The following is a 57,671-nucleotide window of genomic DNA, read 5'->3' as shown; positions in this document are numbered from 1 at the left end:
GGACTACCCCGGCTCGGGCATGCACACCCACCTCTCGCTCTTCGAGGGCGACCGGAACGCCTTCTACGAGTCGGGCGCCGAGTACCAGCTCTCCAAGGTGGGCCGCTCCTTCATCGCGGGCCTCCTCAAGCACGCGGGCGAGATCTCCGCCGTGACGAACCAGTGGGTCAACTCGTACAAGCGCATCTGGGGCGGCTCCTCCCGCACGGCCGGCTCGGGCGGCGAGGCCCCCTCGTACATCTGCTGGGGCCACAACAACCGCTCCGCCCTCATCCGCGTCCCCATGTACAAGCCCGGCAAGACCGGTTCGTCGCGCGTCGAGGTCCGCTCCATCGACTCGGGTGCCAACCCCTACCTGACCTACGCGGTCCTGCTCGCCGCCGGCCTCAAGGGCATCGAGGAGGGCTACGAACTCCCGGCCGGCGCCGACGACGACGTCTGGGCGCTCTCCGACTCCGAGCGCCGCGCGATGGGCATCGAGCCCCTCCCGCAGAACCTCGGCGAGGCGATCGCCCTCATGGAGAAGTCCGAACTGGTCGCCGAGACCCTCGGCGAGCACGTCTTCGACTTCTTCCTGCGCAACAAGAAGCAGGAGTGGGAGGAGTACCGCTCCGAGGTCACCGCCTTCGAACTGCGGAAGAACCTGCCGGTGCTGTAAGCGCAGGTCAGGACAGGTAGACCCTGGAACCGAGGCCGAGGGCCGGCGGTCGCGGACCGTCGGCCCTCGGCCGTCCCGGCGGGACCGGACCGCCTCCGGGCCGCCGGGCGCCGGACCGGGCTCCTCGCGGGAGCCCGTCCGCCCCGGGGGAAACGCGTTGCCGCCGGGTCGGGAGTCGTCGAGACTGCGCCGCGTGAAGATCGCATCCGTCGCCACCGGGCGGCTCGTCCTCCATCCCCTGACCGTCGCCGAGGGCGAGCGGGTCGCCGCGCGGGAACCGCTGCCGGAGGACCGGTGGGGCGAGGGGTACCCGGGGGTCGGGGACCTCGCCTCGGTCGGGGCGTTCCTGCGCCGGTGCGCCGGGAGCGGGGACCCGGGGGCGTTCCGGACGTACCAGATACGGCTCGCGGCGAGCGGGCTCGTCGTCGGCGGGATCGGGTTCCACGGGCCGCCCGGGCCGGACGGGTCCGTGACCGTCGGGTACGGGATCGTGCCGGGGGAGCGGGGGAAGGGGTACGCCTCCGAGGCGCTCGCCGGGGTGATCGGCATCGCCCGGGCGGCCGGGGCCACCGTGCTGCGGGGCGACGCCGATCCCGCCAACGCCGCCTCCCACCGGGTGATGGAGCGGGCCGGGATGCGGCGCGCCCCGGACGGCGACGGCGGTCTCGTGCGGTTCCTGGTGGAGCTGGGGACGGGACGGTAGCGGGGGTCAGCGCTCCGAGAGTTCGGACGGGGCCTCCTGGACCACCCAGCCGTTGCCGTCGGGGTCCTCGAAGGTGAGGAAGGAGTTCCAGGTCCCGCCCTTGCCCTCCGCCCAGCCGGCCGCCCCGACGTGCATCACGGGGGAGACGTCGACGCCCGTCCCGACGAGCGCGGCCCGGGCCGCCTCGATGTCGGTGACGCACAGCTGGAGGCCGTGCAGGCCCCCCGGGGCCGTCGTCTTCGTGCCGGGCATCTCCGGCATGCCGGAGAGCAGCGTGACGGAGCAGCGCGAGCCGGGCGGCGTCAGCTGGACGATCCGCACCCCGGGGGCGACCTCGTCGTCCAGGTCGACGGCGAAGCCGCACTTCTCGGCGTAGAACTCCTTCGCCCGGTCCACGTCGGTGACGGGGACCGGGACGACTTCCAGTGTCCAGTTCATGGGACCACCGTCCCGCACCCGGCCGGGCTTCGCACCTCACCGGTTCGTCAGACCTGACGGAAAATCGTCTTCCCTCCGAGTCGGTGACCTGATCATTTCGTCCGAGCCGAGAAATTGATCGCGAACGACCGTTCCGGCGTCCCCAACCTCCCTATAGTGACGACGCGTTGGCCGCACCGGCCGTGTCGACGACATGCTCGCCACCGGAGACAGGACCCATGACGCGCTCCCCCTCAGCCGAGCCCGCCCCCGACCCCGCGCCCCCGGCCGCGTGCCCCGCCGCCGTCCCGCTCTCCGGGCCCGGCTTCCAGACCGACCCGCAGGCCCTCTACCGGGCCATGCGCCGCGAGCACGGCCCCGTCGTCCCCGTGGAACTCCCCGGCGGCTTCCCCGCCTGGCTGGTCATCGGCTACCGCGAGGTCCACCAGGTCACCAGCGACCCCGCGCTCTTCCCCCGGGACGTCGGCCTGTGGAACCAGTGGCCGCACGTCCCCGACGACTGGCCGCTGCTCCCGATGGTCGGACGGCCCCTGCCCTCCATCTACTTCACCGCGGGCGAGGAGCACCGGCGGCACGTCCGGATGGTCGTCCCCGCCCTGGAGGCCGTCGACCCCTTCGAGATCCGCGGCCACTGCGAGCAGCTGGCCGACCGGCTCGTCGACGGCTTCTGCGCCCGCGGCACCGCCGACCTCGTCGCCGCCTTCTGCGAACCCCTCCCGGTCCTCGTCCTCGCCCGGCTCGTCGGCTTCCCCGACGACGAAGGCGCCGACATCGCGCGGGTGCTGAAGGACCTCGCCGACGGAGGACCCGGGGCGCAGAGCGCCCACCAGCGGTTCGGCGCCCACATGGCCCGGCTGCTCGCGGCCAGGCGCGCCGAGCCAGGCGACGACGTGACCTCCCGGATGCTCGCCTTCCCCGAGGAGTTCACGGACGAGGAGTACGTGCTCGACCTGATGGCGATCACCGCCGCGGGCCACCTCACCACCGCCGACTGGATCGGCAACTCCGTCCGGCTGATGCTCACCGAGACCGACTTCGCCGACTCGATGGCCCGCGGCCGCCGCAGCGTCGCCGACGCCATGACCGAGGTGCTCTGGGAGGACGGACCCACCCAGATCCTGGCCGGCCGCTGGCCCGTCCGCGACACCCGCCTCGGCGAGCGCCGGATCAAGGCCGGCGACCTGCTCCTCCTCGGCCTCGGCGCCGCCAACACCGACCCGCTGATCCGCCGGGGCGCCCCCGGCACGGATCCCTCCGAGCACGGCGGCAGCGGCGCCCACCTCGCCTTCAGCCACGGCGAGTACCGCTGCCCCTTCCCCGCCCAGGAGATCGCCGAGATCATCGCCAGGACCGGCATCGAGGTCCTCCTCGACCGGCTGCCCGACCTCGAACTGGCCGTCCCCGAGGGCGAACTGGTCCGCCGCCCCTCCGCCTTCCTGCGCGGCACCACCGCCCTGCCCGTCCGGTTCACCCCCGTACCCACGACTGGAGACCTCCCGTGACCTGCCCGCACGCAGCCGCCCAGGGCGCCGCGCCCGTCGTCGCCATCGACCCGATGGTCCAGGACCTCGCCGGCGAGACCGACCGGATCCGCGCCGCAGGCCCGCTGGCCCGCATCGACCTGCTCGGCGTGCCCGCCTGGGCCGTCACCCGGCACGCCGACGCCCGGCGCCTCCTGGTCGACCCCCGGCTGGTGAAGGACCTGGACGCCTGGGGCCTGTGGACCAGCGGGACGGTCACCCGCGCGTGGCCGCTCATCGGGATGGTCGACGCCGGCCGCTCCATGTTCACCGTCGACGGCGACGAGCACCGCCGGCTGCGCGCCAAGACCTCCCAGGCGCTGACCCCGCGCCGCCTGGAGGCGATCCGCCCCGACATCGAGAAGTTCACCGCCGAACTCCTCGACGCCCTGGAGGAGGCCGGCCGGGACGGCGCCGTCGTCGACCTCAAGTCCGTCTTCGCGCAGCCGCTGCCCATGCGGGTCGTCGGCATGCTGATGGGCGTCGACCCCGAGGCGAACGCGATGCTCACCCGCCAGTACAAGAAGTTCTTCTCGATGCTCACGCCGCAGGACGAGCGCCTCGCCCTCCTCGCCGAACTCGACGTCTTCTACACCGACCTGGTCCGCGCCAAGACCGCCCTGCCCACCGACGACCTCACCTCCGCGCTCATCCTCGCCGAGGACGGCGGCGAGCCGCTGACCGAGGAGGAGGTCGTCGGCAACCTCAAGGCGATGGTCGCCGCCGGCCACGAGACCACCATCGGCCTCGTCCTCAACGCCGTCCGCGCCCTGCTCGCCCACCCCGAGCAGCTGCGGATGGTGCTGGCGGGCGAGGTCTCCTGGGAGACGGTGATCGAGGAGACCCTGCGCTTCGACACCCCCACCACCCACCTGCTGATGCGCTTCGCCACCGAGGACATCGAGGTCGGCGACGCCGTCGTCGCGAAGGGCGAGGGCGTGGTGATCTCCTACCGGGCGATCGGCCGCGACCCCGAGCAGCACGGCCCCGACGCCGACGTCTTCGACGTCACCCGCCCCACGCCCATCCGGCACATGACCTTCGGCCACGGCCCGCACATCTGCCCCGGCGCGGCCCTCTCCCGCGTCGAGGCGGGCATCGCCCTCCCCGCGCTCTTCGCCCGCTTCCCCCGGCTGCGCCTCGCCGTCCCGGACGAGGAGCTGCGCAACCTCCCGGTGATGACCCAGAACGACCTGGAGTCCTTCCCGGTCCTGCTCGACGCCTGACCCGCCCCGGGCCGCGCCGGGACCGGGCTCAGCGCCCGGCCGGCACCCAGTGCAGACGGCCGTCCTGGCCCAGGGCGGCCACCCCGCCCGGGCCCGCCGCCGGAGCCCCCGCCAGGGGGAAGCCGGAGAGGCGCCAGGCGCCGCCGCCCGCCGGCGGGGCCACGGCGAGCCGGCCGGTCCGGGACCGGGCCGCGAGCAGCCCGTCCGCCGCGCTCACCGGGCCGAAGCCCGCGACGCCCGCGGGCGGCGGGGCCACCGGGGCGAGCCGGTCCCGGCCCGCGAAGTCGGCCGCGCGCGGCTCGCCGGTGGCGGGCTCGCGGGACCAGAGCCGGATGCCGTCGCCGGCCGGCGAGGGGCCCGCGCTCAGCGCGAGCGTCGTGGCCGGCAGGCCGGTCGGCAGCGGTCCGGCGGCCCGGCCGCCGGACCCGCCGGTCCACATCAGGACCGAGTCCCGGGTGGCGGCGAAGGCGTAGGTCCGGCCGCGGGCGTCGGTCGCCGCCACCGGGTCGCCGTGCAGGTCGGCCCCGCCGAGGGACCGCCACGGGCCCCAGCCGCCGCCTGGGGTCCGCGCGCGCCCGGCGAGCCGGTGGTCGCCGTCCCGGAGGAAGAGCGAGACCCGCCCCGCGCCGTCCACGGCCACGGCGGGCGCGCTGATGTCCGGCGTCCGGTCGGCCTCGTCCCGCTTCCCGGGCGTGCCGAGCGAGCGCCACGCCCCGAAGCGGCCGCCCGGCGCGGACTGTTCGGTCGTGACGACCTCGCGGCGGTAGCCGGCCGGGCCCGCGAAGGAGGTCCGGGTGCCGAAGACCGCGATCCGCCCGTCCGGCAGCCGTACGCTCCCGACGCCGCCGTCCAGGCCGCCGCCGGGCAGCAGTTCCGGCCCCCGCCAGGAGCCGCCGGGCGCCCGCTGCCAGCTCGCCAGCCGCCCGTCCTGGACGCCGAGGGCCAGCAGTCCGCCGTCCGCGCCCCGCTGGAGCCACTCGGTCGAGGAGCCCCGCGCGTACCGCACGGTGCCCGTCCAGTCGCGGCCCTGCGGCCGGTCCGCCATCTTCAGGTCGCCGCAGCCGGCCGGGCTGCCGCAGTGGTCGGTGCCGTCCAGCCAGGCGTACGTCCGCAGGCTGCGCAGCTTCTCCTCGGATGTGTCGGGGTCGAGGGCCTGCGGCAGTTCGGTGTTCGGGTAGCCCACGTAGCTCTGCACGCCGAACCGCGGGTGCCCGGGCCGCTCCGCCCACCGCGCGAGCGCCGCCTGCGCGAACCGCGCCCCGTAGGCGTGGTCCTGGTGGTCCCGCAGCCGCCCCGTCCCGGCGTGCGTGCCGGGCGTCGGGTCGAGGGTGCGGACGAAGGTCGGCCGGAAGCGGTCGAGCAGCCCCGTCAGGGTGGCCACCACCTGCTCCTTCGAGTACGCGAAGTCGGCGTCGACCGGCGTCCCGGAGGCGCGCAGCGAGCCGAGCGCGGGTATGCGGCCGTGCCACAGGCCCCGCAGGCTGTGCGGGCGGTCGGCGGAGGGCGAGCCGGCCTCGCGCAGCTGGAGCCAGACGAGCCGCACCTCGGGCCGGGCCCGCAGGGTGTCCAGCTCGGCCGCGCCCCCGCCCGCGGTGGGGATCACCGTGCGGTCCCAGGGGCTGGTGCGGTCGCCCGCGGCCATCTCGGCGTACGCGGCGCGGATGCCGTTCTGCCGGGCCTCGGCGTACCGGGGCTTGTCCGGCGCGGTCGAGGCGGCCCGTCCCGGGCGGGCGTTGACGCCGTTCGCCTCGCCCGCCGTCAGGTAGACGGTGGTCAGCGGGGTCCGGTCGGCCAGTGACTGCGCGGTGTCCGGGTTCATGAAGTACAGGTCGTCGTCGGGGTGGGAGACGAACTGCACCACGGAGACCGGCCCGGCGGTCCGGTCGGCGGCCCGGGCGGACGCCTCGACCCGGACGCGCGGGCCTCCCAGTGCCGCCGTCTCCTCCTCCTGGGCCGCCGTCGCCGTGAGCACGCCCGCGAGGGTGCCGCCGGCCAGGGCGGCGGCCGTCGCCGCGGCCAGGACGGTCCGGCGGCGACGGAAGGGGCGTATGAGGCGGGTGGGGCGGAGGGGACGGCGAAGGGACATGGGCGCGGCGGGGCTCTCTACCTCGGGGGCGGGGTGCGCGTCGGCGGCGGCGGCGCCGCGCGGGTCGGGGCGGGGCGGCGGCCGCGACGGGACGGGACGGCGACTCACATGGCTACAGGGCCGGAGCCGCCGAAGGGTTCCGAAAACGGCCCGATGTGCCTGACGTCACGTGTGATCCGTGCCGGAACCGGGCAGGAGCCACCGCTTCCGGAACGTCGCCCGTGCGCTCCCGCCGGGGCCCACCACCTGCCTGCTCCCGCGTCCCGGCCGGAACCACGCCGTGGCCCGCCCGCACGCCCCCACGCCTCGTTCCGAGGCTCGCCGCGTCCCGCCCGCACGCCCCCGGCGGTCGCTGCGGATAGGCTCGACGGGTCGGGCGTGCGGCTGGAGGGAGCGGCGGAGATGACGGTGCCGGGGCGCAGGAGCAGTACGTTCTCACGGCTGCTGCGGCACGGGTTCACCGATCCGTCCGGGGCCGAGCGGCTGCTCGACCTGCCCGAGCTCGCCGCGCTCCGCGGCGACCCCGTCCTGCTCGACGCGCTGGGCGCCACCGCCGACCCCGACCTCGCCCTGCGCGGCCTGGTCCGGCTGGCCGAGGCGCAGCCCGAGACCGAGCGGGGGACCTTCACCACCACCCTCCTGTCGGCCAAGCCCTTCCGGGACCGGCTGCTCGGGGTGCTCGGCGCCTCGGAGGCGCTCGCCGACCACCTGGCCCGGCACCCGAAGGACTGGGAGACCCTGGTCACCTACGAGGCGGCCGACCTGCACCCGGGGGTGGCCGAGTTCGAGCACGGGCTCGCCGGGGCGGCCGACCCGGTGGCCCTGCGGGTCGCCTACCGCCGCTGCCTGCTGGGGATAGCGGCCCGTGACGTGTGCGGCACCACCGACGTCGCCCAGACGGCCGCCGAGCTGGCCGACCTGGCCACCGCCACCCTGCGGGCCGCCCTCGCCCTCGCCCGGGCGGCCGAACCCGCCGACGCCGCCCAGTGCCGGCTCGCCGTGATCGCCATGGGCAAGTGCGGCGGCCACGAGCTGAACTACGTCTCCGACGTCGACGTGATCTTCGTCGGCGAGCCGGTGGAGGGCGCGGACGAGGGCAAGGCGCTCCAGGCCGCCACCCGGCTCGCCTCCCACCTCATGCGGATCTGCTCCGAGACCACCGTCGAGGGCGCCATCTGGCCGGTCGACGCCAACCTCCGCCCCGAGGGCCGCAACGGCCCGCTGGTGCGCACCCTCTCCTCCCACCTCGCCTACTACCAGCGCTGGGCGAAGACCTGGGAGTTCCAGGCCCTCCTCAAGGCGCGCCCGGTGGCCGGCGACCCCGAGCTGGGCAGCGCCTACGTCGACGCCGTCTCCCCGATGGTCTGGCAGGCGGCCGAGCGCGAGAACTTCGTCACCGACGTGCAGGCCATGCGCCGCCGGGTCGTCGCCACCATCCCCGTCGACCGGGTCGACCGCGAGCTGAAGCTCGGCCCCGGCGGCCTGAGGGACGTCGAGTTCGCCGTCCAGCTCCTCCAGCTGGTGCACGGCCGCAGCGACGCCACGCTGCACAGCGGTTCCACCCTGGGCGCGCTCGCCGCCCTCGCCGCCGGCGGCTACGTCGGCCGCGCCGACGCGGCCCAGCTCGACGAGGCGTACCGCTTCCTGCGCGCCATGGAGCACCGCATCCAGCTCTACCGGCTGCGCCGCACCCACCTCGTCCCCGAGGGCGAGGAGGACCTGCGCCGCCTCGGCCGCTCCCTCGGCCTGCGCACCGACCCGGTCGCCGCGCTGAACAAGGAGTGGAAGCGGCACGCCTCCGTCGTCCGCCGCCTCCACGAGAAGCTCTTCTACCGGCCGCTGCTCGACGCCGTCGCCCAGCTCGCCCCCGGCGAGACCCGGCTCAGCACCAAGGCGGCCGGCCAGCGCCTCGAAGCCCTCGGGTACGCCGACCCCGCCGCCGCCCTGCGCCACCTGGAGGCGCTGGCCTCCGGCGTCAGCCGCAAGGCCGCCATCCAGCGGACGCTGCTGCCCGTGCTGCTCGGCTGGTTCGCGGACTCCGCCGACCCGGACGCCGGCCTGCTCGGCTTCCGCCGGGTCTCCGACGCGCTGGGCAAGACCCCCTGGTACCTGCGGCTGCTGCGCGACGAGGGCGCCGCCGCCGAGAACCTCGCCCGGGTCCTCTCCGCCGGCCGGCTCGCCCCCGACCTGCTGCTGCGCGCCCCCGAGGCGGTCGCCATACTCGGCGATCCCGAGGGGCTGAAGCCGCGCGGCCGGGACCACCTGGAGCAGGAGGTCCTCGCCGCCGTGAACCGCGCGGACGACGCCGAGCAGGCCGTCGCCGCCGCCCGCGGGGTGCGCCGCCGCGAGCTGTTCCGCACCGCAGCCGCCGACCTCATCGACTCGTACGGCACCGAGGACAGCCCCCGCACCTCCGACCCGGGCGCCCTCGTCGACCGGGTCGGCGAGGCCGTCACCGACCTCAACGCCGCCACGATCGCCGGCGCCCTGCGGGCCGCCGTGCGCGCCGAGTGGGGCGACGAACTCCCCACCCGCTTCGCGGTGATCGGCATGGGCCGCTTCGGCGGCCACGAGCTGGGCTACGGCTCCGACGCCGACGTCCTCTTCGTCCACGAGCCGCGCGAGGGCGTGGACGAGCAGGAGGCCGCCAGGGCGGCCAACCGGGTCGTCACCGAGATGCGCAGGCTCCTCCAGCTGCCCACCACCGACCCGCCGCTGCTGATCGACGCCGACCTGCGCCCGGAGGGCAGGAGCGGCCCGCTGGTCCGCACCCTCGCCTCCTACGGCGCCTACTACCGCCGCTGGTCCCTGGTCTGGGAGTCCCAGGCGCTGCTCCGGGCCGCTCCGATGGCCGGCGACCCCGACCTCGGCCGGCGCTTCATCGAGCTGGTCGACCCGCTCCGCTACCCCGCCGAGGGCCTCGGCGAGGAGGGGATCCGCGAGATCCGCCGGCTCAAGGCCCGCATGGAGTCCGAGCGGCTGCCGCGCGGCGCCGACCCGACCCTCCACGCCAAGCTGGGCCGCGGCGGCCTCAGCGACGTCGAGTGGACCGTCCAGCTGCTCCAGATGCGGCACGGCTGGGCCGAGCCCGGCCTGCGCACCACCCGCACCCGGGCCGCGCTCTTCGCCGCCCACGCCGCCGGGCTGATCCCCACCGAGGAGGCGCAGACCCTGGACGAGGCCTGGGTGCTGGCCACCCGGGTGCGCAACGCCGTCATGCTCGTCCGCGGCCGCCCCGGCGACACCTTCCCCTCCGAGCCGCGCGAACTGGCCGCGGTGGGGCGCTACCTGGGCTACGCGCCGGGCCACGTCGGCGAGATGGTCGACGACTACCGCCGGATCACCCGCCGCGCCCGCGCGGTCGTCGACGAACTCTTCTACGGCGCCTGAGGGTTGGGGCCGGGCCCGGCGCCCTTCGCCGCGCCGGGCCCGGCCGGATACGATCGCGTCATGGCCCTGATCATGAGCGACGTGGACCGGTTCGAGGCGGCGCGGCCCCGGCTGGAGGCCATCGCCTACCGGATGCTCGGTTCGTCCGGCGAGGCCGAGGACGCCGTGCAGGAGACCTACCTGCGCTGGCAGGCCGCCGACACCGGCCGCATCGAGGTGCCCGAGGCCTGGCTCACCAAGGTCCTCACCAACTACTGCCTCAACCAGCTCACCTCGGCCCGGGCCCGGCGCGAGACCTACGTCGGCCAGTGGCTGCCCGAGCCGCTGCTCGCCGGCGACCCGATGCTCGGCCCCGCCGACACCGCCGAGCAGCGCGAATCCGTCTCGTACGCGGTGCTCGTCCTCCTGGAGCGGCTCACCCCCAACGAGCGGGCCGTCTACGTGCTCCGCGAGGCCTTCGGCTACGCCCACCGGGAGGTCGCCGGGATCCTCGACATCGGCGAGGCCGCCGCCCAGCAGCTCTTCCACCGGGCCAAGAAGCACCTCGCGGAGGGCAGGGCCCGCACCGAGATCGACGAGGCCGCCGCCCGCAGGATCGTCGAGGAGTTCCTGGCCGCCGCCACCAGCGGGCGTACCGAGCCCCTCGTCCGGCTGCTCACCCAGGACGCCGCCGCCCTCGGCGACGGCGGCGGCAAGGTCCCCGCCCGGGCCAGTGCCTTCGAGGGCGCGCGTGCGGTGGCCACCTTCCTGCGCGGCCTGTTCAAGCCGGCGCCCGCCAAGCGGGCGCTGGTCGGCGGCGCCCCCGACGTCTACGCCGGGATCGCCAACGGCGGGCCGGCCGTCATCGCGGTGGTGGACGGCCGGGTCGTCGGCATCTCCTGCCTGGAGGTCACCCCGGACGGCATCGTCGCCGTCCGCAGCCAGGTCAACCCGGACAAGCTGCACCGGGCCACCGAGCAGTGGGCCGCGGGGGAGCACGGAGAGCCGCTGTACACCCTCTGACACCCCTCCCCAGGGGTGTGACGCGGGTCACATTCGAATCCTGTCAGGAAACGCGGGGCCGCCCGGTTCAAGGTGCGAGACCACGCCGGAGAAACGGCGCGGACCCCGAACGGACAGGAGCCCGGTCATGCAGCACCGCATCGTCGTCCTCGGAGCCGGCTACACCGGAGCCGTCGCCGCCGGCCGCCTCGCCAAGCGGCTGCGCCGCGAGGACGTGAGCATCACCCTCGTCAACGCGGAGGCCGACTTCGTCGAGCGCGTCCGCCTGCACCAGCTCGCGGCCGGCCAGGACCTCGCCCCCCGCCCCCTCGACGCGGTGTTCGCCGGCACCGGCGTCCGGCTGAAGCTCGCCCGGGTCGCCGCCGTCGACGCCGACCGCAAGGCGGTCACGGTGGACGGCGCCGCCGGACGCGAGGAGCTGGCCTACGACTCCCTCGTCTACGCCCTCGGCAGCGGCTGGAACGACGGCGGGATCCCCGGGGTCGCCGACCACGCCCACGAGCTCGCCTCCCGCGCCGGCGCCCTCCGGCTCCGCGAGCGGCTGGCCGCCCTGGGAGCCGGGCGGACCGTGGTCGTCGTCGGCGGCGGCCTGACCGGACTGGAGGCCGTGACCGAGATCGCCGAGAGCCGCCCCGACCTCGACGTGGCCCTCGTCGTCCGCGGCGCCCTCGGCGACTGGCTCTCCGGGAAGGGCCGCGACCACCTGCGGACGGTCCTGGACCGGCTCGGCGTCACCGTCCACGAGGACCGGTCGGTCGCCGCCGTGGCCGCGGACCGGGTGACCACCGCCGACGGCGCGGACGTCCCGGCCGACGTCACCGTCTGGACCACCGGCTTCGCCGTCCACCCCCTCGCCGCGGACAGCGGCCTCGAGCTCGCCGCCGACGGGCGGATCGTGGTCGACGGGACGATGCGCTCGGTCTCCCACCCGGACGTGTACGCGGTCGGCGACGCGGCGCTCGCCGCGGGCCCGGGCGACGAGCCGCTGCGGATGTCCTGCGCCTCGGGCGTCCCCATGGCCTGGCAGGCCGCCGACGCGCTCGCCGCCCGGCTCGCCGGCGTCGAGGTGCCCCGCATCGCCATCCGCTACGCCCAGCAGTGCGTCTCGCTGGGGCGCGGGGAGGCCCTGATCCAGTTCGTCACCGCCGACGACCGGGCCAAGGAGAAGGCCCTCACCGGCCGCTTCGCCGCCCGCTACAAGGAGTTCATCTGCAAGGGCGCCGCCTGGGGCGTCGCCCACCCGACCCTGGGCCTGCCCGCCCGCCGCCGGCGCGTGGTCCGGCAGGAGGCCCGGGACGCCGCCCCCGCGCAGGCCCTCGCCTGACCGGGTCCCGCAGGCCGCCCCTCCGCGGCCGGCCGGGCCGTCCGGCCGCCCGGCCCCGGACGTGCCGAAGGCCCCCGCCGGCAAAGCGGCGGGGGCCTTCGGCGCTCACGGCCGGCGGCGGCGCGATCACCTTCCGGAGGCGACGCGCTCCTCGCGGTCCGCGTCCCGCCCGGCGTCCGTCCCCGGGGCCGCGGGGGCGGACGCCTCCGCCTCGACGGCGACCAGCGGCTCCACCCGCTTCGAGAGGCGGTGGGGCCAGGTGCCGTACCAGAAGTAGGCGACGAGGAAGCCGAAGGAGAGGCAGACCATGCCGCCGACGGCGTCCATCCAGAAGTGGTTGGCGGTCGCGACGATCACGACCAGGGTCGCCGCCGGGTAGAGCAGGCCGAGGATCCGGGCCCACGGCGCCTTCGCCAGGAAGAAGAGGGTCAGTCCGCACCACAGCGACCAGCCGATGTGCATCGACGGCATCGCCGCGTACTGGTTCGACATGTGCTTGAGGTCGCCCGAGGCCATCGAGCCCCAGGTGTGGTGCACCAGGACCGTGTCGATGAAGTTCTCGCTCTCCATCAGCCGGGGCGGCGCGAGCGGATACAGGTAGTAGCCGACCAGGGCCACGGCGGTGGTGGCGAAGAGGACCGTGCGGAACGCGGCGTAACGGCCCGGCTGCCATCGGTACAGCCACACGAGCACACCGATGGTGACGATGAAGTGCAGCGTCGCGTAGTAGTAGTTCATCGAGACGATGAGCCAGCCCACCGAGTTCACGGCGTGGTTGACGGCGTGCTCGAAGGCGAGGCCGAGGGACTCCTCGGTCCGCCAGATCCAGTCCGCGTTCCTCAGCGCCTCGGCCTTCTGCTCCGGCACCGCGTTGCGGATCAGCGAGTACACCCAGTAGCTGATGCCGATGAGCAGCAGTTCGAACCAGATGCGGGGGCGCCGCGGCGTGCGGGCGCGCAGCCACGCCCACCGCCCGTCGGCCACGATGGGTGACGACGGGGTCGTCCGGTCGTCCAAACTCTTCACGGTCGTTTCACCCATAGGCAGAGAGTTTGCCAGATCCACGCCCCCCGACCGATCATCCCTCGGTCGGGTGTACGGCGCACCCTCTCCCCCTCAGGTACTAGGACGCGGGAGGGGCCGAGGCGGTGGAGCCGCGGACGACCAGCTCCGGCATGAAGACGAACTCCGAGTGCGGGGCCGGGGTGCCGCCGACCTCCTCCAGGAGCGCCCGCACCGCCGCCTGCCCCATGGCCTGCACGGGCTGCCGGATGGTGGTGAGCGGCGGATCGGTGAAGGCTATGAGCGGGGAGTCGTCGAAGCCGACGACGGAGACGTCCTTCGGCACGTTCAGCCCCTGCTGGCGGGCCGCGCGGATGGCGCCGAGCGCCATCATGTCCGAGGCGCAGACCACCGCGGTGCAGCCCTTGGCGATCAGGGCGGTGGTCGCCGCCTGGCCGCCCTCCAGGGTGTACAGCGAGTGCTGGATCAGTTCCTCGGACTGCTCGGCGGTGAGGCCGAGGCGGTCCAGCATCCCCTTCTGGAAGCCCTCTATCTTGCGGAGCACCGGCACGAAGCGCTTCGGTCCGACGGCCAGCCCGATCCGGGTGTGGCCGAGGGAGGCGAGGTGGGTGACCGCCAGCTGCATCGCGGCCCGGTCGTCGGGGGAGACGAAGGGCGCCTGCACCTTGGGGGAGAAGCCGTTGATGAGGACGTACGGGACGCCCTTGCCGCGCAGCTGGTCGTAGCGCGCGGTGTCCGCCGTGGTGTCCGCGTGCAGACCGGAGACGAAGATGATGCCGGCCACCCCGCGCTCGACCAGCATGTCGGTCAGCTCGTCCTCGGTGGACCCGCCGGGGGTCTGGGTCGCGAGCACCGGGGTGTAGCCCTGGCGGGTCAGGGCCTGCCCGATGACCTGCGCGAGGGCCGGGAAGATGGGGTTGTCCAGTTCGGGGGTGATCAGCCCGACCAGGCCGGCGCTGCGCTGGCGCAACCGGACCGGACGCTCGTAGCCGAGCACGTCGAGGGCGGCAAGGACGGATTCACGGGTGGCCGTGGCCACGCCGGGCTTGCCGTTGAGCACGCGGCTGACTGTGGCTTCACTGACCCCCGCCTGGGCTGCGATGTCGGCAAGCCGCGCGGTCATGAGAGTGGACTGTACCGGTCACAGCGCGTATTGCCCACCAGTGGGGTGGGGGCCGCTCCGTGCGGGCCGGATCGCAAGGCGGGCCGCAAGGTCTTGCAGGTCTTGCAGGGGGATGCGGGGGAGCGGTTGTTACGGAAGGGCCGGTTCCGCGTGTGCCTCCTGGCCGGTTCCGGGCGGATATTCCGGATGAATCGGCGGAAGACGCGCCTCCACGCCTCTGTCAAGCGGCCCGACGGCAACCTTCGGGACACGCGGATGTAACGATCCACGGTTCTTGCAGAAATCCGCCGCAAGGTCTTTCGGCTCGTTTTCATCCCTGTTACGTTCCTGGCAACCCGGAGCGCCGCGAGGGAGCGGTCGCAATGAGGAAGGTTCCAGCCCCTCGTCTCCCCGGGATCATGTTGAAGGAGTTCACATGCGGCGTGGCATAGCGGCCACCGCGCTGGTCGCGGCCCTGGGCGTCACCCTGGCGGCGTGCGGCGGAAGCGACACCGGTTCCAACGGTGCGGCGAAGGGTTCGGGCGAGCTCTCCGGCACCGTGACGTGGTGGGACACCTCCACGGTCGGCTCCGAGGACAAGGTCTTCAAGAAGATCGCCGAGGACTTCACCAAGAAGCACCCGAAGGTCACGGTCAAGTACGTGAACGTGCCCTTCGGCGAGGCGCAGAACAAGTTCAAGAACGCCGCGCAGGCCGGCGCCGGCGCCCCCGACGTGATCCGCTCCGAGGTCGCCTGGACCCCCGACTTCGCCAACCTCGGCTACCTCGCCCCGCTGGACGGCACCGCCGCGCTGAAGGACGAGGGCGACTTCCTGCCCCAGGCCGCCGCCTCCACCAAGTACAACGGCAAGACCTACGCCGTCCCGCAGGTCATCGACTCCATGGGCGTCTTCTACAACAAGAAGATCTTCAAGGAGGCCGGCGTCGAGGTCCCGAAGAACATCGCCGAGCTGAAGACCGTCTCCGCCACGATCAAGGAGAAGACCGGCAAGACCGGCCTGTACCTCCGCGGCGACGACCCGTACTGGTTCCTCTCCTTCCTCTACGGCGAGGGCGGCGACATGGTCGACGCCGAGAGCAAGACGGTCACCGTCGACAACGAGGCCGGCGTCAAGGCCTTCAAGACGGTCAAGGACCTCGTCGACTCCAAGGCCGCGATCACCGACGCGACCAACGGCTGGGACAACATGCAGGCCGCCTTCAAGGACGGCAAGGTCGCCATGATGATCAACGGCCCGTGGGCCGTGGCCGACACCTACGCCGGCAAGGAGTTCGCCGACAAGGCGAACCTCGGCATCGCCCCGGTCCCGGCCGGCTCCGCCGGCCAGGGCGCCCCGCAGGGCGGCCACAACCTCGCCGTGTACGCGGGCTCCAAGAACCTGGACGCCTCCTACGCCTTCGTCGAGTACATGACGTCGGTCGAGAACCAGGCCAAGACCACCCAGGAGCTCAGCCTCCTCCCGACGCGTCAGTCCGCGTACCTCCAGAAGGACGTCGCCAAGAACGAGATGATCGGCTTCTTCAAGCCGGTCGTCGAGAAGGCCGTCGAGCGCCCCTGGATCCCCGAGGCCGGCAGCCTCTTCACGCCGCTCGGCACCGAGTACACCAAGGTCCTCACCGGCCAGACCACCCCGGAGCAGGGCGCGAAGGCGGTCGGCGACAACTACCGCAAGCTCCTGAAGGACTGGAAGTAAGAGGAAGGCTGGCCGGCTGATGGCTGTGGACACCCCCAGCCAGTCGGTGGCGAAGGCCGCGGGCGACGACGTCGCCCGCGGCCGGAGCCGCGGGACTGGTTCGAAGCGCCGGGCGCCGAAGCGCTCTCTCGCCACCCACTGGTACGCGTGGGCCATGATCGCCCCGGTGGTGATCGTGATCGCCGTGATCATCGGCTACCCCCTGGTGCGCGGCATCTACCTGTCGCTCACCGACGCCAACGAGCGCAACGTCGCGCGCAGCATCGGTGTCAACGAGATCCCGGCCAGCTACGAGTTCGTCGGCCTGGACAACTACGTCACGGCCCTCAACGGCAGCCAGTTCTGGGCGACGCTCGGCTGGACGGTCCTGTGGACCGTGGCCTGCGTGTCGATCACCTTCGCCCTCGGCCTGGCCCTCGCCAACATCCTCAACCGCAAGATCGCCGGCCGCTCCGCCTACCGGATGATGCTCATCCTGCCCTGGGCGGTCCCCGGCTTCGTCTCGGTCTTCGCCTGGCGCTTCCTCTACGACGAGCGCCGCGGCATGCTCAACCAGATCCTCTCCGGCATCGGCGTCGACGGCGTCCCGTGGCTGAACGACCCCACCTGGGCCAAGTTCTCCGTCATCGCCGTCAACGTCTGGCTCGGCATCCCCTTCATGATGGTGGCCCTCCTCGGCGGCCTCCAGTCCATCCCCGGCGAGCTCTACGAGGCGGCCGAGATGGACGGGGCCAACGCCTGGCAGCGCTTCCGGAACATCACCCTGCCGGGCCTGCGGTCCGTCTCCAGCACGGTGATCCTCCTCTCCACCATCTGGACCTTCAACATGTTCCCGGTGATCTTCCTGCTCACCCGGGGCGGACCCGGCGAGGCCACCCAGATCCTCGTCACCCAGGCGTACAAGTTCTCCTTCGAGATCAGCCCCCGCGACTTCGCCCAGTCGTCCACGTGGGGCGTCCTCATCCTGGTGCTCCTGATGCTCTTCGCCGCGATCTACCGGCGCGTCCTCCGCAAGCAGGGAGAAGTCTGGTGACCACCACGACCCCCACCCCCACACAGCGGCTGAACGCCCCGCTCCGGGGCCGTCGCTCGCCGCTCGCCTCGGTGGCGCTGCACGTCACCCTGATCGTCGCCTCCGTCGTCGCCGTCTTCCCGGTCCTGTGGGTCCTGCTGACCTCGCTCAAGCCCGCGAAGTACGCGACGACCACGGACTTCTTCAAGGAGACGACGTTCGAGAACTACACGAACCTGCTGCGGGACACCCCGTTCCTCACCTGGTTCGGGAACTCGCTCCTCGTCGCCGCGCTCACCACGCTCATCGGCGTGTTCATCTCCGCCACCACCGGCTACGCGGTCAGCCGCTTCCGCTTCCCGGGCAAGCGCGGCCTGATGTGGACCCTGCTCATCACGCAGATGTTCCCGGTCGCCGTCCTCATCGTGCCGATCTACAACATCATGGCGTCGCTGGGGCTGCTCAACCAGGCCGCCGGCCTGGTCATCACCTACCTGACCATCGCCGTCCCCTTCTGCGCCTGGATGATGAAGGGCTTCTTCGACGGCATCCCGCGCGAGATCGACGAGTCGGGGTACGTCGACGGGCTCACCCCCTTCGGCACCTTCTGGCGGCTCATCCTGCCGCTCGCCAAGCCGGGCATCGCGGTGACCGCCTTCTACTCCTTCATCACCGCCTGGGGCGAGGTCGCCTACGCCTCCGCCTTCATGGTCGGCGACGAGAACATGACGCTCGCCGGCGGTCTGCAGAAGTTCGTCAACCAGTACGGGGCCCAGTGGGGTCCGATGACGGCGGCCTCCGTCCTCATCGCCATCCCCGCGGCCCTGGTGTTCCTCTTCGCCCAGCGCCACCTCGTCACCGGCATGTCCGCCGGTGCCGTCAAGGGCTGACGGCCCTGAACGCCGAACCCGTACGCCCCTCCTTACCTCCCAGGGAAGACATGACCCAGCATCTCGCCCCCGCCGCCGACGCCCCCACCACCGGCACCGACACGGGCTGGTGGAGAGACGCGGTGATCTACCAGGTCTACCCGCGCAGCTTCGCCGACGGCAACGGCGACGGCATGGGCGACCTGGTGGGCATCCGCGGCCGGCTGCCGTACCTCAAGGAGCTCGGCGTCGACGCCGTGTGGCTCTCCCCCTTCTACGCCTCCCCCCAGGCGGACGCCGGCTACGACGTCGCCGACTACCGGGCCATCGACCCGATGTTCGGCTCGCTGCTCGACGCCGACGCCCTGATCCGCGAGGCCCACGACCTGGGCCTGCGCATCATCGTGGACCTGGTCCCCAACCACTCCTCGGACCAGCACGAGTGGTTCCAGCGGGCGCTGCGCGAGGGCCCCGGCTCCCCGCTGCGCGAGCGCTACCACTTCCGGCCCGGCAAGGGCGAGAACGGCGAACTCCCGCCCAACGACTGGGAGTCCATCTTCGGCGGCCCCGCCTGGACCCGGGTCGAGAACGAGGACGGCACCCCCGGCGAGTGGTACCTCCACCTCTTCGCCCCCGAGCAGCCGGACTTCAACTGGGAGCACCCGGCCGTCCGCGACGAGTTCCGCTCGATCCTGCGCTTCTGGCTCGACATGGGCGTCGACGGCTTCCGCGTCGACGTCGCCCACGGCCTGGTCAAGGCCCCCGGCCTGCCCGACCTCGGCGCGCACGACCAGCTGAGGCTGCTCGGCAACGATGTCATGCCCTTCTTCGACCAGGACGGCGTCCACGAGATCTACCGCTCCTGGCGGAAGATCCTGGCCGAGTACGACGGGCAGCGCGTCCTCGTCGCCGAGGCGTGGACCCCGACCGTCGAGCGCACCGCGAACTACGTGCGCCCCGACGAGATGCACCAGGCGTTCAACTTCCAGTACCTGGGCACCCACTGGGACGCGGCCGAGCTGCGCGCCGTCATCGACGCCTCGCTGGAGGCGATGCGCCCGGTCGGCGCCCCGACCACCTGGGTGCTCTCCAACCACGACGTCACCCGGCACGCCACCCGCTTCGCCAACCCCGCGGGCCTCGGCACCCAGCTGCGCACCGCCGGCGACCGCGAGCTCGGCCTGCGCCGGGCCCGCGCCGCGACCCTGCTGATGCTGGCGCTGCCCGGCTCCGCGTACGTGTACCAGGGCGAGGAGCTGGGCCTGCCGGACGTCACCGACCTGCCCGACGAGGTGCGCCAGGACCCGTCGTTCTGGCGGGCCAGCGGCCAGGACGGCTACCGCGACGGCTGCCGGGTGCCGATCCCGTGGACCGCCGGGGGCTCCTCGTACGGCTTCGGTTCCGGCGGCTCCTGGCTGCCGCAGCCCGAGGGCTGGGGCGCCCTGAGCGTCGAGGCCCAGACCGGCGACCCCGGCTCCACCCTGGAGCTGTACCGCAGCGCGCTCGCCGTGCGCCGCGAGCGCCCCGAACTCGGTGCGGGCGACGCCGTCGAGTGGCTGGAGGCACCCGAGGGCGTGCTCTCCTTCCGCCGCGACGGCTTCGTCTGCACCGCCAACACCACCGGCCGGGCCATCTCCGTCCCGCTGCCCGGCCGGTACCTCCTCTCCAACGAGGACGTCAGGATCGTGGACGACGCCGCAGAGGTGCCGGCCGACACCACCGTCTGGTGGGCGGTGTGACGATCCCCCCGCCGCGGGGCACCGGAAACGGCGCCCCGCGGCTCGCGGACATCGCGGCCCAGTCCGGGGTCAGCGAGGCCACCGTCAGCCGGGTCCTCAACGGCAAGGCGGGGGTGGCCGGCGGGACCCGGCACAAGGTGCTCGCGGCGCTCGACGTGCTCGGCTACGAGCGTCCCGTACGGCTCAAACGCCGCAGCGCGGGCCTCGTCGGGCTCGTGGTGCCCGAGCTGACCAACCCGATCTTCCCCGCCTTCGCGCAGGTCGTCGAGCAGGTCCTGGCCGGGCACGGCTACACGCCGGTGCTCTGCACCCAGATGCCCGGCGGCGCCACCGAGGACGAGCTGGTGGACCAGCTCGTCGAGCGCGGGGTGGCCGGCATCGTCTTCCTCTCCGGGCTGCACGCGGACGCCTCCGCCGACCCGGCGCGGTACGCCCGGCTGACCGAGCGGGGCGTGCCGTACGTCCTCATCAACGGCTACCACGAGCGGATCGACGCCACCTTCGTCTCCCCGGACGACCGGGCGGCGGCGCGGATGGCCGTGCGGCACCTGGCCGAGCTGGGCCACGAGCGGATCGGCCTGGCCATCGGCCCGACCCGCTACGTGCCCTCGCGCCGCAAGGCCGAGGGCTTCGCCGCCGAGCTGTACGAGGTGCTCGGCGTGGAGCGGGCGGAGGCCGAACGCTTCGTGCGGCCCACCCTGTTCGGCGTCGAGGGCGGGCACGCGGCGGCCGAGATCCTGCTCGACGAGGGCTGCACGGGCATCGTCTGCGGCTCCGACCTGATGGCGCTCGGCGTCATCAGGGCGGCCCGCGCCCGGGGCCTCGACGTGCCCGGGGACGTCTCCGTCGTCGGCTTCGACGACTCCCCGCTGATCGCCTTCACCGACCCGCCGCTGACCACCGTGCGCCAGCCCGTGCAGGCCATGGCGACGGCGGCGGCCGGCGCGCTCCTGGAGGAGATCGAGGGCAATCCGGTGCAGCGCACCGAGTTCGTCTTCCAGCCGGAGCTGGTCGTGCGCGGGTCCACCGCGCAGTCCCCGCACGCGACGCCGTAACTCCTCGCGTCCTCCCCCGCGAAGGGCGTGCCGGAAGTATTGACCGCACGCCTGTACGCCCCTACGGTCGCGGCTGAAAACAGTTGCTGAGATTTTCGGCAACTTCTTGCGAACAGCTCTCGCACGCGACAGGGACGTCGTACAGGAGGAAGCATGGCAAGAAGGACCGTGGCCGCTGCACTCGCCCTCGTGGCGGGAGCCGCTGCGGCCGTCACGGTGAACGCCCCGGCGCAGGCCGTGCCGCCGGGGACGAAGGACGTCACCGCGGTGATGTTCGAGTGGAACTTCGCCTCGGTGGCACGGGAGTGCACCGACCGCCTCGGCCCCGCCGGCTACGGCTACGTCCAGGTCTCCCCGCCCCAGGAGCACCTCCAGGGCGGCCAGTGGTGGACCTCGTACCAGCCCGTCAGCTACAAGATCGCCGGCCGGCTCGGGGACCGCACCGCCTTCAAGAACATGATCGACGCCTGCCACGCGGCCGGCGTGAAGGTGGTCGCGGACTCGGTCGTCAACCACATGGCCAACGGCTCCGGCACCGGAACGGGCGGGACCCCGTTCTCCAAGTACGACTACCCGGGCCTCTACTCCGGCTCCGACATGGACGACTGCCGGTCCTCGATCTCCAACTACCAGGACCGGGGCAACGTCCAGAACTGCGAACTGGTCCAGCTCCCCGACCTCGACACCGGCGAGGAGTACGTCCGCGGCAGGATCGCGGGCTACCTCAACGACCTGCTGTCGCTGGGCGTCGACGGCTTCCGCATCGACGCCGCCAAGCACATGCCGGCCGCCGACCTCGCCAACATCAAGTCCCGGCTGACGAACCCGAACGCCTTCTGGAAGCTGGAGGCCATTTACGGCGCCGGCGAGGCCGTCTCCCCGAGCGAGTACCTCGGCAGCGGCGACGTCCAGGAGTTCCGCTACGCCCGCGACCTCAAGCGGGTCCTGCAGAACGAGAAGCTCGCCTACCTGAAGAACTTCGGCGAGGCCTGGGGCTACATGCCCTCCGGCCAGTCCGGCGTCTTCGTCGACAACCACGACACCGAGCGCGGCGGCGACACCCTGTCCTACAAGGACGGCGCCAACTACACCCTCGCCTCCGTCTTCATGCTCGCCTGGCCCTACGGCTCCCCGGACGTCCACTCCGGCTACGAGTGGACCGACAAGGACGCGGGCCCGCCCAACGGCGGCCAGGTGAACGCCTGTTACGCCGACGGCTGGAAGTGCCAGCACGCCTGGCGCGAGATCTCCTCCATGGTCGCCTTCCGCAACACCGCCCGCGGCGAGGCCGTCACCCACTGGTGGGACAACGGCGGCAACGCGATCGCGTTCGGCCGCGGCGCCAAGGCCTACGTGGCGATCAACCACGAGTCCACCGCGCTCTCCCGCACCTTCCAGACCTCCCTGCCGGCCGGCACCTACTGCGACGTCCAGTCGAACACCCCGGTCACCGTCGGCGCCAACGGCCAGTTCACGGCCACCCTCCCCGCGAACACCGCCCTCGCCCTCCACACGGGCGCCGTGAACTGCGGCGGCGGCACCACCCCCACCACCCCGCCGACGACGCCCCCCGCCACCGCGGGCGCCTCCTTCAACGTCACCGCCACCACGGTGATCGGCCAGAACATCTACGTCGTCGGCAACCGCCCCGAGCTGGGCAACTGGGCCCCCGCCTCCGCCCTGAAGCTCGACCCCGCCGCCTACCCCGTCTGGAAGCTGACGGTCCCCCTCCCCGCCGGCACGGCCTTCGAGTACAAGTACGTCCGCAAGGACGGGGCCGGGAACGTCACCTGGGAGTCCGGCGCCAACCGCACCGCGACCGTCCCCGCCTCCGGCCAGGTCGTCCTGAACGACACCTTCCGCAGCTGAGCCCCCTCCCTCCGCAGGGCCGCCCCGACCGGGGCGGCCCCCTCTTCCCGTACCTCCAGGGAGCCCCCGTGATACCCAAGAGAACGGCCGTGGCGCTCGCCGCCGCCCTGTGCGCGACCCTCGTGCCCGCCCTCCCGGCCTCCGCCGCCCCCCGCCCGCCGGCCCCGCCGTCGGACCGGGCCCTGGCCGCCGAACCGGCCCGCCAGGACCTCACCCGCGAGCAGTTCTACTTCGTGCTCCCGGACCGGTTCGCCAACGGCGACACCGCCAACGACAAGGGCGGCCTCACCGGCAGCCGTACCGCCACCGGCTTCGACCCCACCGACAAGGGCTTCTACCAGGGCGGCGACCTCAAGGGCCTCACCCAGCGCCTGGACTACATCAAGGGCCTCGGCACCACCGCCATCTGGATGGCGCCCATCTTCAAGAACAAGCCCGTCCAGGGCGTCGGCAAGGACGCCAGCGCCGGCTACCACGGCTACTGGATCACCGACTTCACCCAGGTCGACCCGCACTTCGGCACCAACGACGACCTCAGGAAGCTCATCAGGGCCGCCCACGCCAAGGGCATGAAGGTCTTCTTCGACGTCATCACCAACCACACCGCCGACACCGTCGACTACGCCGAGAAGAAGTACGGCTACCGCTCCAAGGGCGCCTACCCCTACCTCGACGAGGACGGCCGCCCCTTCGACGACCGCGCCGCGATCGGGAAGGTCGACGCCGACTCCTTCCCGTACACCCCCGTCGAGAAGGCGAACACCAAGGTCCCCGCCTGGCTCAACGACCCGACGATGTACCACAACCGCGGCGACTCCACCTGGCAGGGCGAGAACGCCGAGTACGGCGACTTCGTCGGCCTCGACGACCTGTGGACCGAACGCCCCGAGGTCGTCGAGGGCATGAAGAGGATCTACGAGACCTGGGTCCGCGACTTCGACATCGACGGCTTCCGCGTCGACACCGTCAAGCACGTCAACCTGGACTTCTGGACCCAGTGGGCCACCGCCCTGGACGCCTACGCCAAGAAGCAGGGCCGCGAGGACTTCTTCATGTTCGGCGAGGTCTACTCCGCCGACACCACCGTCACCGCCCCCTACGTCACCCGCGGCCGGCTCGACGCCACCCTCGACTTCCCCTTCCAGGACGCCGCCCGCGCCTTCGCCTCCCAGGGCGCCGGCGCCGACCGCCTCGCCGACGTCTTCGCCGAGGACTACCGCTACACCACCGACAAGGCCAACGCCTACGAGCAGGTCACCTTCCTCGGCAACCACGACATGGGCCGCTTCGGGGCCTTCCTCAAGCAGGACAACCCGAACGCCTCCGACGCCGAACTGGTCCGCCGCACCACCCTCGCCAACGAGCTGATGTTCCTCTCCCGCGGCAACCCCGTCGTCTACGCGGGCGACGAACAGGGCTTCACCGGCGCCGGCGGCGACAAGGACGCCCGCCAGACCCTCTTCGCCTCGAAGGTCGCCGACTACCTCGACGACGACCGGCTGGGCACCGACCGCACCCACGCGGACGACGCCTACGACACGAACCACCCTCTCTACCGGTCGATCGCGGCCCTGTCCAAGCTCACCCGCGAACACCCCGCCCTGCGCGACGGCGTCCAGCGGGAGCGCTACGCCGAGGGCTCCGTCTACGCCGCCTCCCGCACCGACGCCCGGCAGCGCGTCGAGTACCTGGTCGCCGCCAACAGCTCCACCGAGCCCAAGACGGTGAGCGTCCCGGTCGACTCCGCCTCCTTCCGCACCCTCTACGGGGGCCGCGGCACCGTCACGGCGAAGGACGGCGAGGTCACCGTCACCGTCCCCGCCCTCTCCACCCTCGTCCTCCAGGCCGACCGGCCCCTCCCCGCCGTCGCCGCGAAGCCCTCCGTCGCCCTGAAGGCCCCCGCCGCCGGCTCCACCGGCACCGTCGAACTCACCGCCGACGTCACCGGCGACGGCCTGAACCGTGTCGTCTTCGCCGCCCAGGTCGGCAACGGCCGCTGGCAGACCCTCGGCACCGCCGACCACGCCCCCTACAAGGTCACCCAGCACGTCACCGCCCCCGCCGGCACCGCGCTCCGCTACAAGGCCGTCGTCGTCGACAGCGCCGGACGCACCGCGAGCGCCACCGCCGCCACCACCGCCGGCGCGCCCCCGGCCCCGGAGAAGCCGGTCGCCGTCGAGCGCCCGTACGCGATCGTCCACTACCGGCGCGAGGACGGGAACTACGACGGCTGGACCCTGAACGCCGCCGGGCAGCAGGCCGCCTTCACCGGCCGCGACGCCCACGGCGCCTTCGCCTGGGTGAAGCTCCCCGAAGGCGCCTCCTCCGTCGCCTACACCGTCGAGAAGGACGGCACCGCCGACGGCCCGCAGCGCACCATCAGCCTCGGCCGCACCGGCGAGGTCTGGGTCACCCAGGGCCAGGACGGCCAGTCCGACACCGCCCCGGCCCCCGCCCCCCAGGACAGGACCAAGGCCGTCATCCACTACCAGCGCGCCGACGGCGACTACGACGGCTGGGGCCTCCACCTGTGGACCGGCGCCGCCCAGCCCACCGACTGGTCCAAGCCCCTGCTGCCCACCCGCACCGACGCCTACGGCGCCGTCTACGAGGTGCCGCTCGCCGAGGGCGCCACCACGCTCTCGTACATCCTCCACAAGGGCGACCAGAAGGACCTCCCCACCGACCAGGCCCTCGACCTCGCCGCCACCGGCCACGAGGTCTGGCTCCTCGCCGGACAGCCGAAGCACCTCCTGCCGACCTCCGGCAGCGCCCCCGCCCTCGACCTCGGCAAGGCCGAGGCGCAGTGGATCGACCGGAACACCGTCGTCTGGAAGGTCAAGGCGAACGACTCCACCAGCCAGCAGCTGGTGTACGCCCCCGACGGCGGCATCACCGCCACCGACGGCGTCCTCAGCGACGAGGGCCAGTGGCTCCGGCTGAACCCGGGCGGCCTCACCGACGCCCAGAAGGCGAAGTTCCCGCACCTCAAGGACTACCCCGCCTTCACCGTCGACCCCCGCGACGCCGACCGGGTCCGCGCCTCCCTGCGCGGCCAGCTGATCGCCACCCAACGCGCCGCCAACGGCGCCCTGCTCGCCGCCACCGGCGTCCAGACCGCCGGCGTCCTCGACGACCTCTACGCGGCGAAGGCCGTACGGGCCGACCTCGGCCCGGTCTTCGAGAACGGCCGCCCCACCCTCTCCCTGTGGGCGCCCACCGCGCGGACCGTCGCCCTCGAGATCGACGGCCGGACCGTGCCCATGCGCCGCGACGACGCCTCCGGCGTCTGGCGGGCCACCGGCCCCAGGTCCTGGACCGGCAAGCCGTACCGGTACGTCGTGAAGGTCTGGGCGCCCACCGTCCAGAAGGTCGTCGAGAACCGGGTCACCGACCCCTACTCGACCGCCCTCACCGCCGACTCCGCCCGCAGCCTCGTCGTCGACCTCGCCGACCCGAAGCTCGCCCCGGCCGGCTGGGGGACCCTGCGCAAGCCGGCCGCCGTACCGCTGCGCGACGCCCGCATCCAGGAACTCCACGTCCGCGACTTCTCCGTCGCCGACCCGACCGCGAAGGCCGACCACCGAGGCACCTTCCTCGCCTTCACCGACGAGGACAGCAAGGGCTCGCGGCACCTCAAGGCCCTCGCCGACTCCGGCACCAACTACGTCCACCTCCTCCCCGTCTTCGACATCGGCACCGTCCCCGAGAAGAAGTCCGACCAGACGGTCCCCGCCTGCGACCTGAAGGTCTACGCCCCCGACTCCGAGGAGCAGCAGGCCTGCGTCACCGCCGCCGCGGCGAAGGACGCCTACAACTGGGGCTACGACCCGCTGCACTACACCGTCCCCGAGGGCTCCTACTCCACCGACCCGAACGGCACCCGCCGCACGGTCGAGTTCCGGCAGATGGTCCAGGCCCTCAACGGGCAGGGCCTGCGCACCGTCATGGACGTCGTCTACAACCACACCGTCGCCGCCGGACAGTCCGACAAGTCCGTCCTCGACCGGATCGTGCCCGGCTACTACCAGCGCCTCCAGGCCGACGGCTCCGTCGCCACCTCCACCTGCTGCGCCAACACCGCGCCCGAGAACGCCATGATGGGCAAGCTCGTCGTGGACTCGGTCGTCACCTGGGCGAAGCAGTACAAGGTCGACGGCTTCCGCTTCGACCTCATGGGCCACCACCCGAAGGAGAACATCCTCGCCGTCCGCGCCGCGCTCGACGCCCTGACCGTCGAGAAGGACGGCGTCGACGGCAAGGCGATCGTCCTCTACGGCGAGGGCTGGAACTTCGGCGAGATCGCCGACGACGCCCGCTTCGTCCAGGCCACCCAGAAGAACATGGCCGGCACCGGCGTCGCCACCTTCTCCGACCGGGCCCGCGACGCCGTCCGCGGCGGCGGCCCCTTCGACGAGGACCCCGGCGTCCAGGGCTTCGCCTCCGGCCTCTACACCGACCCCAACGCCTCCACCGCCAACGGCACCCCGGCCGAGCAGAAGGCCCGCCTCCTGCACTACCAGGACCTCATCAAGGTCGGCCTCACCGGCAACCTCGCCGGCTACACCTTCACCGACACCTCCGGCCGCACGGTCAAGGGCTCCGAGGTCGACTACAACGGCTCCCCGGCCGGCTACGCCGCCGCCCCCGGCGACGCCCTCGCCTACGCCGACGCCCACGACAACGAGACCCTCTACGACGCCCTCGCCTTCAAGCTGCCCGCCGGCACCTCCGCCGCCGACCGGGCCCGCATGCAGGTCCTCGCCATGGCCACGGCCACCCTCTCCCAGGGCCCGGCGCTCTCCCAGGCCGGCTCCGACCTGCTCCGCTCCAAGTCCCTCGACCGCAACTCCTTCGACAGCGGCGACTGGTTCAACGCGATCCACTGGGACTGCCGGGACGGCAACGGCTTCGGCATCGGCCTCCCGCCGGCCGCCGACAACAAGGCCAAGTGGGGCTACGGCAAGCCGCTCCTCACCCTCCCGAACCTGACGCCCGGCTGCGCCGAGATCGAAGGCGCCTCCGCCGCCCACCGGGACCTCCAGAAGATCCGCGCCACCGAGCCGGCCTTCTCCCTGGCCACGGCCGGCCAGGTGCAGTCCGCCCTCTCCTTCCCGCTCTCCGGCGCGGACGAGACCCCGGGCGTGATCACCATGCGCCTCGGCGACCTGGTGGTCGTCTTCAACGCCACCCCGGGCGAGCGCACCCAGACGGTCGCCGCCCTGGCCGGCACCGCCTACGGCCTGCACCCCGTCCAGGCGAACGGCTCCGACGCCGTCACCAGGTCCGCCTCCTACGAGGCCGGTTCGGGCACCTTCACGGTCCCGGCCCGCACGGTCGCCGTCTTCAAGGCCACCGGCTGACGGTCCTCCCCGCGGCGCGGGCCCCGGTCGCCCCTTGTGCGGCCGGGGCCCGCGCCGTAAAGCTGTGGCCCGACACCCCGTACCAGCAGGAGACACCGTCATGCCGCAGATCGCCGTCGACTACTCCGCGCCCCTGGACCGGCGCGGCTTCGCGCTCGCCCTCCACACCCTCCTGGCGGAGGCCACCGGCGCGCCGCTCGCCGCCTGCACCACCCGCTTCCGGGAGGTCGAGGAGACCGTCTCCGGCGACGGCGGCACCGAGAAGGCCGTGGTGCACGTCGACATCGTCCTGCGCTTCGGGCAGGCCGACGACGCCAAGCGCCGCATCTCCAAGGCGGTGCTCGCCCTGCTGTCCCGCCACCTCAAGACGACCGACCGGGTGCGCCTGTCGGTCGAGATCCGCGACTTCGAGAACTCCTACCTCGCGGGCTGAGCCGGTACGGCGGCGGGCGCGAGGGCGAGCAGCCGGACCACCAGCTGCGCGAACGGCCCGTCCGCCGGCTCCTCGGCCAGCACCGCCGCGAGCACCTGGGCCGCCTGCTCGTCGTGGACCGCGCTCACCGCCGTCAGCGCCGCGAAGTCGTGCACCAGCTTCTGTTCCAGCTCCGCGCGCGGCACCCGCCGCCCGTCCAGCCACAGCAGCGCCGTCGACTCCGCGAGCGACACCCAGGACCGCACGACCAGTTCGAGCCGCGGCGAGGGCTCCGCCACCCCGAGATGGGCCACGATCTGCTCGTACGCGGCCTGCCGCACCTCGTCGATCATCGCGTTGGTCGTCGACGAACCCACCGCGGGGCCGCCCCGCATCAGGGCCGCGAAGCCCGGCCCGTGGTCGTCGACGAAGTCGAAGAAGCGGCCCATCACGCGCAGCAGCCGCGCCCCCAGCGGGCCCTGCGGCGGTTCCAGGAAGCGGGCCGCCAGCTCGTCGGCCGCGCGCCGCAGCGCCGCCTCGTACAGGCTCTGCTTGCCGGGGAAGTAGTGGTAGACCAGCGGCCGGGAGATGCCCGCGGCGGCGGCGATCTCGTCGATGGAGACCTCGTCGGGGGAGCGGCTGCTGAAGAGTTCGAGGGCCACCCCGATCAGCTGCTGCTTGCGCTCCTCGACGCCCATCCTGCGCCGTACACCGGTCGTCATACGAACAGCCTATCGGGGTCCGTTACGCTCCTCGTCCATGACAGCTTCCGACCAGGACACCCCGGCCGCCGAGAACCCCGAGACGGACGAGCCCGACGAGGCGCTGGAGGAGGGGGAGGAGACGGCGGAAGGGCCCGGCGAGGGCATGACCCCGAAGCAGGCGAGGCGGCTGCGCGTCGCGGCCGCCTCGGTCCTGCTGGTGGTGATGGGCGTGATCCTGGTGGTCCGGCTGGCGAGCCGGACCTCCGTGCTGGTCGTCGGCGTCTACGGGCTCGCGATGATCCTCTGCGGCGTCGTCATCGAGCTGGCCCGCAACGGCCGCACCCGGCTGGGCACCTGGCTGCTGGTGGGCGGCCTCGCGGCCGCCCTCGCCTTCGACTGGCTGATCCTGCCCTGACGTTCAGAGGTCCAGGACGAGCTTCTTCCCGGCGCAGCGCGAGACGCAGATCAGCATCGAGTCCGCCCGCTCGGCGTCGGTGAGCAGTTCGTCCCGGTGGTCGACCTCGCCGGCCAGGACGGTCTGCCGGCAGGTGCCGCAGAAGCCCTGCGCGCAGGAGTACATGAGACCCGGCACCTCCTCCCGCACGGCCGCGAGCACCGACTGGTCGGCGGCGACGGCCACCGTCCGCCCGGAGCGCCTCAGTTCGACCTCGAAGGGGGTGCCGTCGGCCGGGGCGAGCGCCGAGAAGCGCTCCAGGCGCGGGGTCCTGCCCTCCGGCATCGCGGCGGTGACGGCGTCCATCAGCCCGTCGGGGCCGCAGCAGTAGACGACCGTCTCGGCGGGCACCGAGGCCAGGAAGGACAGGTCCGGGCGGCCGGCCTCGTCCTCCGCGACCACCGTCACGCGGTCCCGGCCGGTCCGGAGCAGATCGGCCAGGTACGGCATGGTGGCGCGGGACCGGCCGCAGTAGACCAGCCGCCAGTCCGCGCCGGCCGCCTCGGCCGCCCGGACCATCGGCAGGACCGGGGTGATCCCGATGCCGCCGGCGACGAAGACGTACGCGGGGGAGGGGACCAGCGGGAAGCGGTTGCGGGGGCCCCGGACCTCGATCTCGACGCCCTCGTGGAGCTGTTCGTGCACCTCGCGGGAGCCGCCCCGGCCGCCCTGCTCCTCCTCGACGAGCCGGGCCGCGATCCGGTAGACGTCCGCCTGGCCCGGGTCGCCGCAGAGCGAGTACTGCCGGATCCGGCCCGAGGGGAGCACGAGGTCGAGGTGGGCGCCCGGCTCCCAGGACGGCAGCCGCTCGCCCTCCAGGCGCAGTTCGACGACGCCCTCGGCGGGGACGGCCCGGCCGGTGACGAGCACCCGGCGGGGGACGGTCGCCCCCCGGCCGTAGCCGGAGACCGGCGTCTCCAGGGACGGCATCGGCCAGAGCGGCGCGCTGGTCATCCGGGAGCGGACCGCCCGGCGGACCAGGAGCGCGGCGCCGGCTACGAGGGCGACGGTGGCGAACCGGGGCATCAGCGGCCTCCGTTGGCGCCGGGGGAGGCGGCGAGGTAGGCCACGGCCTGCGCGGTGTCGCCCTCCTGGGAGGGGTGGTAGGCGCGGCTGAGGTAGCGGGGGATCGAGCGCAGCACGTCGGGGGTGGCGGGCAGCACGCCCTCGCGGCCCCTGCGGTAGAAGTCCGCCCAGGAGGCCTTGGGGTCGAGCAGGCTGGGGTCGTTCTCCAGGAAGAAGCGGACCCCGCGCTGCCAGAGGAAGACCAGCGCGCCGAAGGCGAGCGCCCAGGTGCGGGCGCGGCGCCGGTAGCCGCCGTCGAGGTGCATGAACAGCTCGAAGGCCACCGACCGGTGCTCGACCTCCTCGGCGCCGTGCCAGCGCAGCAGGTCCATCATCATCGGGTCGGCGCCGCGCCGGTCCAGCTCCTCGGCGTTGAGGATCCAGTCGCCGAGGAAGGCGGTGTAGTGCTCGATCGCGGCGATCAGCGCGACCCGTTCCATCAGCCACCAGCGGCGCGGCCGGCCGGGCGGCAGCGTCCGGTCGCCGAGCAGCTTCTCGAAGAACCAGTCGACCTGCGCGGTGTACGGCGTCGGGTCGAGCCCCTGCTTCCGCAGGTGCGGCAGCACGTCGTCGTGCGCCTGCGAGTGGACGGCCTCCTGGCCGATGAAGCCGATGACGTCCGCGCGCAGCCGGTCGTCGGTGATGTACGGCAGCGCCTGCTGGTAGACGTGCACGAACCACCGCTCGCCGGCCGGGAGCAGGAGGTGCAGCACGTTGATCGTGTGCGTGGTGAAGGGGTCGCCGGGAACCCAGTGGAGCGGGGTCTCCTGCCAGTCGAAGGCGACCTTGCGGGCCTTGAGCTCGACGTGTTCCGACGCCACCGGTGCAGGCTGCGTATTAGACATGCCGTCAATGTACTGAGGAGTAAGCACGGCGAACAGAGCCGTGCACACCCTTTTTCGGCCCGCCGCACGGCCGCGACACGCCTGCCGTACGCCCGGTGCGCGGCCGCCGCACCGCCGCCGTACGGCCGCCGCTCGGCCTGCCGGGCGTCACGCGCTCCGGCGCGCGGTCCCGCCCCCGCCGGCTCACCGCAGCGCGGGCATGCGGCGGCCGTCCTCCAGGGTGGCGCTCAGCTCCGCGCGGGCCCCCGCCGCCGCCTTCGCGGCCAGCACCGGGCCCTCGGCACGGGCCGCCACCGCGCCCTTCACCTCCACCGACGCCACGTCGGGGCCGCCCGCCGCCAGCACGTACCAGCCGCCGCCCGGCGCCTGCCACAGCGCCCCGGCCAGCACCCTCGGCTCCCGCGTCCCGCACGCGGGCGCGTCCTGCGCGCGGGCGGCGAGCGCGGCCGGCGCCTTCCGGTCCGGCGGCAGGAACTGCGCGAGCACCCGGGTGCCGGTGCCCCGCCAGGTCTCCGCCCGGGTGCACACCCAGGCCGCCCGCCCCGCGCCCTCCGGCAGCGTCTGCCGGGCGAACCGCCAGGACCGCACCGAGCGCACCCCCTGCCCGAACACCGTCGTCAGCTGGCAGGCCGTCCGCGACCAGCTCTCCCGCGCCTCGCGCCCGGTGGCGTCCACGGGCCCGCCGGGGGGACCCCACAGCAGCCGGGCGGGCAGCAGCTCGCCGAGGTCGCCGAGCAGCCGGCCGCCGGAGTCGTCCTTCACCTGGAGCGTGTTCCAGCGCGCGCACTCCTTCGCGAGCGCGGGACTGGGCACGGCGTCGGTCACCCCGCGCGCGTCCCGCCCCAGCGCCCACGGCTCCTTGCCGGGCATCAGCAGGTCCCGCACGGAGGCGCCGGTCACCCACGGCGCGGTCAGGTAGCGCACGTTGCCCGCCGCCCGCGTCACGACGACGGCGGCGGCGTCCGGGCCCTCCGCGCCGTCGGTCCGGGCGAAGTCCAGCGCGGCGCCCGCCCTCCCCTCCACCGGCTCGGCGTACCGCACCAGCCGCAGCCCGTCGTGGAAGAGCACCACCCGGGCCGCGTCCACCCGCCCCGCGAAGAGGAGCTGGGGCGGACCCATCGGCGGCCCGACCGGCGTGCCCGGCGTCGCCGACGACTCCACCGCACCGCCGGGCCGCGCCCACACGGCGAGCGCCCGCCGCAGCAGCGGCGCGTCCCCGGCCAGCTCGCCGCGCGCGGGCCACACCGAGAAGTCCCGCCGTACGGCCCCGGGCCAGACGGCCGGGGCGACCCGCTTGACCTTCGCCGGGTCGAGGGCGGCCTCGGCGGCGGGGTTGCGGGCGTAACTCGGCGCCGCAGCACCGTTTCTGCCCCAGCCGTCCCCCGGCAGCCCGAGCAGCGCCCCGCACACCAGCAGCGCCGCCACGCCCACCAGCGCGGCCCGCCCGTGCTGCCGCCGCCGGAGCAGGTCACCGGGCCGCGCCTGGAGGGTGCACGGGTCGAACTCCGCGGACTCCAGCAGCGCGGCCCCGCTGCGCCGGGGCCCGGCCGCGGGAGCGGCGGGAGCGGGGGGCGGGCCCGTCCGGGCGGGCGAGCCCGGAGCGGCGGGGGCGCGACCGGGGCCCGCCTGCTCGGCCACCCGCTCGGGGCGCTCGCCGCCGCGCGGGGCGGGGGCCGGCGGGGCGGGGGCCGGCGGCGCGGGCTCGGGAAGGGCCGGCTCCTCGTCCTCCAGCGCGGCCAGTTCGGCGAGGGCGGCCTCCGGGTCGCCCGCCCCCGCCGCGGCGAGGACCCGGAGGACCTCCGCGTCGCCCTGCCGTTCCAGACCGCGCAGCACGTACGCGGCGCGGGCCGGGCCGGAGAGGCGGGAGAGCAGCTGGTCGAGGGCGAGCTCCTCCGCCCCGCCGGCCCGGGGGAAGAGCCGCAGCCCCCACACCTGCGGCAGCAGCGGGGGCAGCTGCGCCCGGCGCGGCACCGCGAACCGCCGCAGCGGCAGCCCGGCCACCAGGGCCTGCCGCAGCACCTCGCCCCGCACGTACGCGTACCCGGGATCCACCGCGTCCTCGGGCCGCCGGGGCTCCGGCACGGCGGGCCCCGGCACCCGCCGCCGCGGCAGGGCGCGCTGCACGAGCGCGTGCGCGGTCAGCACCCGCCGGTTGCGGCCCATCGTCGGCGGCAGGACCAGATAGGCGATGCGGACGAGGCGCGGATAGCGCTCGACGAGGGCGGCCTCGGCCTGCTCGACGTCGACGGGGCCCACGGGCGAGGGAACGAGATCCTGGGTGCTCACGTTCAGCAGAACGAGCGATTCTTCCGATGGTCACCCCGGCCGCCCCCGTGTCTCCGGCCCCCGCGCCCCCACGGGCCGCGCACACGACCGGGCGCGCGCCCCCGGCCCGTGCGCCCCGGCCCGCGCACGCGGACGGCCAGGCGGTCGTCCTCAGGCCGCGTACACCGTCAGGCGCTCGCGGATCAGCTCGGTGAGCTCGTCGGGGACGCCGAGGCCGTCCCGTACGTACGCCTCCATCGAGCCGTGCCGCTCCGCGACCTCCTCCAGCCCGGCGTCCAGGTACTCCGGTACGACCCCGATCATCGCGAGCGCCAGCGCGGGGTCGCCGCCCTGGGCGACGAAGCCCTCGATCATCGGCGCGAAGGCCTGCCGCACCGCCGCGTTGACCCCCAGGTACTCCTCGCGGACCGTCGCCTCGTCCGCCCCGAGCAGCGTGAGCACCACCGTCGCCGCCCAGCCCGTGCGGTCCTTGCCGGCCGTGCAGTGGAAGAGCAGCGGTCCCGCGCCGGGCGTGCCCAGCTCGGTGAGCAGGGCGCGGTAGGAGGCGCGGGCCGATTCGCTGGTCACGAAGGCCCGGTAGGTGCGCCGCATCGCCTCCAGGATCCGGCCGCCGCCGAGGTGCTCCTCGGCCAGCGCCGGATCGGTGAGGAGCGTCTTGAGCCGGGCGGCCGGCGGCAGTCCGCTCGCGGCCAGGTGGTCGGCGAGCACGTCCGCGACGAGCAGCCGCGCCCCCTCGGGGAGCCGGTCGGGCCGGTCGGCCCGCTCGGCGGCGGTCCGCAGGTCGACGACGGTCCGCAGCTTCAGCCCGGCCACCACCGGCTCCTCCGGCTCCAGCCGGTCGAGCTGCGCCGAGCGCAGCACGAGCCCGGACCGGACGGACCGCCCGCCGCCCAGCGGGAGGCCGCCGAGGTCGCGGAGGTTGGCGACGGAGGTGGCGGGAATCGCGGGCATGGGCGCGGTCTCCTCCCGTGGTGCGGCTTCCCCCCGACCGTAACGGTCAGGCCCGCACTCGGCACCACCGGCCGCCCCGGCCACCACCGGCCGCTCCGACTCCTACCGGCCGCCCCGACCACCACCGGCCGGGAGCCGGGGCGGCGTGGGGCGGGCGGCGCGGCGCGGGGCCGGAAGTAGTCCGTTCCGTACCATCGGCAGGCGGTCTGTCCCGTCCCGGGGGCGGGTGACAGCATGTCCCCGATGACGCCTCCCCGGTCGCCGCTGCGCACCCTGAGAGCCGCCCTGTTCGCGGTGGTGTGCGTCGTTCTGGCCGCGGTGGGGCATTCCTCCATGTCTGCGCACGCGCTCGACCCCCGCACCCTCCTCACCGCCTTCGCCGTCACGGCCGCCGCCGCCTGGTGCGCGGCCGGCCGCCGGCGCGGCCCCGCCGCCTACGCGGGCGGCGTCCTCGCCGCCCAGGCCGCCCTCCACCTGGGCTTCTCCCTGGCCGGGGCCCCTCACCCCCCGCCCGCCGGACCGGCCGGGGCAACGGCGGGCCACGCAGTCCACGCGATCCACCCGGGCCACCCGGCCCACGGAGCCGCCGGCGCCACCGAGGCCGCCACCGCCCCCGACGGCCTCGCCGCGCTCCTCGCCCCCGCCGCCGACGGCGGCCCCGGCATGCTCGCCGTCCACCTCCTGGCCGCGCTGGTCTGCGGCCTGTGGCTGGCCCGCGGCGAGGCGGCCTTCCTCGCGCTCGCGGAGGCGGCCCTCACCCCGCTCCGCCACCTCCTCGCCGTCCTCCTCGGCCCCGCCGCCGTCCCCGCCGACCCGCGCCGCCCGGTCCGGCGGCCCCGCCGAAGCGCCCGGCGCCCGCACGCCACCGTCCTCGCGCACGTCCTCTCCCGGCGCGGCCCGCCCCGGCCCCCCGCACCCCGCGCCACGGTCCCCGGTCCGCTCGTCTGACGCCGGGGGCCGCCTCCCCCTGCCCGACGGCAGGCCCAGCCCCCTCACGAGACTCCGAGGACAGCCATGACCATCGACGATCCCGCACGCCCCGAAACGGCCGGCGCACCCGCCCCGCCGCCCCGCCCGGCGCCCCGGAGCGCCCTGCGCTCCCTCCGCCCGCTCCTCCTCCGGCTCCACTTCACCGCCGGCCTCCTCGTCGCCCCCTTCCTCCTCGTCGCCGCGCTCAGCGGCCTGCTCTACGCCCTCTCCTTCCAGGCCGAGAAGCTCGTGTACGCGCACGAACTGGAGGTTCCGGCCGGCGACACCGTCCTGCCGCTGGACCGCCAGGTCGGCATCGCCCGCGAGGCGAACCCGGACGGCACCGTCACCGCCGTCTGGCCGGGCGCCGAACCCGGCGCGACCACCCGCGTCCTGATGGCCGACCCCGACGCCCCCGAGGGCACCTCGCTGGCCGTCTTCGTCGACCCGTACACCGGCGACGTGCGCGGGCAGCTGCCCAGCTACGGCAGCAGCGGCGCCCTGCCGCTGCGCACCTGGATCGACGGACTCCACCGCGACCTGCACCTCGGCGAGCCCGGCCGGATCTACAGCGAACTCGCCGCCAGCTGGCTGTGGGTGCTGGTCCTCGGCGGCCTGGTCCTCTGGTTCGCCCGGCGCCGCACCCGGCGGCGCGCCCTGCTGCTCCCCGAGGGCGGCCCGAAGTCCCGCCGCCGCACCCTCTCCTGGCACGGCTCCGTCGGCCTCTGGGCGGCGCTCGGCCTGCTGCTGCTCTCCGCGACCGGCCTGACCTGGTCGCAGTACGCGGGCGAGAACATCGGCACCCTCCAGGACCGGCTCGGCGGCGCCACCCCCACCCTCTCGGCGGGCGCCCCGGCCGGTGCCGGCGGCGAGCACGCGGGCCACGGCGCCGGCCACCGGCCCGCCGCCCCCGCCACCGCCGACATCGGCGTCGACCGGGCCGTCGCGGCCGCCCGCGCCGCCGGTCTCGACAGCTCCTGGATAGCCGTCACGCTGCCCTCCGGGGGCAGCGGTTACGTGGTGAAGGAGACCGACAAGCAGTTCCCGCTCGCACTGGACCAGGTCGCGGTGGACCCGGCCGACGGCACCGTCCTCGACCGGCTCGCCTTCGACGAGTACCCGCTCCTCGCGAAGCTGACCCGCATCGGCATCGACGCGCACATGGGCGTCTTCCTGGGCCTGTTCAACCAGCTGGTCCTCGCGGCCCTCGCCCTCGCGCTGTCCCTGATGATCCTCTGGGGCTACCGCATGTGGTGGCTGCGCCGCCCCCGCCGGCCGGTCGGCCGGGGCGCCTGGGGGAAGGTGCCGGTGACGCTCCTGCTGCCGCTCGCCGCGGCGGTCGCGCTGATCGGCTGGTTCCTCCCGCTGCTGGGCGCGAGCCTGCTGCTGCTCCTGGCCGCCGAACTCGTCCTCGCCCTGGTGGGCCGGGCGAGGACGAGGCGGACGACCGTCTCCTAGGGGACGGTCAGGGCAGGTACTTGTAGCCGACCCGCCGCACGGTCTGGATCGTGTGGCGGTGCTCGGCGCCCAGCTTGCGGCGCAGCCGGGCCACGTGGACGTCGACCGTGCGGCCGTCGCCCACGTGCCCGTACCCCCACACCGTCTGCACCAGCTGGTCGCGGGTGTGCACCCGGTGCGGGTGGGCCACGAGGTGGGCGAGCAGCTCGAACTCCAGGTACGTCAGGTCGAGCGCCCGGCCGTCGACGGTGGCGATCCGCCGCTCGGCGTCGATGCCGACCGGCCCCTCGGGGACGGACCCGGGTTCGGGCTCGGCCGCGACGGGCGAGGGCGGCTGCTGGTCGGCCGGCAGCAGGACCAGGTAGCCGACCATCGGCGGCCGGCCCGGCAGCGCGGGCAGGGCGTGCGGCGGGGCGGGCAGCAGCGTGGCGCCCGGCGGCAGGAAGTCGGCGACCCGGGCGAGGCCGGCGACCTCGTCGGGGGCGACGGCGCGCAGGCGGGGACGGGGAGCGGCAAGCGGGGCGGCAACAGCCTGGGTGTGGGCCATGGGAGGACTCAGCTCTCTCGCGCGAGGTGCGGGACGGACCGGAGGTCGTACGTCATGCGTCATGCGCGTCGGCCGAAGGCCGGGGGGACCGGAGTCTGCCGGTCGCGGCTTTAGAGGGCCGACGCGTTCCTCACGCGCCGACAGCACCGGTCGAAGTCGTGGTGCTGACGGGAAGGCCAGAACGGCTCGAGGTCGAGTCGACCCCGCGCACCGTCGTTCCGCTCCTTGCTGGCCATATCCCTATTGAACCAGAAGGGAACGCCCCTGAGCAGCCCCGGGGCGGTCAAATCCCCTGTCGTCCTGACCACATGGCGGAAGGGGCGCCCACCGTACGGAACGGTGGGCGCCCCTTCACGGGATGCGCGTCGGCGGGACGGTCAGACCTGGCCGGCCTTGGCCAGCGCCTCGCAGCAGGTGTCCACGATGAGGCGGGTCACCACGTACGGGTCGACGTTCGCGTTGGGGCGGCGGTCCTCGATGTAGCCCTTCCGGTCCTGCTCGACCTGCCACGGGATGCGGACCGAGGCGCCGCGGTCCGAGACGCCGTAGGAGTACTCGTCCCACGGGGCGGTCTCGTGCAGGCCCGTCAGGCGCTCGTCGATGCCGGCGCCGTAGTTCTTGACGTGGTCGAGCGGCTTCGAGCCCTCGCCCAGCGACTCGCAGGCGGTGATGATCGCGTCGTAGCCCTCGCGCATCGCCTTGGTGGAGAAGTTGGTGTGCGCGCCCGCGCCGTTCCAGTCGCCCTTCACCGGCTTCGGGTCGAGCGTCGCGGAGACGTTGAAGTCCTCGGCCGTGCGGTAGAGCAGCCAGCGGGCGACCCACAGCTGGTCGGAGACCTCCAGCGGGGACAGCGGACCGACCTGGAACTCCCACTGGCCGGGCATGACCTCGGCGTTGATGCCGGAGATGCCCAGGCCCGCCGTGAGGCAGTTCTCCAGGTGCGCCTCGACGATCGGACGGCCGTGGATCTCGTCCACGCCGACGCCGCAGTAGTAGCCGCCCTGCGGGGCCGGGAAGCCGTTGACCGGGAAGCCGAGCGGGCGGGTGCCCTCGAAGAAGGTGTACTCCTGCTCGATGCCGAAGATCGGCTCCTGCGCGCCGTACTTCGCGGCGACCTCGGCCAGCGCGGCACGGGTGTTGGACTCGTGCGGCGTCATGTCCGTGTTGAGGACCTCGCACAGCACCAGCACGTCGTTGCCGCCGCGGATCGGGTCCGGGCAGGAGAAGACCGGCTTGAGGACGCGGTCCGAGGCGTGGCCCTTGGCCTGGTTGGTGCTGGAACCGTCGAAGCCCCAGATCGGCAGCTCCGCCAGCGGCAGGCCCTCGCCCGCGATGATCTTCGTCTTGGAGCGAAGCTTCGCGGTCGGCTCGGTGCCGTCGATCCAGATGTACTCAGCCTTGAAGGTCACGGGGTCATCCTTAGGGCGTGGCGTGCTGCTGCGGGTGGCCGCGGCGGCTCGCGGCGCTGCGAGAAGCTGCGGGACGGCGGTGGACGTCCGGCCGGTGAACCGGCCCGCCGCCCGTGGCGCCTTTCGTGTGACCGCAGCTTCGCAACACGGGATTTCCCTTCGGTTGCCCGTTTGTGAACCCCGTGTTACTCAGCCTTCCTGCGTTTCGCGCGCGGCCTGTGCGAGGCCGTGCGCGTCGAGCAGCCCGCCGAAGCCGGCCGTCCGGATCCGCCGCACCAGCTCCTCGCCCGAGATGCCCAGGGCCTCGGCCGTACGGCCCGGGTGCCAGTCGCAGGAGGCCAGTCTGCGGAGCAGGTAACCCCTCCTGACCTGCGCGTCCGAGAGCCGGAAGGTCTTCAGATAGGCCGTCCGCCCCTTGTGGTCGCAGATCAGCTCGCCGATGTGCTGCCCCCGGCCGTCCCGCGCGAACGGCGGCAGGAACCGGTACAGGGAGAAGGACCCCGTCCGGTACACCCGCTCGAAGGCGTACGGCGTCTCCAGCAGGTCGCGCGCCATCAGCCCGTCGTGCGCCGCCGCCCAGCGCCGCTCCTGCTCCCGGGCCGCCGCCCGCAGGTCCGCGAGGTCCCGGATCCCGCCCGCGCCGTCCCGGATCCGGGCCGCGAACTCCGGCACGGGACCGCCGTAGTGCGCGTACTGGTGCACCAGCTCGCCGAACAGGTCCTCCACCAGCGTCGGGTGCAGCAGCCGGTAGTCCTCCGGGTGCGGGACGACGAAGGCGGCGGCCGCCGCGTCCGCCGCGTACACCATCACCCCGCACTGGCCCGGGTGCAGCTCGAAGATCCGCAGCGCCTCCGCGAGCCCCGGCACGTCCGCGCCCGCGTACGCCGCCTCCGCCCGCGGCGACAGGCCCCGCCGCAGCGCCTCCCGCGACCACTCCTGCCACAGCACGGACGGCCCGCCGAAGTGCAGCGAGAGGTATCCGTCCAGGGCGAGGTGGAGCGGCAGGAACCGCAGCCGCCGCTCGCCGCGCCGCCGTTTGGCGAGCCGGTGGTGCGGGGCGCGCAGCGGCACGGCGGCCGGCGGCCCGTCCCCGAGCCGGGTGCCGTACGCCGCCTCCTCCCGCCCCGCCCCCGACCAGTCCGCGACGAAGCCGTGCGGGACGTAGGAGGCGTAGGCGGTGCCGTCGCCGACGTCGACGGACGAGGGCCCGTACCCGTGCCCGCCGTCCCGCTCGTACACCTCCCGGCGCAGCCGCAGCCCCTCGACCGGCTCGGCCCGCACCAGCGGCACCAGCCGTATCCCGCCCCACACCTGCGAGGGCCGCGTCTCCAGCCCGGTCAGGTCGATCCGCGTCATGCCCCCGCCCCCTTCGCGTGCGCGGCGAGGAAGTCCGCCACCCGCCGGTCCAGATAGGCGCGCAGCTCCGTCAGCCCGGTCCGCCCCTCGGAGAACCCGGCGATCTCCACCAGCGCCGGCAGGTCCTCCGCGTCCCGGATGCCGACCGCCGGCACCGAGGGGCCCAGCCGGCGCACGTCGAACACCCCGGCGTCGTATACGGGGTTCACATGGACCGCCGCCGTCCGCCGCCCCGGATCCAGCCGGGTCCGCCAGACCCGCAGCACCTCGCCCGCCAGCCCCGGCGGCGCGTTGTCCCAGCCGTCCGAGACGATCACCAGCCGGTCGGGCCCGCCGTCGAGCGCGTCGAGGATCCGCAGCCCCAGCGGGGTGGGCCCGTACGGCCGGACCAGCAGCGGATCCGTACCGCCCGAGGTCCACAGGCCGGTGTACGCCCCCGGCGCCGCCAGCGCCTCCAGGAGGAAGTGGCAGCCGAGCGCCACGGCCAGCGGCCGGCGCCGCTTCACCGCCGAACCCGACGAGGAGAAGCTGTCGTCGAGGACGGCCGCCACCCGCCCCCAGCTCCCCGCGTACGGCCCCGCCGCCCGCCGCGCCGCCGCCCGCAGCGCCCCGGTCAGCTCGGCCCGCCGCGCCGCCCGCTCCGCGTACGGCAGCGCCAGCACGTACAGCGCCAGCCGGGTCAGCGGCATCCCGCGCAGCCCGGTTGCCGCACCGCCCCGCCCGGCGGCCCGCTCGGTCCGCAGCCGCTCCACCCGGGTCATCCGGGGCGCGATCCGCTCCAGGAACACCGCCCGGTCCACGCCGTGCTTCGCCGCGAAGCCCTCCGCGACGGTGAACGGCAGCCCGTACAGCGCGGCCTCCTCGTACCCGGCCCGCCGGTACGCCTCCAGCATCGGGTGCGCGTACCGCGTCCGGCGCCCGGGCGCGAAGAGGAAGTCCCCGGTCTCGGCGTCGGCGGCCGGCAGGTGCGCGTGCCGCAGCGCGGTCTTCACGCCGGCCCGGTACTTCACGGCGTCCAGCGCCGGATCCGGCCGGGCGGCCAGCCACTCGCGGGTGATCGCGCGGGTGCGCCGGTTGTTCACCCCGGCGGCGCGCAGCGCCCGGAACAGCCGGTACACCCGCTGCGGCGCCATCCGCGCCAGCCGGGCCGCGATCAGCCGCCCCTCGCCGTCACCGGCCTCGCCCGGCGTCCGCAGCAGCTGCTCGACGACGAGCGCGGCGTTGTGGTCGTTGATGTCGAGCGCCAGGCACGCCGCGTACAGCGGCCGGTAGTTGACCCGCACGTACGCGTGGAGGAAGTCCAGCGACAGCCGCTGCTCGGCGGCGGACGAGCGGAACTCCCGCTGCCCCGTGGCGGTCACGGCCGCGTTGACGAAGAGCAGCACGTCCTCGGCGGCGACGAGTTCGGACACGGCGGCCCCCTTCTCGCGTGTCGGCGTGCCGGCCGGGGAGAGGAAGCGCGATCAGCGAAGACGTTGCTTTACAGGGCAGGTATCGGAAGTCGCACCGAAGTCCCGCGGCCGGCACCCGAGCACGCTAACACCGGCCCGGGGGAGGACGGCCAGGGGATATCGGGTGAGCGCGGGCGGCCCGGGCGGGCAGACTGGGGGCCATGGCGAACCCTTCCGCGCAGTCGCGCCCCCGCATCGGACTCCTCGGCACCGGCCCCTGGGCCGCCCGGACCCACGCGCCGGCCCTGGCCGCGCACGAGGGGGTCGACTTCGCCGGGGTCTGGGGCCGGCGCCCGGAGGCGGCCGCCGAACTGGCCGCGGCCTCCGGCACGCGCGCGTACGACGACCTGGACGCGCTCCTCGCGGAGTGCGACGCCGTCGCGGTCGCGCTCCCGCCGGACGTCCAGGCGCCGATCGCCGCCCGCGCCGCCCGGGCAGGCTGCCACCTGCTGCTCGACAAGCCCCTCGCCACCACGGTCGCGGCCGCCCGCGAGGTCGTCGACGCGGCGGACGCGGCGGGCGTCGCCTCCGTCGTCTTCTGCACCCTGCGCTTCGCCCCGGAGACGGCCCGCTGGATCGAGGAGCAGCGGGCGGCCGGCGGCTGGTATGTCGCCGAGGCCCGCTGGCTCGGCTCCCTCTACGCCCCCGGCTCCGACAGCCCCTACGCGGCCTCCCCGTGGCGGCGCGACAAGGGCGGCCTGTGGGACGTGGGCCCGCACGTCCTCTCGGTCCTCCTGCCGGTCCTCGGCGAGGTGACCGCCCTGACGGCGGCGAAGGGCCCGGAGGACACCCACCACCTGGTCCTCCGCCACGCCTCGGGCGCGAGCAGCACGGCGACCCTGAGCCTGAGCGCCCCGCCGGAGGCGGCGGGCGCGGCGATCACCCTCCACGGCACGGCGGGCCGCGCCGAGCTGCCCGCCTGGAACGGCGCGGCGGAGGCCTACGCCCACGCCGTCGACGCCCTCCTCACCGCGGCGGCCACCGCCACCCCCCACCCCTGCGACGCCCGCTTCGCCCTCCGCCTCACCGAACTCCTCACGGAGGCGGAGACCCGTGCCACGGCCCACTGACCCCACGACCACGGTCACCGGCATCGACACGGTCACGGGCACCTGCACGGCCACGGGCCCCGGCACGGCCACCGGCATCGACACGGTCACGGGCATCGGCGCGGCCACGGGCCCTGGCACGGCCACCGGCATCGACGCGGTCACCGGCACCGGCACGGTCACCGGCACCGGCACGGTCACCGGTCCTGGCACCGGTCCCGGCACGGACTCCGGTCCCGGCACGGACTCCGGTCCCGGCGCGGTCACCGGCACCGGCACGGTCACCGGCACCAGTACCGATGCGGGCACCGGCCCCCGAGCCGTCACGGTCTCCGGGTGTTCGCCCGGCGTCCCCGTCCTGCGGAGGGTGGGTCCCGGCGACCGGCGGCTCCGGGGCGAGGCCCGGCCGGCCGCCCCGACCCTCTCGCCCGAGGCGTTCACGAGGGACCTCGCGGACTGGCGGGCCGGCGGCGAGGAGCGCCGGCAGGCCCGCCTGGACGACCCGACGGCCCTCGGCCTCGTCGCCCTCCTCGGCGACCGCCCGGTGGGACTGGCCGGCGGCCTCGTCCCCCCGGACGGCGTCCCCGAGCTGCGCTCCCTCTGGGTCGCGCCCGGGGCCCGCGGCCGGGGACTGGCGACCCGGCCGGTCACGGCCGTGGAGGAGTGGGCCGGGGAGAACGGCGCGCCGCTGATCCGCCTGGCCGTCCTCACCGGCAACACCCCGGCCAGGACGCTCTGCGAACGCCTCGGCCACCGCCGCTCCGGGGAGCGCCCCGGCGAACACCTCATGACCCGGGCCCTGGGGGAGAGGGACGGCTAACCCCGCCCGAGGGCGTCCCGCACGGCCTCCTCCGACCGTCCGACGACGGCGCTGCCGTCGTCGGCGGTGATGAGGGGGCGCTGGATGAGCTTCGGGTGCGCGGACAGCGCCTCGATCCACCGCTCGCGGTCCCCCGGCTCCCGCCCCCACTCCTTCACCCCGAGCTCCTTCGCCTCGGCCTCCCCGGTCCGCGTGATGTCCCACGGCTCCAGCTCCAGCCGCTTCAGGACGTCCCGGATCTCCTCCGCGGAGGGCACGTCCTCCAGGTACTTCCGTACGGTGTAGTCGGCCCCCTCCGCGTCGAGCAGGGTGAGGGCGCCGCGGCACTTGGAACAGGCGGGATTGATCCAGATCTCCATCCCCCGAATCTACCCCCGAACCCTGTCCGACCAGGGCCGATTGTCAGTGCCCGGCCGTAAAATAGGAGCTGAAGGCAAGGGCCCCGGGGAGGGCCCCCGCCACCGTTCGCCAGGAGGTAGCCCATGGCAGCAGCCGTGATCCGCAGGCCGTCCATCGAACCCTTCACGCCCCTCCGGAAGAAGGCCCTCCCGGCCGGCCGCCCGCGCGAGTGGTACGTCACCCACAACCGCCGCCTCAAGGCGATGCGCCTCGCCATCGCCCTGCTCGACTCGGGCGTCTACATCCCGTCGAAGGCCACGAACGCGACGATCCGCACCATGGCCGAGCGCATAGGCATCCGTCCGCCCTCCGACACCACCTGCCGGCTGGTCCGCACCTTCATCCGCCACAACCGCTGAGCCGCGCGCGGCAGGCGCCGGGTCCGCCGTCCCCGGGACTCCCGGGAGCGTCGGACCCGGCAATTCCGCAGCCCAACCGCCGTGCGGAGCACGGAAGCAGATGGGTCGTCACCCCCTCCTCGCTACGCCGTTCAGGGCTATTCTTCTGGCATGCCCGGCCGGGATGATCCGGCCCTCAACGGGGAGGCGAGCGTGGCCCGTATCGTCGGCGTACACGGCATCGGTTGGTCCTGGCGGTCCCGCGAGGAGATGCACGAGACATGGCACGGGGCGCTGAGCACCGGCCTGCGGAACATCCGGTACGCCGACCCCGCGTCGGTGACGTTCGAAGCGGCCTTCTACGGGCACCTGTACAACGGCGGCACGGGCAAGGCCGGCGGTGACGCGCTCTACACCGCCGCCGACGTGGCCGACGGCTTCGAGTACGAGCTCCTGGAGGCCATGGCCCGGGAGGCGGACCCGGCGGCGTTCGACGAGGAGAGCGACGGACCGGCCTCCAAGGGCGTCGTCGTCCGCGGCGCGCAGGCGTGCCTCAGCATCCTGGAGAGGACGCCCTACCTCGGAGGGGTGACGGCCTCGGTCGTCATCCGCCAGATCAAGCAGGTGCACCGGTACTTCGAGGACGCGGCCCTGGGGGAGGAGATCCGGGGCGAGCTGGAGACGGCGATCCAGGACGACACCCGGGTGGTCCTCGCCCACTCGCTGGGCAGCGTGGCCGCCTACGAGGTGCTGTGGAAGCTCAGGGACGTCAAGATCGACACCCTGGTCACCATGGGCTCGCCGCTCGGACTGAAGTCCATCCGGCGCCGCCTGGCCCGCTCGGCCCACGCGGAACCGGGCCGCCCGCCGTCCGTGCGCCGCTGGGTGAACGTGGCAGCGGAACAGGACGTCGTCGCCCTCCGCAAGCGCCTCGAGGGCCTCTACGGCGCCGACGAGGTCGAGGACTTCGTCGTCACCAACCCCCTGCTCCACATGCACGACTGCACCCGCTACCTCAGCAACGTCTGGACCGCTCGCGCAGTCGGTGCAGCTCTTGGGTGAGCGGTGGTTCTTCCTGGCCGGGGAGGGCGAGTACGGCGAGGAATCCGGCCTGGCACGACTCGAACACGTCCCGCACGAACTGAGGGAGATGCGCCGCACCCTCCAGAGCCTGGGGATGCGGGAGATCCCCAGGCCCCCGGGGGCCACCGGGGAGCGCGGTCTGCACGAGGTGTGCGACGACCTCCACGCGTGGTTGCAGGCGGTGCGCCGCGGCGAGCACGGGTCACCCCTGTCCCTGTTCGTGTACTGCACCGGGCACGGGGTGTACGAGGGCGAAACCCAGTGGGGCCTGGCCCTGCCCACGGCAACAGGGCGGACGGAGGTCCTCGAACCGGCGAAGATCATGCGCACCCTGCACGGGGACACGGGCTTCGAGCAGGCGATCGTCGTCCTCGACGCCTGCTACTCCGGGCCCGGCGCGCACGACGCGATGGACGCCGTCCGGCGTCAGTCCGCCGCCGGCCGCGTCACGTACGACGCCTGGGTGATCGCCGCGGCTCGCAGGGACCAGCAGGCCCAGCAGCTGGCCTTCGCCCACGCCTTCGCCAAGGCGCTCTCCGGAAGCGACGGCGCGCAGGAGTTCATCGAGCCCTCCGTGCTCGTGGAGCGGATCAACGGGCACCTGCCGTCGGACACCCAGGAAGTGTGGGTGTCCTCGACCGACCGCCGGGGCTGCCGTGTGCTGCCGGATCCGGCGCACATGCCCCGGACCTCCCCCGAGTGGCTCGACCGGGAACTCGACGAGTGGTCCCACCTCGCACGCGGCCGGAGCGGGCAGCGCGAGCCGGGCTGGTACTTCTCGGGCCGGGCCGACGAGCAGCGGCGCCTCCGCGAGTTCGCCGCCGGCGGGGGACCGGCCGGGCCGCTGATCGTCAGGGGCGCGGCCGGAGTCGGCAAGAGCGCGCTCCTCGGACACCTGGCCGTGAGCGGGAAGAGCGAGTGGCGGCGGCGGCTGCCGCCCGTAGCCCGGCGCGGCCTGATCCTCCCGGACGGGTCCGTGCACGCGCTGGTGTCTGCCCAGGACGCCAGTGTGCCGGGCCTGACCCGGCAGATCGCCGTGGCGCTCGGCCTCGACCCGGGGAGCGCCCCGACCCCGGACGACCTGTGCGACGCCCTGGAGGACCTGCCTCCCCGGACCGTCCTGGTGGACGACCTCCATCTGGCGGGCGACGACCCCGCGACCGTGGTGAGGGACCTCCTCGACCCCCTGACCGAGTACGCGCGCACGACCGTCATCGCCTCGGCGGGCCACGCCACCGCCGCCGACGACGTGTGGCAGGCCCTCCGGCTGCCGGTGCTCCAGCTCGGCACCGACGACGAGGGCGTCCGCGCCTACGCGCGCGCCCGGGGCGCCGAGGAGATAGCCGCCGCCTGCCACGGGCACTTCGGGGCGGCGGTCCACGCCGTCGACGCCTTCCTCGGCACCCCGCACGGCCAGGACGCCGGGGCGGCCGCGCGGCGCGCGGCGGGAAAGCGGCTGACGCACTTCCACCACAGCCTGCTCGCCGCCGGCGGCCGCGCGGACGACTGGTGCCGGGCGATGCTGGAGCCGGTGCGGGCCGCGGCGGCCGTCGGACACGACGCCGGCCTGACGGCCGAACACTGGGCGGCGCTGGCCACGGCCGCGGACCGCTCCGGCAGGACGTACGGTCCGGAGGAGGCGAGGGAAGCCGCGAACCTCCTGGCCGACGCGCTGACCGACACCACCGCCGCGCCACCCGATCCGGGCACGGGCCCCGCCACCGGCCCCGGCCCCGCCACACCCCCCGCCTGGCGCCTCTCCACCCCCGTCGCGCCGGAGTCGCGGGACCGGGAGTTCGCCGCGGCGGTGCGGGACTGCCTGCCCGTTCGGACGTCGGGGGAGCCGGGGATCGACTGGGCGGCGGACCCGCCGCTGACCGCGCTGTTCGCGTCGGCAGCGCGCCACTTCGAGGAGGCGTTCGTCGCCGAGCTGTCCGCGCCGGCCTTCTGGACCGCGCTGCCGGGCGGCGCCCTCGCCCGGCAGCTGGACGGCGGAGGGACGCGGGTCCTGCCGCCCGGCGTCGGGGACGGCGTACGGCGCCAGACGGCAGGGCTGCGCCCGGCGGAGCGGGCGTTCCAGGTGAAGCTCGACCTCCTCAGGTCCGGGCAGGAGGCGCGCGGTCTGCACCCGCGCGACCTGGGCGCCGCCGCCGACGTCCGGTGGGCCACCCGCAAGGACGACGTGCCCGTGCCCGGCCTCCTGGCGGTCGCGTCCGACGCCTCCGGCGACGGTTACGCGGTCACCACCCACGAGGACGCCTCCTTACGGCTGTGGAACCTGGCGGACGGGGCGCAGCTCGGCGTGGCGGCGCGGCCGGAGCGCGACGGCATCGCCACGCACCTGTCGCTCGCCGTCGTCGGCGGCGAGCCGGTCGTCGCGCTCGTCGCGAACGGGACGGGACTGCTGTGGCACCCGCTGAAGGGCGGGGCCCCCGAGCCGCTGCCCGCCCTGGACGGGGCGACGGCCTTCTCGCTGCGCACCGACGGCCTGCTCGCCGTCGCCAGGGACGCGCGGATCGAGATCGTCGAGCCGGGCGCCGGCGGGCGGACCAGATCGCTCACCCTGCCCGGGTCGAGCCGCGTCGCCCAGGTGTACCTGGCGGGCGGAACCGGCGACGGACGCCTCGTCGCCACCACCGAGTCCGGCACCGTGGCCGCACGCGTCCTGGCCGGCGGGGCGACGGCCGTACGGCGCCAGCCGCTGCTCATGCCCCTCGCACAGCGCGCCGTGGTGTCCTCGACCGGTCGCACCGTGGGCGTGCTCGACCGCCGCGGGGGGCTGTACGTGTGGGACGAGAACCACGGGACGCGCGGACTGGACCTCCCCGCGACGCGCGACGGAACGCTCGCGTTCGCCGTCGACGACGGCCTGGCGGCCGTGGCCGGCGGCGGCCGGAAGCCCTGGCTGTGCCTCCGCCCGCTCACCTCCGCCGAGGAACGGCCCGCCCCCCGGCTGCCGCTGCCGGACCAGCCCGTCGCGCTCGCCTTCGACGCCGACGGCTCCCGCCTCGTCGTGACCGACCTGCGCGGCGTGTTCTGTCTCGACGTCCGCCCCGATCCTCCCCGGCCGGCGCCGACCCCCGACCCAGCCGGCCCGTTCCCGACGGCCGACCGCAGTGAGGAGGCAAGATGACGGCCCTGGACTCCGTCTCGCCACGTGAAGGTGTCACCGGCGCGCTGCTCGCCCTCGACGACATCCTGACGAAACGCGGTGAATCCACCGTCCGCACGTCCCTCGGCGTTCTGCTCGGACGGCTCCACACCCACGGCATCCGGCCCCTGCTGGAGGAAGCCGAGCGGAGGGACCTGCGGGGGGCGGCGCTCGGCCTCCCGGACCGGTTCGTGACCGGCTCCGACCGCACCAGCCTCGAACGGCTCGCCTTCATGCTCCTGGACCCGGACACCCGCGAGGGACCGGATGCCGACCTCGTCGCGCACATCGAGGGCATCGAGGGCATGAAGGACGACCTCGTCCGCCTCTACGATCGGGCCGACGCCCCCGACAGCGGCCCCTACGCCCCCGCGGAGCACCCGGCCACCGAGCACCTGGACGTCACCGTCCTCCGCACGGAGACCGATCCGGAGCTGCCGCCCGCGGCCTGGACGGTCCGGCTCGCCCTGGAGGGCAAGGCGGACGACGACGCCACCGGCCACGACGACACCGTCCGCGAACTGGCCGGCATCACCAGGAGGTGGCGGTCCGTCACCCCCGCCACCAACAGGGCCTCCGACGGAGCCGCGGAGCCCGTACGGACCCTCCTCCTCCAGCTCGGGATGGACGAGGAGCCCGCGGGAGACCCGAAGCCGAGACTGGCGGCCCGGGGCCTGCTGCCGCCGAGCCGCTTCGACGACCCCACGGTGGCCCTGCCCGCCGCGCTGCGACTCCTCTCCCGGACGCTCGCCGCCCCCGAACTGCCCCACCCCGCGCCCGGCATGTGGGCCGCGGGCGGGCTCTCCACCTCCCATCTCGGCACGGCGACCCCGTTCGAGTCCCTGAAGCCCGGCGAGGCGTCCCTCCGCGCCGACGCCTGCGGCGGCACGCTCGTCCACCCCGGCCACGGCGGCTGGTTCCGCACCTCCGCCGGGGACGCCACCCCGACCCTCGCGGTCGCGGACCCCGGCCTCACCCTGGCGGGCGCCGCCCGCGCCTACTGGGGCGCCGCCTGGGACGACTGGACGCGGAACTGGCACACCAGCGCCCTGAAGGCCATCCGATGGCGTCTCGACGACTGGTCGCGGACGCAGCCCGACGGGCAGTGGCTTCCCGACGTCCGCACGGACCAGGTCGACAGCCTCGTCGCGATCTTCCACGAAGCGGAGCGCAAGGTGGCCGTGCTGGGAGGACCGCCCGGCTCGGGGAAGAGCTGCATCGTCCGGTGCACGGCGCGGGCGCTCGCCGAGGCCGGCCGGCGCGTGGTCGTCCTCTCCCCGGACGACCGGGCGTTCCCGAGCGGTGACGTCCTCACCCGGGTCGTGCGCCACGCCCTGGGCGGTCTCGAACCCCAGGAACAGCCGGGCACCAGCAGCCCCGTCGTCATCCTCGACGACATCCGGCCGATCGGCGAGACGGACGTCGACCGCGCGCTGCGCGCCGTGTCGACGGAACTCGGCGTCAGCGTGCTCGCCTGCCTCGAGTACGACATCAACTCGCTCCACGACTGGCAGGCGTCCAACCTCACCGTCGTGCCGTCCATCGTCCGTCCCGCCGCCCTCCTCGACCTGGCCGCACGGGCCCGGGCGATCCACGGGGACGGCGTCGCCGGCAACCCCCGCTTCCTCGACGCGCTGGTGCGCCGTTTCCCCCACGACCTCAGCCGCTTCACCAAGGGCCTGCGCGACTACCGGGGCGGGGACGACAGACCCGAACGCCTGGAGGAGGAACTCCGGCAGGACTTCACCGACCGCCTCGGGCTGGGGGCGGACACCCAGGACCTGGCCGCCGCCATCGCGGCCGTCTCCCTGCTCGGCGGGAACGTGAGCGTCCCGGAGGACGAGCGCCCCGTCCTCTCCCGGCTCGGTGCCGCGTCGGACCGGGACCCCGACCGGTTCCGCTTCCCCAGCCCCACGGACTCCCGCACCATCCTGGACGCCTACGCCGGAGTGGCGTACACCGACGAGGCCACCCGGCCGCGCCGCCACGAGCTCGTCGCCGAGCTCGTCGCCAGGGAACTCTTCAAGGACCTGGGCGATCACCGCAGCGGGCTGCTGCCCATGCTGCGCGGCGCGCGCCTGTGCGACGAGCGCGTCTGCCGCAGCCTCGCCGACCGCCTGCTCCGCCCCGAGCACGAGGCCGACTTCGCCAAGTGGCGCCGGAACGCGTCACCGATCGACATCGCGCTGGTGCTGCTCGTCATGGACTCCTCGTTCGGCGACAAGCTGATGGGCAAGCTCCTGGACACCTTCGTGGCGCGGCTGCCGCAGGCCACCCTCGGGTCCGGACGCGACCTGCTGGCCGTGATCCGCGCGATCCACCGGCACCGGCACCGATTCAGCGACTCCCGGTTCGACACCCTCGCCGCCTGGATGGTGCAGCGGTTCGGAGACCTGCTGGACGGCACGCCGAAGCCCGACGACGGCCTGTACAGCGTGCTGGAGCAGCTCAGCCGCTTCCACCACCAGGATCTCGACGAGATCGTGGCCAGGCGTGGAGCCGAGACCCTGATCCGCCTCGACCCCGACAAGGCCCTCGACTACCGCACGGTCGGCCGGGTCGAACGCCTGGTGCGCCGCGCGGCCAACGACATCGGCAGCCCGAACTACGCCTCCTTCGTCCAGAACGAGACCGAGGTCCGCAAGCTCCTCGACCACGATCCCGATCCCGCGCGCGGCATCGCGCTCTACATCTCCTCCCTCGTCCTCCGGCTGCGGTACGACCCCGACTACGAGGACTGGGAGACCGTCTTCCGCAGCCACGGGGTGGCCATCCGGCAGGCGCTGCGGCAGACCGACGCGGTGGACCTGCGGTACGCGCTGGTGGACGCCCGGGACTACCGGGTCGGGTTCGTCACCAAGATGCTCAACGACAAGGAGATCAACAAGGGAGAGGGCTTCGGCGTCGCCATCCGCAACGCCCTGCGCACCGCGACCCCGACGGACGCGGCCCTGCTGATCCGGACGACCAGCGAGATCCACGACTACACCGCCCGGCACGCGCTCTACGGCGAGCAGGCGGAACGCCCCGACGTCGTTCTCGCCCGTTCCCTCGCCCAACAGGTGCGTGACAACCAGGACCTCAAGGGCACCGGTCTGCTCCTGTCGGCGACGGCACGGGTCGACGAGCTGTTCCTGACCGAGAAGAAGGGCTTCGGCCAGTACCTCGCCGAGGAGATCGGCAAGGAGTGGGTGACCGACCGGCTGCAGGACGACCCGCGGATCTCCATCCAGTACCACCTGATCAAGGGGATCTGGGAGACCCACGCCTCCTTCCGGGAGGAGTGCCTGGACCAGTTCGTGGACGTCGTCGCCGGGGCGCTGAACCGCTCGATGCGGCCCTGGGGCCCGCAGGCCGCCCTGCTGCTCGGGCAGGACGAGGAGTTCGGGGCGGCCTTCCTGGTGAAGCTGCGCCGGCAGGTGGCCGACAAGAAGCTCTTCGAGGGGATGAGGGAGTCGTCGATCGCGGACGCCCGGCGCTTCTTCCACCAGCTCGGCCGCGCCATGTTCCAGGGGCTGTCGAGCCAGTACGTCAACGAGTACGACGCGGTCGGCTTCATCGAGAAGACGGCCGCCGTCTCGCCCGCGTCGGCGGTGCTGAGCGCCCGCGAGACCGCCCGTACGCTCGTCGACGGGGGAGTGCCGAGGAGGGACGCCGGACTGTGGGTGCTCCGGAAGGACGGCACGGAGACCCCGGACGCGGTGGGCCGGCGCTGGGCCGCGCAGATCAGCCGCGGAGTCGGCGCGAACCAGCTGACCGAGGTGATGAACGGCCTGGCCGCGCTGAACCGCGACACCGCCGCGGCGGCCCTCGACGAGCTGGGGGCCAGGACGGTCCCCCGGCGCGGACGCAAGGACAGCCAGCTGCGGGAGAAGGGGCGCCAGGCCGTGTACAGCAACCCCGTCGACGCGGCCCGGCTGCTGACGGCGGTGGAGCGGGTGTCCGCCGGCGTCGGCGTCACGCTCATGCGCGACCTGCAGAGCGAGCGGGGGGCGTGGAACGCCTTCACGAGCGAACTCGCCCACATCCAGCACCCCACCCAGCAGTACGAGGTCGTCCGCCAGCTGGTGGCGCTCGGGCTGCGTCCGGGCAGCGTCCACTCGAACTGGGTGGACAAGCTCCGCGAGCGGCACCAGGCGACGGTGCTCCAGGTGACCAGTCCGGCCGCGCTCTGCGACGTTCTGCGGCTGGCCCTGATCTGGGACGTCGGCTGGGCCGCCCGGCTGGCCGCCGACATCCCCGGGCAACGACTGGCCCGAAGGCTCTCGTACGGGCGGGTGAAGGACCTGATGAACCTGCCCTCGCTGCTGTCGCTGCTGGTGAGGGCCGATGCCCACGAGCCCGTCCGGCTGCTGCTCGACGAACTGGAGCGCCTGCCCGCCGCCTCCCTGGTGAGGCGGCTCAACCCGTTCTCCATCGACGTGCTCCTGGACGTCGTGCTCCGGGTGCGGCCGGACTACGCCCGGCGGCTGGCCCCCGCCGTGGCCGGGGCGATCGACACGCAGATGCAGCGCGAGGTGGTGCTCGACGAGGCGAAGCACTGGAACGAGATCGGCTGGATGGCGCACTCCCTGCACCTGATGAAGCAGGACGGGCTGCTCTCCCCGCGGCTCCCGAAGCGGAGACCGAACCCGGCCTATCCGCACGCCACCGTCTGGGGCGCGATGTGGCTCCCCCGCCAGGACTGGACCCGGGAGATCCTGGGCGGCGTGGCCGACCGCGTCGTGAAGCCGACGGTCTCCGGCGGCCAGGAGGTCTTCGTCGCCTACGCCTACGCGTCGGCCGAGGGCCGTACCGCCGAACTGCGCGCCCCGGACGGCTCCTGGCCCCGGCTCGACAGGTGCAGCGCCCGCAAGATCGCCACCCTCCAGCGGATGGCCGAGAGGGACCAGGCCCTGCGCTCCGTGCTGCTCTCCCAGCGGGCCCGGCTGACGGCGGAGCTGGACAAGCCCGTGTCCCAGGTGGACGCCTACGCGAAGACGGCCCGCGCGTGGTTCGCCCCCGGCGTCCGGCCCGCCCGGCGGGCGTAGACGGCCCGGAACGCACAAAGGCGAGGGCCACCCCCCTGGGGGTGGCCCTCGCCTTCACGTCAGACCGTGGTCCCGCGGTTTAGAGGTCGTAGTAGAGCTCGAACTCGTGCGGGTGCGGGCGCAGCTGGATCGGGGCGATCTCGTGGGTGCGCTTGTAGTCGACCCAGGTCTCGATCAGGTCGGAGGTGAAGACGCCGCCGGCCTGGAGGTACTCGTTGTCCTCCTCCAGGGCCTTGAGCACGGCCTCCAGGTTGGTCGGGACCTGCGGGACGCTCGCGTGCTCCTCGGGAGCCAGCTCGTAGAGGTCCTTGTCGATCGGCTCCATGGGCTCGATCTTGTTCTTGACGCCGTCGAGGCCCGCGAGGAGGAGCGCCGAGAAGGCGAGGTACGGGTTCGAGGACGGGTCCGGCGCGCGGAACTCGACGCGCTTGGCCTTCGGGTTCGAGCCCGTGATCGGGATGCGCATGGCGGCGGAGCGGTTGCGCTGCGAGTAGACCAGGTTGACCGGCGCCTCGAAGCCCGGGACCAGGCGGTGGTAGGAGTTCACCGTCGGGTTGGTGAAGGCGAGCAGCGACGGGGCGTGCTTGAGGATGCCGCCGATGTAGTAGCGCGCGGTGTCCGACAGGCCCGCGTAGCCGGCCTCGTCGTAGAACAGCGGGGCGCCGCCCGACCACAGCGACTGGTGGACGTGCATGCCCGAGCCGTTGTCGCCGAAGATCGGCTTCGGCATGAAGGTCGCGGACTTGCCGTTCCGCCAGGCGACGTTCTTGATGATGTACTTGAACAGCATCAGGTCGTCGGCCGAGGCCAGCAGCGTGTTGAACTTGTAGTTGATCTCGGCCTGGCCGGCGGTGCCGACCTCGTGGTGCTGGCGCTCGACCTGGAGGCCGACCTTCTCCAGCTCCAGGGACATCTCGGCGCGCAGGTCGGCGAAGTGGTCGACCGGCGGGGCCGGGAAGTAGCCGCCCTTGTAGCGGACCTTGTAACCGCGGTTGTTCTCCTCCGCACCGGTGTTCCAGGCGCCGGCCTCGGAGTCGATGTGGTAGAAGCCCTGGTTCGCGGAGGTCTCGAAGCGGACCGAGTCGAAGACGTAGAACTCGGCCTCGGGGCCGAAGTACGCGGTGTCGGCGATGCCGGTGGAGGCGAGGTACGCCTCGGCCTTCTTCGCGATGTTCCGCGGGTCGCGGCTGTAGGCCTCGCCCGTGATCGGGTCGTGGATGAAGAAGTTGATGTTGAGCGTCTTGTCCCGGCGGAAGGGGTCCAGACGGGCCGTGGAGAGGTCCGCGCGCAGCGACATGTCGGACTCGTGGATGGCCTGGAAGCCGCGGATCGACGAGCCGTCGAAGGCCAGCTCCTCGGACGGGTCGAAGGCCGTCGCAGGGATCGAGAAGTGCTGCATCACGCCGGGAAGGTCGCAGAAGCGGACGTCGACCATCTTGACGTCCTCGTCCTTGATGAACTTCGCGACCTCGTCGGCGTTCTGGAACCCGTGCTTGGACATCCAACTCCTCCTACTCCCGGCCCGGGGAGGGGCGGGGTTGCAGCTCGGTGATGCGGCCAGTGCGGTGGCGCACGCTCGGACCCGACCCTAGGCAGTCGGGATTTCTCAAGCATGACCCATTTGTTTCGTCGAAGTTAACCGGGGCGGCGCCGGCCGGCTCGTGTCGCGCCCCACCCGCACCCGGACCGAAGTGATCGAAAACGGGCGCAGTACGGTGGGCGGGTGGACAACAGGCAAGCACTCGGATCGTGGCTCTCCGGCCCCCGTGCCGCGGCGGAGCAAGCAGGCGTGGACTTCGGCTACCGGGGGCAGCAGCTGGGCCTCCCCGAGGAAGGGCCCGGCTCCATCGCCCGCCCGGGGGCGCGGCTGGGCGCGCTCGCCGTGGACTGGGGGCTGTGCATGCTGATCGCATACGGTCTCCTCACCGACGGCTACAACCAGGCGACCGGCAACTGGGCCCTGCTCGTCCTCTTCGTCCTGATCGCCCTGACCGTCGGCACCGTCGGCGCCACCCCGGGGAAGCTCCTCTTCCGTCTCCGGGTCGTCTCGGTCGCGGGCGGCCGCCTCTCGCTGCCCCGCGCCGTGCTCCGCGCCGCCCTCACCTGCCTGGCGATCCCCGCGCTCATCTGGGACCGCGACGGCCGCGGCCTCCACGACCGCCTCTCCGGCGCCGTCCAGATCCGGGTCTGAGGCCGCCCGCGCCATGACGAAGGGCGGCGCCCCGGACCCGTGGGGTCCGGGGCGCCGCCCTTCGTGCGTCTCCGGGCGCGTCAGCGCATCTTTCCGCCGCGCGGCATCTTCATGCCCTTGGGCATCGGGCCCTTCGGGAGCGGCATGTTGCTCATGAGGTCGCCCATCGCCCGCAGCCGGTCGTTGGCCGCCGTCACCTGGGGGCCGCTGAGCAGCCGGGGCAGCTTCAGCATCTTGGTGCGGACCTTCTTGAGCGGGACCTGGCCCTGCTCCTCGTCGTTGCCGACGATGATGTCCGTCACCGGCACGTCGACCAGGATGCGGGCCATCTTCTTCTTCTCGGCCACGAGGAGGGGCTTCAGCCGGTTCGGGTTGCCCTCGCCGACCAGGACGATGCCCTGGCGGCCGACCGCCCGGTGGACGACGTCCTGGCTGCGGTTCATCGCGACCGCGGGGGTCACCGTCCAGCCGCGTCCGATGTTCTGCAGCACCGCCGCGGCGGCGCCCGGCTGGCCCTCCATCTGCCCGAAGGCGGCCCGCTCGGCGCGCCGTCCGAAGACGATCGCCATCGCCAGGAGCGCCAGGACGAAGCCCAGGATGCCCAGGTAGACCGGGTGCCCGATGAGGAAGCCGATACCGAGGAGGACACCGAGTACGACGATGCCCACGCCGGCCACGACGAGCCCGACCTTGGGATCGGCCTTCCGGGTCATCTTGTACGTGAGGGCGATCTGCTTCAGTCGCCCTGGGTTCGCGGCGTCAGCGCCGCCCGTGTTTGCCTTCCTCGCCATGTCTTGAAGTCTACGTGGCCCGGGACGTCCGGCCGGACGCGGCCTCCAGGACGTGCTGGGCCTCGATGCGGTCCTTGGCGCGGCGGCGGTCCTCCAGGACGGAGGTCCAGGCGTTGCGGCGGGCGGTGCGCTGCCCGGCGCCCAGGAACAGCGCCTCGACGGCCCGCAGGGCGCCGGTGACGGAGGGAAGGGCACGGACGCGGACGTGCGTCGAGGCGGCCGGCATGAGGGGTCCTCTCTCGCATGCGGATGAGACGAGGTGGGGGGAGCGGGCGGTGGTGGCGGTGTGTTCCACCATGCTCACAGAACGGTGTTACCAGGGCATGACCCGACGGTCAAACACTGATGAAACGCCGGTGCGGGACCCCCGTACGGCGGAGCGGCCCGTACCGCCCCGCTGAACTGCGGGGCCGTACGGGCCGCCCTGCCGACAGGCATTACCTACCGGTAACCACTTGTGCGGCGACTCACACCACCGGCGGGCCGGCCGCGGCCACCCCGCGCTGCTCCGGTCTCCCGGTCGCGCTCCGCCTCGCCACCGCTCCGGCCGCGTGCCCGTCCTCGTTCCTCGGACGGACCCGCAACCTACGCTCCGGCTCGGCTGCGCTGCTCCGGTCTCCCGGTCGCGCTCCGCCTCGCCACCGCTCCGGCCGCGTGCCCGTCCTCGTTCCTCGGACGGACCCGCAACCTACGCTCCGGCTCGGCTGCGCTGCTCCGGTCTCCCGGTCGCGCTCCGCCTCGCCACCGCTCCGGCCGCGTGCCCGTCCTCGTTCCTCGGACGGACCCGCAACCAACGCTCCGGCTCGGCTGCGCTGCTCC

General features: G+C 73.9%; 42 protein-coding genes (1 of these 42 cut by a window edge). 25 read left to right on the top strand and 17 right to left on the bottom strand.

All coding sequences use genetic code 11. The annotated features are described in order from the left end of the window. Positions 1-658: the end of a glutamine synthetase family protein gene (locus ACFW6A_RS02150; protein WP_030755173.1), read on the top strand. The gene continues 704 nt to the left of window position 1, outside the view; 658 of the gene's 1,362 nt are visible here — the last part of the coding sequence; the start codon falls outside the window, past its left edge; the stop codon is at positions 656-658. Positions 659-851: 193 nt separating this feature from the next. Next, on the top strand, positions 852-1,361 hold the full coding sequence (locus ACFW6A_RS02145) for a GNAT family N-acetyltransferase (protein WP_386638198.1): 510 nt from the start codon (positions 852-854) through the stop codon (positions 1,359-1,361). Positions 1,362-1,367: 6 nt separating this feature from the next. On the opposite strand, the gene ACFW6A_RS02140 is transcribed toward ACFW6A_RS02145, so the two are convergent. Then, the gene (locus ACFW6A_RS02140) at positions 1,368-1,799 is read right to left on the bottom strand and encodes a VOC family protein (protein WP_351848117.1); all 432 of its coding nucleotides are present in this window, start codon (positions 1,797-1,799) and stop codon (positions 1,368-1,370) included. Positions 1,800-2,017: 218 nt separating this feature from the next. Between ACFW6A_RS02140 and ACFW6A_RS02135 the strand changes: the two genes are divergently transcribed. Next, a complete protein-coding gene (locus ACFW6A_RS02135; RefSeq protein WP_386638194.1) occupies positions 2,018-3,301 on the top strand; it encodes a cytochrome P450 in 1,284 nt (427 codons plus the stop codon). After that, positions 3,298-4,545: a cytochrome P450 gene (locus ACFW6A_RS02130; RefSeq protein ID WP_386638192.1), complete on the top strand. Its 1,248-nt coding sequence runs from the start codon at positions 3,298-3,300 to the stop codon at positions 4,543-4,545. The genes ACFW6A_RS02135 and ACFW6A_RS02130 overlap by 4 nt, the downstream gene beginning before the upstream one ends. 28 nt (positions 4,546-4,573) lie before the next feature. On the opposite strand, the gene ACFW6A_RS02125 is transcribed toward ACFW6A_RS02130, so the two are convergent. Continuing rightward, the gene (locus ACFW6A_RS02125) at positions 4,574-6,631 is read right to left on the bottom strand and encodes a PIG-L family deacetylase (protein WP_386638189.1); all 2,058 of its coding nucleotides are present in this window, start codon (positions 6,629-6,631) and stop codon (positions 4,574-4,576) included. Positions 6,632-7,033: 402 nt separating this feature from the next. Between ACFW6A_RS02125 and ACFW6A_RS02120 the strand changes: the two genes are divergently transcribed. The 3 genes from ACFW6A_RS02120 to ACFW6A_RS02110 all read left to right on the top strand — a co-directional run bounded on the left by ACFW6A_RS02120 (position 7,034) and on the right by ACFW6A_RS02110 (position 12,347). After that, positions 7,034-10,021 (top strand): bifunctional [glutamine synthetase] adenylyltransferase/[glutamine synthetase]-adenylyl-L-tyrosine phosphorylase, encoded by a 2,988-nt coding sequence (locus tag ACFW6A_RS02120; RefSeq protein WP_386483371.1) that lies wholly within the window; start codon positions 7,034-7,036, stop codon positions 10,019-10,021. Between the two features lie 60 nt (positions 10,022-10,081). Next, positions 10,082-11,023 (top strand): RNA polymerase sigma factor SigJ, encoded by a 942-nt coding sequence (gene sigJ, locus ACFW6A_RS02115; protein ID WP_351848127.1) that lies wholly within the window; start codon positions 10,082-10,084, stop codon positions 11,021-11,023. A gap of 127 nt (positions 11,024-11,150) precedes the next feature. Next, a complete protein-coding gene (locus ACFW6A_RS02110) occupies positions 11,151-12,347 on the top strand; it encodes an FAD-dependent oxidoreductase (protein ID WP_351848129.1) in 1,197 nt (398 codons plus the stop codon). A gap of 126 nt (positions 12,348-12,473) precedes the next feature. Here ACFW6A_RS02110 and ACFW6A_RS02105 read toward each other — a convergent pair whose 3' ends face one another. Both ACFW6A_RS02105 and ACFW6A_RS02100 read right to left on the bottom strand, forming a co-directional pair. Then, the gene (locus tag ACFW6A_RS02105) at positions 12,474-13,388 is read right to left on the bottom strand and encodes a phosphatase PAP2 family protein (protein WP_386638186.1); all 915 of its coding nucleotides are present in this window, start codon (positions 13,386-13,388) and stop codon (positions 12,474-12,476) included. 82 nt (positions 13,389-13,470) lie between these two features. Beyond that, positions 13,471-14,493 (bottom strand): LacI family DNA-binding transcriptional regulator, encoded by a 1,023-nt coding sequence (locus ACFW6A_RS02100; protein WP_351848134.1) that lies wholly within the window; start codon positions 14,491-14,493, stop codon positions 13,471-13,473. Positions 14,494-14,908: 415 nt separating this feature from the next. Here ACFW6A_RS02100 and ACFW6A_RS02095 point away from each other — a divergent pair, with 415 nt between their 5' ends. The 8 genes from ACFW6A_RS02095 (at position 14,909) to ACFW6A_RS02060 (ending at position 28,526) form a co-directional block, all read left to right on the top strand. Then, on the top strand, positions 14,909-16,186 hold the full coding sequence (locus ACFW6A_RS02095) for an extracellular solute-binding protein (RefSeq protein WP_351848138.1): 1,278 nt from the start codon (positions 14,909-14,911) through the stop codon (positions 16,184-16,186). Between the two features lie 19 nt (positions 16,187-16,205). Continuing rightward, positions 16,206-17,219: a sugar ABC transporter permease gene (locus ACFW6A_RS02090; RefSeq protein WP_351848141.1), complete on the top strand. Its 1,014-nt coding sequence runs from the start codon at positions 16,206-16,208 to the stop codon at positions 17,217-17,219. Further along, positions 17,216-18,088: a carbohydrate ABC transporter permease gene (locus ACFW6A_RS02085; RefSeq protein WP_351848144.1), complete on the top strand. Its 873-nt coding sequence runs from the start codon at positions 17,216-17,218 to the stop codon at positions 18,086-18,088. The genes ACFW6A_RS02090 and ACFW6A_RS02085 overlap by 4 nt, the downstream gene beginning before the upstream one ends. Positions 18,089-18,138: 50 nt before the next feature. Then, the gene (locus ACFW6A_RS02080; protein WP_351848147.1) at positions 18,139-19,806 is read left to right on the top strand and encodes an alpha-amylase family glycosyl hydrolase; all 1,668 of its coding nucleotides are present in this window, start codon (positions 18,139-18,141) and stop codon (positions 19,804-19,806) included. Continuing rightward, positions 19,794-20,861, top strand: a complete 1,068-nt coding sequence (locus ACFW6A_RS02075) for a LacI family DNA-binding transcriptional regulator (RefSeq protein WP_386483350.1) — start codon at positions 19,794-19,796, stop codon at positions 20,859-20,861. Before ACFW6A_RS02080 ends, ACFW6A_RS02075 begins: the two co-directional genes overlap by 13 nt. A gap of 153 nt (positions 20,862-21,014) precedes the next feature. Continuing rightward, the gene (locus tag ACFW6A_RS02070; RefSeq protein ID WP_351848154.1) at positions 21,015-22,730 is read left to right on the top strand and encodes a carbohydrate-binding module family 20 domain-containing protein; all 1,716 of its coding nucleotides are present in this window, start codon (positions 21,015-21,017) and stop codon (positions 22,728-22,730) included. 68 nt (positions 22,731-22,798) lie between these two features. After that, the gene (pulA, locus tag ACFW6A_RS02065; RefSeq protein WP_386638182.1) at positions 22,799-28,093 is read left to right on the top strand and encodes a pullulanase-type alpha-1,6-glucosidase; all 5,295 of its coding nucleotides are present in this window, start codon (positions 22,799-22,801) and stop codon (positions 28,091-28,093) included. Between the two features lie 100 nt (positions 28,094-28,193). Continuing rightward, on the top strand, positions 28,194-28,526 hold the full coding sequence (locus ACFW6A_RS02060; RefSeq protein ID WP_351848162.1) for an isomerase: 333 nt from the start codon (positions 28,194-28,196) through the stop codon (positions 28,524-28,526). On the opposite strand, the gene ACFW6A_RS02055 is transcribed toward ACFW6A_RS02060, so the two are convergent. Further along, positions 28,511-29,227 (bottom strand): TetR/AcrR family transcriptional regulator, encoded by a 717-nt coding sequence (locus ACFW6A_RS02055; protein WP_351848164.1) that lies wholly within the window; start codon positions 29,225-29,227, stop codon positions 28,511-28,513. The two genes, ACFW6A_RS02060 and ACFW6A_RS02055, sit on opposite strands and share 16 nt — an antisense overlap. A gap of 37 nt (positions 29,228-29,264) precedes the next feature. Here ACFW6A_RS02055 and ACFW6A_RS02050 point away from each other — a divergent pair, with 37 nt between their 5' ends. Next, positions 29,265-29,624 (top strand): hypothetical protein, encoded by a 360-nt coding sequence (locus tag ACFW6A_RS02050; RefSeq protein ID WP_351848168.1) that lies wholly within the window; start codon positions 29,265-29,267, stop codon positions 29,622-29,624. A 3-nt stretch (positions 29,625-29,627) separates the two neighbouring features. Here ACFW6A_RS02050 and ACFW6A_RS02045 read toward each other — a convergent pair whose 3' ends face one another. From ACFW6A_RS02045 to ACFW6A_RS02030, 4 genes are all read right to left on the bottom strand, one after another. Continuing rightward, a complete protein-coding gene (locus ACFW6A_RS02045; protein ID WP_351848172.1) occupies positions 29,628-30,689 on the bottom strand; it encodes a PDR/VanB family oxidoreductase in 1,062 nt (353 codons plus the stop codon). Beyond that, entirely contained in the window at positions 30,689-31,573 is an 885-nt protein-coding gene (locus tag ACFW6A_RS02040; RefSeq protein WP_351848175.1) for a metal-dependent hydrolase, read from the bottom strand. Before ACFW6A_RS02040 ends, ACFW6A_RS02045 begins: the two co-directional genes overlap by 1 nt. 183 nt (positions 31,574-31,756) lie before the next feature. Further along, positions 31,757-33,868 (bottom strand): hypothetical protein, encoded by a 2,112-nt coding sequence (locus ACFW6A_RS02035; RefSeq protein ID WP_386638315.1) that lies wholly within the window; start codon positions 33,866-33,868, stop codon positions 31,757-31,759. Between the two features lie 141 nt (positions 33,869-34,009). Continuing rightward, positions 34,010-34,810, bottom strand: coding sequence for a tyrosine-protein phosphatase (locus tag ACFW6A_RS02030; protein ID WP_386479462.1), 801 nt, complete (start codon positions 34,808-34,810; stop codon positions 34,010-34,012). Positions 34,811-35,053: 243 nt separating this feature from the next. Between ACFW6A_RS02030 and ACFW6A_RS02025 the strand changes: the two genes are divergently transcribed. Together ACFW6A_RS02025 and ACFW6A_RS02020 are read left to right on the top strand one after the other, a co-directional pair. Then, on the top strand, positions 35,054-35,758 hold the full coding sequence (locus ACFW6A_RS02025; protein ID WP_351848184.1) for a hypothetical protein: 705 nt from the start codon (positions 35,054-35,056) through the stop codon (positions 35,756-35,758). Between the two features lie 66 nt (positions 35,759-35,824). After that, positions 35,825-37,237, top strand: a complete 1,413-nt coding sequence (locus ACFW6A_RS02020; RefSeq protein ID WP_351848189.1) for a PepSY-associated TM helix domain-containing protein — start codon at positions 35,825-35,827, stop codon at positions 37,235-37,237. Between the two features lie 7 nt (positions 37,238-37,244). Here ACFW6A_RS02020 and ACFW6A_RS02015 read toward each other — a convergent pair whose 3' ends face one another. From ACFW6A_RS02015 to ACFW6A_RS02000, 4 genes are all read right to left on the bottom strand, one after another. Continuing rightward, positions 37,245-37,784, bottom strand: coding sequence for a winged helix-turn-helix domain-containing protein (locus tag ACFW6A_RS02015; protein WP_351848194.1), 540 nt, complete (start codon positions 37,782-37,784; stop codon positions 37,245-37,247). Positions 37,785-38,161: 377 nt separating this feature from the next. Then, positions 38,162-39,193, bottom strand: a complete 1,032-nt coding sequence (gene glnII, locus ACFW6A_RS02010; protein ID WP_351848196.1) for a glutamine synthetase — start codon at positions 39,191-39,193, stop codon at positions 38,162-38,164. A gap of 189 nt (positions 39,194-39,382) precedes the next feature. Then, complete coding sequence (locus ACFW6A_RS02005; protein ID WP_386638177.1) at positions 39,383-40,549, bottom strand: hypothetical protein; 1,167 nt, start codon at positions 40,547-40,549, stop codon at positions 39,383-39,385. After that, entirely contained in the window at positions 40,546-41,961 is a 1,416-nt protein-coding gene (locus tag ACFW6A_RS02000; protein WP_351848203.1) for a hypothetical protein, read from the bottom strand. Before ACFW6A_RS02000 ends, ACFW6A_RS02005 begins: the two co-directional genes overlap by 4 nt. A 200-nt stretch (positions 41,962-42,161) precedes the next feature. Here ACFW6A_RS02000 and ACFW6A_RS01995 point away from each other — a divergent pair, with 200 nt between their 5' ends. Continuing rightward, on the top strand, positions 42,162-43,070 hold the full coding sequence (locus tag ACFW6A_RS01995) for a Gfo/Idh/MocA family oxidoreductase (RefSeq protein ID WP_351848206.1): 909 nt from the start codon (positions 42,162-42,164) through the stop codon (positions 43,068-43,070). Beyond that, positions 43,054-43,869 carry a GNAT family N-acetyltransferase gene (locus ACFW6A_RS01990; protein WP_386638174.1) on the top strand — a complete coding sequence of 272 codons (816 nt, stop codon included), beginning with the start codon at positions 43,054-43,056 and terminating at the stop codon, positions 43,867-43,869. Before ACFW6A_RS01995 ends, ACFW6A_RS01990 begins: the two co-directional genes overlap by 17 nt. Here ACFW6A_RS01990 and ACFW6A_RS01985 read toward each other — a convergent pair. After that, complete coding sequence (locus tag ACFW6A_RS01985; RefSeq protein ID WP_351848212.1) at positions 43,866-44,228, bottom strand: arsenate reductase family protein; 363 nt, start codon at positions 44,226-44,228, stop codon at positions 43,866-43,868. The genes ACFW6A_RS01990 and ACFW6A_RS01985 overlap by 4 nt on opposite strands. Positions 44,229-44,351: 123 nt before the next feature. On the opposite strand from ACFW6A_RS01985, the gene ACFW6A_RS01980 reads away from it, so the two are divergent. The 4 genes from ACFW6A_RS01980 to ACFW6A_RS01965 all read left to right on the top strand — a co-directional run bounded on the left by ACFW6A_RS01980 (position 44,352) and on the right by ACFW6A_RS01965 (position 53,870). Continuing rightward, the gene (locus tag ACFW6A_RS01980) at positions 44,352-44,627 is read left to right on the top strand and encodes a hypothetical protein (protein WP_351848216.1); all 276 of its coding nucleotides are present in this window, start codon (positions 44,352-44,354) and stop codon (positions 44,625-44,627) included. A 150-nt stretch (positions 44,628-44,777) separates the two neighbouring features. Continuing rightward, positions 44,778-45,668, top strand: coding sequence for a hypothetical protein (locus ACFW6A_RS01975; protein WP_351848219.1), 891 nt, complete (start codon positions 44,778-44,780; stop codon positions 45,666-45,668). After that, positions 45,652-48,822, top strand: a complete 3,171-nt coding sequence (locus tag ACFW6A_RS01970; RefSeq protein WP_386638171.1) for a hypothetical protein — start codon at positions 45,652-45,654, stop codon at positions 48,820-48,822. Before ACFW6A_RS01975 ends, ACFW6A_RS01970 begins: the two co-directional genes overlap by 17 nt. After that, positions 48,819-53,870, top strand: coding sequence for an AAA family ATPase (locus ACFW6A_RS01965; protein WP_351848227.1), 5,052 nt, complete (start codon positions 48,819-48,821; stop codon positions 53,868-53,870). Before ACFW6A_RS01970 ends, ACFW6A_RS01965 begins: the two co-directional genes overlap by 4 nt. Before the next feature lie 79 nt (positions 53,871-53,949). On the opposite strand, the gene glnA is transcribed toward ACFW6A_RS01965, so the two are convergent. After that, entirely contained in the window at positions 53,950-55,371 is a 1,422-nt protein-coding gene (gene glnA / locus ACFW6A_RS01960; RefSeq protein ID WP_351848229.1) for a type I glutamate--ammonia ligase, read from the bottom strand. Between the two features lie 222 nt (positions 55,372-55,593). Here glnA and ACFW6A_RS01955 point away from each other — a divergent pair, with 222 nt between their 5' ends. Beyond that, positions 55,594-56,061, top strand: coding sequence for an RDD family protein (locus ACFW6A_RS01955; RefSeq protein ID WP_351848232.1), 468 nt, complete (start codon positions 55,594-55,596; stop codon positions 56,059-56,061). Positions 56,062-56,141: 80 nt separating this feature from the next. Here ACFW6A_RS01955 and ACFW6A_RS01950 read toward each other — a convergent pair whose 3' ends face one another. Both ACFW6A_RS01950 and ACFW6A_RS01945 read right to left on the bottom strand, forming a co-directional pair. Then, positions 56,142-56,852: a DUF4191 domain-containing protein gene (locus tag ACFW6A_RS01950; RefSeq protein ID WP_169085510.1), complete on the bottom strand. Its 711-nt coding sequence runs from the start codon at positions 56,850-56,852 to the stop codon at positions 56,142-56,144. Positions 56,853-56,862: 10 nt separating this feature from the next. Further along, positions 56,863-57,078, bottom strand: a complete 216-nt coding sequence (locus tag ACFW6A_RS01945; protein ID WP_351851150.1) for a hypothetical protein — start codon at positions 57,076-57,078, stop codon at positions 56,863-56,865. Between the last annotated feature and the right edge of the window lie 593 nt (positions 57,079-57,671).

This window comes from Streptomyces sp. NPDC058758, from assembly GCF_042746075.1.
Taxonomy (GTDB): Bacteria; Actinomycetota; Actinomycetes; order Streptomycetales; family Streptomycetaceae; genus Streptomyces.
The sequence above is the reverse complement of the archived record's forward strand: the minus strand, read 5'-3'. Positions and strand labels throughout refer to the sequence as shown.

What these genes read in the sequence shown, in the direction of transcription:
- ACFW6A_RS02095 (WP_351848138.1), top strand. Translation starts at nt 14,909, where the DNA reads ATGCGGCGTGGCATAGCGGCCACCGCGCTGGTCGCGGCCCTGGGCGTC.
- ACFW6A_RS02040 (WP_351848175.1), bottom strand. Translation starts at nt 31,573, where the DNA reads ATGTCTAATACGCAGCCTGCACCGGTGGCGTCGGAACACGTCGAGCTC.
- ACFW6A_RS02105 (WP_386638186.1), bottom strand. Translation starts at nt 13,388, where the DNA reads ATGGGTGAAACGACCGTGAAGAGTTTGGACGACCGGACGACCCCGTCG.
- ACFW6A_RS02125 (WP_386638189.1), bottom strand. Translation starts at nt 6,631, where the DNA reads ATGTCCCTTCGCCGTCCCCTCCGCCCCACCCGCCTCATACGCCCCTTC.
- ACFW6A_RS02020 (WP_351848189.1), top strand. Translation starts at nt 35,825, where the DNA reads ATGACCATCGACGATCCCGCACGCCCCGAAACGGCCGGCGCACCCGCC.
- ACFW6A_RS02005 (WP_386638177.1), bottom strand. Translation starts at nt 40,549, where the DNA reads ATGACGCGGATCGACCTGACCGGGCTGGAGACGCGGCCCTCGCAGGTG.
- ACFW6A_RS02140 (WP_351848117.1), bottom strand. Translation starts at nt 1,799, where the DNA reads ATGAACTGGACACTGGAAGTCGTCCCGGTCCCCGTCACCGACGTGGAC.
- ACFW6A_RS02070 (WP_351848154.1), top strand. Translation starts at nt 21,015, where the DNA reads ATGGCAAGAAGGACCGTGGCCGCTGCACTCGCCCTCGTGGCGGGAGCC.
- ACFW6A_RS02060 (WP_351848162.1), top strand. Translation starts at nt 28,194, where the DNA reads ATGCCGCAGATCGCCGTCGACTACTCCGCGCCCCTGGACCGGCGCGGC.
- ACFW6A_RS02110 (WP_351848129.1), top strand. Translation starts at nt 11,151, where the DNA reads ATGCAGCACCGCATCGTCGTCCTCGGAGCCGGCTACACCGGAGCCGTC.
- ACFW6A_RS02030 (WP_386479462.1), bottom strand. Translation starts at nt 34,810, where the DNA reads ATGCCCGCGATTCCCGCCACCTCCGTCGCCAACCTCCGCGACCTCGGC.
- ACFW6A_RS02080 (WP_351848147.1), top strand. Translation starts at nt 18,139, where the DNA reads ATGACCCAGCATCTCGCCCCCGCCGCCGACGCCCCCACCACCGGCACC.
- ACFW6A_RS01995 (WP_351848206.1), top strand. Translation starts at nt 42,162, where the DNA reads ATGGCGAACCCTTCCGCGCAGTCGCGCCCCCGCATCGGACTCCTCGGC.
- ACFW6A_RS02050 (WP_351848168.1), top strand. Translation starts at nt 29,265, where the DNA reads ATGACAGCTTCCGACCAGGACACCCCGGCCGCCGAGAACCCCGAGACG.
- ACFW6A_RS02055 (WP_351848164.1), bottom strand. Translation starts at nt 29,227, where the DNA reads ATGACGACCGGTGTACGGCGCAGGATGGGCGTCGAGGAGCGCAAGCAG.
- glnA (WP_351848229.1), bottom strand. Translation starts at nt 55,371, where the DNA reads ATGTCCAAGCACGGGTTCCAGAACGCCGACGAGGTCGCGAAGTTCATC.
- ACFW6A_RS01975 (WP_351848219.1), top strand. Translation starts at nt 44,778, where the DNA reads ATGCCCGGCCGGGATGATCCGGCCCTCAACGGGGAGGCGAGCGTGGCC.
- ACFW6A_RS02045 (WP_351848172.1), bottom strand. Translation starts at nt 30,689, where the DNA reads ATGCCCCGGTTCGCCACCGTCGCCCTCGTAGCCGGCGCCGCGCTCCTG.
- ACFW6A_RS01985 (WP_351848212.1), bottom strand. Translation starts at nt 44,228, where the DNA reads ATGGAGATCTGGATCAATCCCGCCTGTTCCAAGTGCCGCGGCGCCCTC.
- ACFW6A_RS02100 (WP_351848134.1), bottom strand. Translation starts at nt 14,493, where the DNA reads ATGACCGCGCGGCTTGCCGACATCGCAGCCCAGGCGGGGGTCAGTGAA.
- ACFW6A_RS01945 (WP_351851150.1), bottom strand. Translation starts at nt 57,078, where the DNA reads ATGCCGGCCGCCTCGACGCACGTCCGCGTCCGTGCCCTTCCCTCCGTC.
- ACFW6A_RS01980 (WP_351848216.1), top strand. Translation starts at nt 44,352, where the DNA reads ATGGCAGCAGCCGTGATCCGCAGGCCGTCCATCGAACCCTTCACGCCC.
- ACFW6A_RS01965 (WP_351848227.1), top strand. Translation starts at nt 48,819, where the DNA reads ATGACGGCCCTGGACTCCGTCTCGCCACGTGAAGGTGTCACCGGCGCG.
- ACFW6A_RS02015 (WP_351848194.1), bottom strand. Translation starts at nt 37,784, where the DNA reads ATGGCCCACACCCAGGCTGTTGCCGCCCCGCTTGCCGCTCCCCGTCCC.
- ACFW6A_RS02025 (WP_351848184.1), top strand. Translation starts at nt 35,054, where the DNA reads ATGACGCCTCCCCGGTCGCCGCTGCGCACCCTGAGAGCCGCCCTGTTC.
- sigJ (WP_351848127.1), top strand. Translation starts at nt 10,082, where the DNA reads ATGGCCCTGATCATGAGCGACGTGGACCGGTTCGAGGCGGCGCGGCCC.
- ACFW6A_RS02090 (WP_351848141.1), top strand. Translation starts at nt 16,206, where the DNA reads ATGGCTGTGGACACCCCCAGCCAGTCGGTGGCGAAGGCCGCGGGCGAC.
- ACFW6A_RS01950 (WP_169085510.1), bottom strand. Translation starts at nt 56,852, where the DNA reads ATGGCGAGGAAGGCAAACACGGGCGGCGCTGACGCCGCGAACCCAGGG.
- ACFW6A_RS02120 (WP_386483371.1), top strand. Translation starts at nt 7,034, where the DNA reads ATGACGGTGCCGGGGCGCAGGAGCAGTACGTTCTCACGGCTGCTGCGG.
- ACFW6A_RS02135 (WP_386638194.1), top strand. Translation starts at nt 2,018, where the DNA reads ATGACGCGCTCCCCCTCAGCCGAGCCCGCCCCCGACCCCGCGCCCCCG.